The sequence below is a fragment of the Methylobacter luteus IMV-B-3098 genome, assembly GCF_000427625.1.
GTDB lineage: Bacteria > Pseudomonadota > Gammaproteobacteria > Methylococcales > Methylomonadaceae > Methylobacter > Methylobacter luteus.
Genome location: NZ_ATYJ01000014.1, coordinates 115344 through 172585, shown reverse-complemented (window position 1 = coordinate 172585; position 57242 = coordinate 115344). Strand labels below are relative to the sequence as shown.

The window sequence follows — 57242 nt, the reverse complement described above, 5'->3', positions numbered from 1 at the left end:
GATGTATTGCCGAGCATTTTTGATAGTAGAAATATTAAATATCAACGTAGCTTCACGTTGAATAAGGTTGATCCCGAAGCAAAAATTGCTTATTCGGAAGAAGGCAACTCGCAGGAATTTGATATTTTAATGGCCACTCCGCCTATTCGCGCGGTAGATGCCGTAATTAATTCAGGGAAGTCGCAAGCGCAAAATAATGAAGGCTGGTTACCTACCGACTTTGAAACTTTGAAAATGTACGGTACTGATAATGTCTATGTGATGGGAGATACCGTTGATTTGCCGGTTAGCAAAGCAGGCGGCACTTGTCATAACCAGTCGCCTGTCGTAGTGGAAAATATCGCTTCGGAAATTCGTCGCGGTTATACCTCCGCTATTTATGATGGGAAAGTTCAAGCAATCGCTCAAATGGGGTTGGAAGCCGGTATGCCGCTCTGGTACGACTATAAACATGATGTCCAGGTCGCACCGCCCACCAAGCTCGGAGGATTAATGCGCAAGACGTTTAATCGCGGCATTTATTGGGCAGTTGCGCGTGGAATCGTTTGATTAAAGAGGAATGACTTATGTCTGAAGAAATGCAGTTAAATACAAATCTGGAAAAACTGGCGGCGGATACCGCTCTTAGTGACCCGGCAACCCTCATTGGCATTAAAAATCTGATCGATAAAGCAGCTCCATTAGTACAAGCCGGGCGCTTCAATAACATTATCGATTTATTATCAATAATATCCGACAATATCGAGTTCCTTGATGAGGCGGCGCTGGAAAAACTACTAAAGTGGGTGAGGAAATTTTAGCCATGGGCTGGACAGCCGGTAATGCCGTTCGTATGGCAAATGCTCAAACAGAAGCATTAGAGAAACCGCCCGGTTTGTTTCAATTAATCAGTTCCTTAAACGACCCTGATGTCCGCCGTTCATTACATTTTTTTATCGGTACCATGCGTATTATTGGTCGGCAGATGAAAAACAACTAATTAACCTGAGTTCGGGATAAAAAAGGGAGCAGGTTCTTGTTATAAAAGAGAAAATAAGTTTTCGACGCTAACTTTCTCCGAACAAAAACCTGCCTTTATGAAATTAACACACTTATTCTGCGATGTGGACGATTTTTGCCAAACCTTTATAGCGGACTGGCAAAAAAATCAATTAACCCAAGGTAAGAAGAAACGCCATCGTCTCCATCGGATGAGTGATAGCGAGATGATCACGATTTTAGTGGCTTACCATCAAGCCGGTTTTCGAACCTTCAAATGGTTTTATCTGAGGCATGTGCAGCGCTATTGGCGAGCTGAGTTTCCTAATCTGCTAAGCTATAATCGCTTTATCGAGCTGATGCCAAAACTGTTGGCGCCGCTCACCGCCTTTATGGCCAGTCGCCGAGGCGCTTCGGCAGGTATTGCCTTTATTGATTCAACACCGCTGGGCGTGTGCGAGAATATCCGTATTCCCCGGCACAAAACCTTCACCCAGGAAGCCGGGCGCGGCAAATCGTCGACCGGCTGGTTTTATGGCTTCAAATTGCATCTGATCGTCAATGACCAGGGCGAGATTCTGTCATTTTGCATCACACCGGGCAATGTCGATGATCGCAAACCAGTCCCCGATCTGGTGAAATCATTGACGGGAAAGCTGTTTGGCGACCGGGGCTATATTTCCAGGAAGTTAACTGACTTATTGGCCCATCAGAATGTCACGCTGATTACTACGCTGAAGAAAAACATGAAGCCGCAAGTGATGGATGTGTTTGACAAATGTTTGCTGCGCAAGCGTAGCATCATTGAAACGATCAATGATCAACTCAAGAATATTGGCGATCTTGAACACTCGCGGCATCGTTCTTTGAGCAACTATTTGTCCAATATCATCGCTTGTCTGGTGGCCTATACCTATCAGGAGAAAAAGCCGGCTCTCAATTTGCGCGATGTCGATTGGTTGCCTTTTATTTCGAATGCTTAAACCGAACTGAGGTTAATTAGTGTCCGCCAGAAAACTCGATTTTCTAGAAATTGACCATCCTGGCATTTATAAATTTCACACTTTTTAAGGATAAGAAAACCAATGGGCCTTGGCGCCCATTGAGGAAAAAGGATGCGACCGTAGTGGGGACTCGTCAACGAGTCGGGTCGATCACGAGAACGCGCAAGTGGTTGTTTCGAGCTTCGAAAGGGAAAAGTGAGGCGGCTAGAGGCTGGGCACATGGCGTTGTTGCGAGGCCGGGCCGGCGCAAGGAAGTCTACGCAGGGCTCGGCAAGCAAGTCGGCGTCAGGTAACGGAAACGTGCAGACTACCCACTCACGGTTTGATCGAATTCGAACCCGGGAGCCGGTTCACCCCGTTCCGGATCGTGGTCGGCGGATTGATCCTAATCGAAGACTCCGCCACCGGCGGGGAGCGGACCGGTGAGGTCGGCGAGGGCGTGGTTGAGTTGCCCGATGTGCTCCAGGATGCGGCGTAACGGCTCGGCGTCGGTGATGAATGCGATCAGCCGCATCTCGCCATCGCATTCCAATCAGAGCAACGGCAGGACCTGATAAATGCGGGCAATCAATGCGGCCCACAGATAACGGATAGGGAGAGCATGCAAAACCGGGGAGGAGAGCGAACACTTACGAATTTTCCAGGTAAGACCTCAGTTCCCAAATGGGATCGTCAGTTCCGTCTCGTTCGTGTCCACCACGAATACCGCGAGGAGCTTGGCCGGCTTCGTCTCGCTGGCATTGGCGCTAACGCCGTGGCGGTCGCCGGGCAGCTCGGAGAAGCTCTGTCCGGCCTCGTAGGTCGTCACCGGTCCATCGTTGACCTGACTGCGGATCGCTCCCTCAAGCACGGTCGCGTAGATGAAGGCGGATTTGGCATGCGTATGACCAGGCGAGTAGCCGCCCGGGCCGTATTCGACGAGCACGCCCTTGATACTCTTGCCGGGAACGTTTGGCAACTCGTGCTGGTAGACTAGGGTCACCTTGGCATTTTTCGACTTCGGCGCCTCGGCGAGGACGCTGCCGAACGGCAGGGTGACGACAAGCAGCGAACAGAGGATGCGTTTCATGGAGTACTCTCCTTCGGTTGGTGGATGCAGGATCAGGCTCTTGCCTCTGAGCGGTGGAACCATTCGTCGAAACCGATGCGGCCGAGGCGCGCTTCGCCCAACGGCACGAGCGAGCGCTCCTCAACCCGGCCGCCGAAGTAGCGAGCCTCGGGGTCGCTCACAACCTCACGCGGGTCGCCGACCGCCTTCAGATAGCGGGCGACGATTTCGTTGAACGGTGCTCGTTCCGGGCCGGCGATCTCGACGATGCCGTTTCGCGGCGCCGCGAGTGCCACTTCGGCGACGATGGCAGCAACGTCGTCCGCCGCGATGGGCTGAAACAGGCCGGGCGAAAGCCTGACGACATTTCCATCCGTACTTGAAGCGGCGATGCCACCGAAGAATTCCATAAACTGGGTCGAGCGGATGATGGTGTAAGGGATGCCGGAGGTCTCAATCAGTTTCTCTTGGGCGACCTTGGCGCGGAAATAGCCATTGTCGGGCGTCCGGTCGGTTCCGACGATGGATAGCGCGACATGGTGCCGAACGCCGGCTGCGGCCTCCGCCGCGAGAAGGTTGCGGCCGGAGGTCTCGAAGAATTCCAGCACCGCCTTGTCTTCAAATGAGGGCGAATTGGCGAGGTCGATCACCACCTGCGTGTCGGCCATGGCCTCTTTGAGGCCCTCGCCGGTTATGGTGTTGACGCCGCTTTTGGGCGAGGCGGCGACGACCTCATGGCCGCCCTGGCGCAGAATGGCGACGGTCTTCGAACCGATCAGGCCGGTGCCGCCGATGATGACGATCTTCATGGTCTGCCTCCCTTGTCGATGAGTATAGGAATTTCAAACGGTATTGTGCCAATGACTGCTGTTGCTGGCGTACCTGCTTTCCACCCCAGTGGAACTCATGCCCAACGACCCAGACCCGCTCTGCTCGCCGGCGACGGTAGGCATCGGGGTCGGCACCGAGGGTTCGGTCAGGTCCGGAGCGCCTTGCGCAGGGCGCGGATCGCCTGCTCGATGGCTGCTGTCGCAGCCTGCGTGGCTCGGACGGGATTCAGCATCATGAAGTCGTGTATGACGGCGTTGTAGCGAACACTCGTCGTCGGCACGCTGGCCTGGATGAGCTGCCGTGCATACGCCTCGCCCTCGTCACGGAGCACGTCGTTCTCGTCGACGATGACCAGCGCCGGCGGCAGTCCGGCGAGCTGCGCGCGCGACGCGCGCAGCGGTGATACCGTGATGTCGCCCCGCTGGACGCGCTGCGGAAGGTATGCGTCCCAGAACCAGGCCATCGCCTTCGCGGTGAGGAAGGGACCGTCCGCGAATTCCCGGTAGCTGGCACTGTCTTGCGCCGCATCGGTCACGGGGTAGTAGAGTGACTGGTGCACGAAGTGCACGTCGCCACGCTGCTTCGCGAGGATCGCCAGCACCGCGGCCATGTTGCCGCCGACCGAATCGCCGGCGACGGCGAAGCGGTTCGCATCAAGGCCCCTTCGCGCGCCATGCGCCACGATCCAGCGCGCCGTCGCGTACGCCTGCTCGATCGCGACGGGATGGTGGGCCTCAGGCGAGAGGTCATACTCGACAAAGGCGACAGCGGTCTCGGCACCCACAGCGAGCTCGCGAACGAGCCGATCGTGAGTGCCGGCATTGCCCAAGATCCAGCCTCCTCCGTGCACGTAAAGGACCACGGGCACGACGGCCGGCGCGTGGACCGGCTTCACGATGCGCACCCGCACGTCACCGACCTCGGCCGGGACGGTGATCCACTCCTCTGCGACCTCAGGTTTCTCGATCGGCGCGGCCTGGATGTCGTCGAGCACCTTGCGCGCACCTTCCGGGCCGAGCTCGTAGAGGAACGGCGGCTTGGCGGTGAGGTCGGCAAACTTCTGAGCCTCGGGCTCGAGGATAGGATTCGTTGTAGTCATGGGCTCCTCCTCTTGCAGTTCGTGAACAGCGGATTGACGCTGATAATGTGAAGGTATACGGCGTTGACGGGCTCTACCTCGACGGCGCGTCACGATCTTCATGGCCGCCCTCGTTTCCTGCACCGCCGAACAAAATTATATGGTTTCCGCATATCTACGCTGCTTTTTTTCTGTAATCAACCAATTTGTGATGTTAGCTAACTAATTTATGATGTTAGTCAAGTTAGCTAACTGTATATCACCCTATATCACCCTAAAATTTCATGATCTCCAGTTCCAGAGATCATGACGATGTTGGCAATTCCTCCTGATTTAGCTCTAAAAAACCACGATGATCTATACTCATACGGTGCAAAGCGTCACAATTAAGCAGGCTATGAGTCCATTGGATTTTTAGCTTTGATGAATGCTAACTTTGTATGCCTGCTTTGATATATCATGCTGACATCCGGAAATATCGGTAGAATGGAGAATGGCTGACAAGGGTCGCTATGGATAGCTATACATAGCGACCCCTATGTATAACCTCAGTTCGGTTTAAGCATTCTGTAAAAGAGGTAGTAAATCAGCCTCACGTAATTGAAGAGCCGGCTTTTTATCCTGATAGGAATAAGCGACTAAACTCGCAATGATATTGGCCATGTAATTGGTCAACGAACGATGCCGCGAATGCTGGAGATCGCCAATATTCTTGAGCTGGTCATTGATGGTTTCGATAATGCTGCGCTTGCGCAGCAGTAGTTGATCAAAGGCATCCATGGCCTGAGCTTTCATGTTCTTTTTCAAGGTGGTCATCAGTTTAATATCCTGGCCGGCCAACAGCTGGGTTAATTTTTTGGAAATATAGCCTCGGTCGCCGAACAGCTTGCCGGTCAATGATTTCACCAGTTTGGGTACCGGTTTTCTATCATCGACATTGCCGGCGGTGATACAAAATGACAGAATCTCGCCCTGGTCATTAACGATCAGATGCCATTTGAAGCCATAAAACCAGCCGGTCGATGACTTGCCGCGCCCGGCTTCCTTGACGAAGGTTTTGTGCCGGGGAATACGGATATTCTTGCAGACTTTCAGGGGGGTAGAGTCAACAAAAGCGATACCTGCCGAGACGCCGCGACGACTGTTCATAAAGGCGGTAATCGGCGCCAACAGTTCTGGCATCAGTTCGATAAAGCGATTATAGCTCAACAGGTTAGGAAACTCAGATTGCCAATAACATTGTACGTGCTTCAGGTAAAACCATTTGAAGGTTCGAAAGCCTGATTGATGGTAAGCCACTAAAATCGTGATCATTTCGCTATAACTCATTCGATGCGGACGATGGCGTTTCTTCTCGCCTTGAATGAGTTGATTTTTTTGCCAGTCCGCTATAAAGGTTCGGCAAAAATCGTCCACATCGCAGAATAAGTGTGTTAATTTCATCAGTAGCAGGTTTTTTGTTTGAGAAAGTTAGCGTCGAAAACTTATTTTCTCTTTTTATAACAAAAACCTGCTTCTTTTTCTTATCCCGAACTCAGGTTACCTAAGGTAGGAGCCGTATGCGTTAATTGCGCACGTACGGATCTGTGCGGGGGGCGCTCGACAACGAGTGTCCCTACCGTGACCCGTCCTCCGATTTAATGCGATTTAGCGCAAACAGCTGGGCTGACAAAATCAAGGAAAGGAAACTTCATCTTGCCGGTAACAGATCGGGCTAGGTTACTTCCTACATTGGTTCGGCTCTTCGCTTTCAATATCCTCGACCAATCCACCCTCGTAGTCGACCTCAACGCACACCCCTGCCACGAGAGGACCATCGTCTTCTTCCAACTTGGTCTTTTCAGTCACCTGGCCCTCACGACCCCCTATTACCCAAGTGCCGACCTTACCTTCCGGACGCTTTTCAAGGATGCCGTAGAAATCATCATCGGCCTGGCTGTTCGAAGGAACCCAAAGAATTCCGCTGGATAGAAACAACAGGGTTATCAACCGTTTCATCGTTCTCTCCTTACAAATGACATCGCTTCATTAGAGAGGTCTGAGTAGCAAATAGAGGGAAGTCGCCTTAAGAAGCGGAGCCCAGAACTGGCGAGGCTTCTGAGGGCAAGATGTGTGCAAAAGTCGCGAAAAGCCTGAAATACTGATTTCGTCGCAAAAATTCTAAGTTTTGCGACTGCTGCAAGGGCTTATGCCGACTTTCCGTCTATTTGCTACCCAAACTTTTTGGACAAACATCACATTTTGAAGGTTCCTCTACGTGCGTCAACACAGGAATATCCAGGGGGACCGTAAGGATTCGTGCTCGGTGCGACGTGAAGTCGTATAAGTAATTGTTTAGCTGGAGCAATCCCGACTAAACCTGCCGTTCCTCCGGCAGTAATCTAAGAGTGCATGCATTAACAGCAATGTGATGTCTGAAGCCATTCTGACAATGTAGCCCAATCGAAAGATGAAGCCGAACCCGTGAGGGTAAAGCGGAACTGCGAGCATTATGCGGTAGGGCGCAAAGCTTAGAAGGTAAGGCGAACACATGTGAATCAACGATAAATCTCGTTAAATCCGAGGAGTCAAAAATGCTGACAGACTCTAGCCAAAAGGCAACATGGTTAGCTTGGTGTTTTCGCATAACCAAATGGGGATAACAAAACCATCGGAAAATAGTTGGCACCTAACCCTTCTTCGTTATTTATATGTTACACGGTAAACCCGTATTTCCGCCTATTTAGGCAGGTTGACCGCGAGGGAAACTATTGGGAATGCGGGCATAGGAGGTTGGAGAAAGCGAAAGCTATCCTGTAATGAGGTAGATAGGGATTGCGGCGTAAACCACTTGTTCTCACTTTCGAAAATTTTTTCAAAAAAAAGGTGACAACTGTGAGCGTTAACGAACTAGTAATCGATTTGTTTGGCCCCAAGCAGAAAATTTTCAGGAAAACGATAAGTCAAAGAATTCGCGTGACGAGAAGTTAACAATATGTTTATAGTTATTAATTTTATTGTTGGAAAAAAAAGTGAAGCCGTCAGTTGCTCTTGACCTCAAACGAGGCGCCGTCCGCGAAACGGTAAACCGCTTTCATACATCGAACCCGCGCATCTTCGGATCGGTACTTCACGGCACTGACGAAGACGGCAGCGATCTCGATCTGTTAGTTGACGCCCTTCCCGGAGCGACACTGTTTGACCTAGGCGGTTTGCAGGTCGAGCTTGAAGAGTTGCTGGGCGTTCAAGTCGATTTGCTGACTCCCGGCGATTTACCACCAAGATTCCGAGATCAGGTTCTTGCGGAGGCTCAGCCAGTATGACCGAAAACCGACTTCCTGATTATCTCAGACACATTCAGCAAGCTGCAGCGGATGCATGCAGTTTTATCGAAGGTTTGAGCAAGGACGACTTTCTTATCGACAAACGTTCACAGCAAACCGTCATCATGAGTCTGATCATTGTTGGTGAGGCGGCGACGAAAGTGATGGATAGATATACCGAGTTCGTGAATGCGCATTCGGAAGTACCTTGGCGCAACATGCGAGGAATGCGCAATCGCATCGCTCACGGCTACTTCGATATCAATTTAGATGTGGTATGGGATACCGTACAAACAGCATTGCCAAAGCTGTTGAAGCAATTGCCTCATGTCCTTAGCGACGCGGAGAATAATTGCTGAGAAAAAAGGGTATCCGTGAAACCCTGTATAGGCTCAGATATTGAAGCCCCATACGTCAGTGAACAGCAAAAATTAGCGTGTCGTTTGACCTGCAAAATCTTGACGTTTGACCTATAAGCTTCAATTGGGGCCGTTGCATATTGGAAGACTTGGGATATAAGTATTTGTGAATCGAGTACTTAATCAACAAATACCTACAGGTCATTCAATGGAAGCAAACGTCCCTTTCAAATTCTGTACACCATCAAGCTGGTTTACCGGATTGCGCGAAAAGCCCCGTCGTTCAGGGCGGGGATGAATAGCGCGGACGGCAGCGCCGTCCTTTGAATACTTAATGAGGTGTTTGCTGTTGCTCGATGTATTGCCGAATGATTTCAATCGGCGCACCGCCGCAGCTTCCAGCGAAATAGCTTGGCGACCACAAGGCCCCGCCCCACAGTTTCTTCTTAATGCTTGGGTAGTTCTTTTTTCGGATAAGAAGACTGGATACGCCTTTCAGGCTATTAACCAGTTTCGATATTGCCACCTTGGGCGGGTAGTTCACCAACAGGTGAACGTGATCGTCCTCTCCATCGAATTCCACCAACTCCGCTTCAAAGTCGGCGCATACATTGGAGAAGATTTCTTGAAGGTCGTTCAGAATGGCTTTTGTGAACACACCACGGCGGTATTTAGTCACAAAGACCAGATGATCGTGCATCTTAAAAACACAGTGTCTACCGTGCCTAATGTCATTGTCATTGCCCATAGACCATAGACCATAGACCATAGACCATAGACCATAGACCATAGTATGATTGAATCATGCAACGACTTCAAGCTTTCAAATACGAATTAATGCCGGACGGCGAACAACAGCGCAATATGCGCCGTTTCGCCGGGTCGTGCCGCTTTGTATTCAACAAGGCATTGGCGTTGCAACAAGCGCACTACGCAGAAGGCAAAAAGAAGTTGTCTTATGCCGATTTGTGCAAACATCTGACCGAGTGGCGGAAGAGTAGCGAAACGCAATGGCTATCTGAAACCCATTCCCAACCCTTGCAACAAACGCTTAAAGACCTGGAACGAGCCTACCAAAACTTCTTCGAGAAACGCGCAGACTTTCCGCGCTTCAAGAAGAAAGGCCAGTCGGATAACTTTCGCTATCCGCAAGGTTGCAAGCTCGACCAAGGCAACAGCCGGATTTTTCTGCCAAAACTAGGCTGGGTTCGCTACCGCAACTGCCGGGAAGTGTTGGGCGTTGTGAAAAACGTCACCGTGTCCGGCAAACAAGGCAAGTGGTTCGTCTCGATCCAGACCGAGCGTGAGATCGAGGCGCCGGTACATCCCTCGACCGCCATAGTCGGCATCGACATGGGTATCGCCCGTTTTGCTACGTTAAGCGACGGTTCCTATTTTGCCCCGCTCAATAGTTTTAAACGCCAAGAAAACGCCCTGGTGAAGGCTCAGCGAGCCAAGAGCCGCAAACAGAAGTTCAGCAACAACTGGAAAAAGGCGAAAGCCAAAGTCCAGAAAATCCACGCCCGTATCGGTAATGCCCGCCGCGACTATCTGCACAAAGCCACGACTACCATCAGCCAAAACCACGCGATGGTGTGTATAGAGGACTTGCAGGTTCGGAAACTATCCAAGTCAGCGGCAGGCACCACCGAAACACCGGGCAAAAATGTTAGAGCCAAATCCGGCCTAAACAAGGCCATCCTCGATCAAGGCTGGTTCGAGTTCCGCCGCCAGTTGGACTACAAGCTGGCCTGGAACGGCGGACAGCTCGTTGCCGTACCGCCCAGAAATACCAGTCGGACGTGTCCGTGCTGCGGCCATGTCGCCAATGAGAACCGGCTAAGCCAGGCGCGGTTTGAATGCGTGAACTGTGGTTTCGAGGAAAACGCCGATCTGGTCGGCGCAATCAATGTGTTAAGGGCGGGACACGCCCGGTTAGCTTGTGCAGATACTTCGCCTGCTGTTGGGGCGTCGGGCCAAGAACCCACCGAAGCGACTCAAGCAATAGCTGCTTGAGCGCCGTAGGAATCCCCTTCCTTTAGAGAGGGGAGGATGTCAAGACTGATTTGATCGGCGACTTGGAACGTCCAGGTCACCTTTCAATTATCCAATTCATTCGCTTTTTGCTGCTTTAACACCAGACATGTCACTGACGTTTTAAGTCAAATTTAAAATCCTACTTCTTATTTATGGACATAATCATTTTCAATGGACTCAATACAGTCCTTAAATATCTTTACTAACTCTACATTTTGACGACGAAAACGTTTCGCGAATATCAAGAACTCCTTAACAGCTGATTCGTCCGTTAACATCGAGGCATCCTCCTCTGCCAGAGCAATCAACCGCTCATCCAGCTTGTCACCAATATCAGAATTCTGTTCAGAGGTTTCATTATTATCCTGATCTTGATCTGAGATTGGAGGATCAACTGTAAGAACAGCCTTCAACTGCTTTATTCTGAACTTAGCGTCTTTGACCCTAATGGTATAACCTTTTTCTACTTCTCCAAGAAATTCTTGGTAGAGCTCATCACTGATATCATCATTATCGGGACGAGCCAGCTCAGAAATTACTGTGGGCGATAATTTTATTTCAGACAGATCATTGATCTTATGTTTTTCGCAAAACCGGCCGCAGTTAGCAAATCTGTTAATTTCTTGTTGCCCGACCACGGATAATCCGTGGACGCCTTTTTTCCTCAAATCATTAATGTAATCCCCGAACTCGATATTGCTCGGGAATCTCTGCCTTAATTCCCATATAATCCGCCACTTTGTCAGTGTAGATTCCACATGGACCATAATCAGCTGGTCAATAAGCTGATCATTGCTTAAAGCCTTCAAATAGCGGAATGACTTTACCCCTCTACTTTGGGGATGTTCGGCGACTTGAAGACCTCCTGTCAGTGCCTGTAGCTCATTACTTTTCTCACGAGTTAAACCTAATGAGCTAAGGTCTTTGAGTCTATCTTTAACAGAAGCCATGAATAATCTCCGACATAACTCCTGATAATTCTCGGCGACCTGACTCTTCGCTTGCAGACTTTCCGTCCAGTTCAGTAACGCCAAGGCCAAGCGCATAACTATCGCGGAAGCATACTCGGTTGTAGATTACCGTATCGAGCAGAGGGATATCAGGATATTCATTGATTACGGCCCGGGCCATCTCGATCTCTCTTACCAAGGCAGGATTTGTTTCTGCGGAATTCAAACAGCAGTAAGCTTTCAAATTTTTGTTGTTGCGCCTGGCATTGCGAACGATTCTGTCCATCGTATTAACAGTGTGCAAATCAGCAGCACTAGGTCTGAAAGGCATAAGCACCGTGTCACAGACTTGGAGTGCCGACAGCAATTCGTCAGAGTCGCCTTGACCTGCGATATCAACGACAATGTATTTATATCTGGTGGCCAGATCTTCAATGGTTTCATCCAACTCGCCACGCTTGTTCATGTTATGAACTTTTGCTAAGCCGGGGTAGTTGTCCTTGCGATTCTGCCACCAGGTTCCTGATGAAGTTTGTTTATCTGTATCGAGAAGAAAAACGTCCTCCCCTTTTTGAGCGAGAGCTGCTGAGATATTTACGCTCAGCATAGTCTTGCCTACGCCCCCTTTAATATTTCCTAGCACGATCACCATATAAATATTCCTACGTCTATTAAGGACATTATTTTTTGTTCTGGAACATTGATTATAAATCTCTCAAAAAATGAGCGTTAATTTTAAGTTCAACTTTAAAAGATTTTTGTCGTAAAGTTTGTCAGGCTGGGCGCTAATTACCAACTTTAGGAATTGACAGCCAGGATGATCTGTAATGGTCAACAAAAATCGGACATCCTCTCAGGCAGCATTGCTAAAAAAAATCCGCTCGAACTCGGTCGGAGATTGATAGCCTAACGTCGAGTGTGGTTGAAGGCCGTTGTAAAAAGCCAAATAATCAATCACGCACAGTTTGGCCGCTTCCCCGATTTTGAATCTCTTATAGTTAAGCTGCTCATGCTTCAAACTGCGGAAAAATCGTTCCATCGGCGAGTTGTCCCAACAATTGCCTTTGCGACTTATACTTTGCTGCATACCCATGATGACCAGATGCTCCCGGTATTCACGGCTGGCATACTGGCTGCCGCGACCTGAGTGATGCAGCTGGCCTAGCGACGGCTTCCGACTCCAGAAGGCCATTTGCAATGCCCGCATCCAGAGCGAGGTACGCATATGATCATCCATTGCCCAGCCCACGACTTGCCGGAAAATAAGTCGATCACGACCGAGACACAAAGCCAGCCCTGCAGAGTCCACACATAGGTAATATCGGTTGTCCACACCTGATTCGGTTTAGCGACCTTGAATGGCCGATCCAGCTGATTAGGTGAAATGGCCTCACTATGGTTGCTATCGGTGGTAACGTTAAAACGTTTGGGATAGCGCACCACTAATTTTAACTTCCGCATGATTCGTCGTGTTTTATAGCGTCCCACCGCCATGCCTTGTTTTTTCAAGCGATCCGATAGACGCCGGGAGCCAAAGCACTGTTTGTTGTCGGTAAAAATCTGGCGCACCTGATCGGCAAGCCGTTGTTCTTGTTGTTCTTTAGTATCTTTAGTGGGCGAGTTTAAAATCGGGCAGCAGGTTAATCCGGCCGAAACCCACCGCTTTCTCGTAATAACGGCAGTCGGCGGTTACCAGTGTGGCGCCCGGGGTGTTCAGGGCTACCGCGTGGTAGAGGGTATCGAACAAATGGTGCCTGCAACGGATCGCCAGATTCATCGCCGTGGCGTAAATCTCCGGCTCCTCGGCAAAACGGCTTTCGATGGCCAATAAATCGAACAAATCGTCCTGAGCTTCCTCCGGTTTTTCGCGGGCCAGCACCGCCGTGACCTCGGCAATAAAATGCGGAGGTTGTAGCATGTGTATCCGGTCTTCATCGATGCCAGACAGGATGGCTAACGCCAGGTCGCAATCGGCTTCATCCTCTCGGCTCTGGAAAAACCATTTCAGGGCGACGCTGGCATCGACCACGACAATCATGGACGGCCTTCTTCCCGTGCTGCCTGCAGCTCTTCATCGGTCATGGCCGGGGCATGCTTACGCCGTTCCAAGATTCTTGTAATCGCTTTATGACTGCGTTGTTTACGCTGTGCGCGTTCGACGGCCTCGCGCATCAAATCGGCGATAACAGCACTCTTATTCTGGCCTTTGTAGGCTTCATTGAAAGCATCTTTAACGTCATCCGGCACACTGAAATTTACGGTAGCCATCATAGCCTCCCCAATTGTTGAAAATTTCAACAATTATCTGCTCTTGCCGGAAGAATAGCAATGCGGCGGAAAGCATAAGGTGCTTTATTGAATCCTCACTTTTTTACCTTCCCGAATCGGGGCCGACAATTTATCCCGTAATTTAGCGAGATAGGCTTCGATATCGCTTTCGTTTTCCAAATAGGTTTTGAGGCTGCACTCGGAAGCGTGAATGACCGCTACCGCTTTGACTGCCGATGCGATCGGCTGAGAGCCCGCTCCGGGCATTGGAACACCCGCGCCTCCCGGCTCCGGTTTCTGTGCCGAGGCAATCAAATCCATGGCCTCGTCCAGCCGACTTCCGACCTGCTCTTTGAGATAGTGTATTCTGGGAATGCTGTTTAATGCAGCTACAGTGGCTTTCAATTGCTGCAAAGGATACAAAGCTCTGTTGCGCAGATCAGCTTCCGCTTGCGACTGGTTCGGCGCGGCCTCGATCTCGCCGAGTTTTTCTCCAATCGACAGCAGCGCTACTTCCCGTTTGCTGCCGGCAACTGTGCTCAGTAACAGGTCGATGCGGTTGATTTAGACATAAGGGGCAGGATTGTCGCGAATGCTTTCCAGCTCTTTTAAGGTGTTGGCAGCGGCCAAATCTTGCTGCAACGCCTCGCGGTTATTGGCAAACTCGCCCAAGGCATCGAGCATTTTCCGCCAGGTGGTCACTTGGGTTTTATAGAAACTGGTCACATCATGAATATCGTCGCTCAGATCCAGCCAGTTATCCTTTGCTTTCAGCAGTTTTTCGATGAATTCATAACTGTCGTGAATGGCCAGTTGCTTACCAATGTGCGCGGCGGCTTGATCGATCACTGTTTTGCCGGCGGCAATATGGCCGTAGCTTTTCAGTTCTTCCAGCCAAGTCTTAAGCGTATATCGGCGACCAAACCGTCTTCATCTTCACGAAACAGTTTGGCGAACAGCTCGCGCGCTCGTTTGAGTGCAACACTATTGGCTGGTTTACGTTTCAGGATAGAGACCTGTCTAAACCGGACGGATTTGGTCAATGGGACTATCGCCAACCGAGGATCGAGGTCAGTGCCAGATATTGCCTGAGTTCGTTGAGCGCCAGAGGGTTAAGTTCTTCGATATTGTTATCCAGCGACAGTTGTTTGACGTCATAGGCGGATATAGCGGCCTTGATTTCGGCAACGGGCTCGGCTCCGTTGCTTTTATGCTTTTGCTATCTTTTTATTTAGGCAATGGGTAATTCACTCAGTTACCTATATTGAGCTCTGATCACATGAACGAGACCGGCCTTATCAATTTCAAATTCCTTCAAAAAACCAACTTTAAACAATGCTTCTAGAGCCTCTTTGGTTTGCCGTTTGAAATCCTTTAAATCTTTTGTGGTAGATCCAGATCCTTTATACAACGTTTCTAATTTGACAGGAAATGGCGTTCTATGGCTTGCAAAATAACCATGCAGCCATGTAGCGAGACCTGGAGATAATGACAATCTCTGTTGCCATTCTATTTGCGTGAAATAAGTGTCGCCAAATAGTTCGATTAATTGTGGTGCTATGGTTACCTTGTATTTTGAAAGTGTTTTACCATTCTCATCTTTCCATGTAAATATTGGAATCATCGATAGTGATATACCTGCTTTTAAACGTTTGCTATAAACACTTAGTGATGTCGCCTGCATTCTAGTTAATGACTCCCGAAGGCGCTCATAGGAGTTGTTATTTAATGGCCATTGTACGGCTTTGCAAAAAGAATAAGGAGTAAATTCTATGACTTTACCTGCCGTTTGTCCTCGTGATAAATGGATCAGCTCAAGCCAGACAATTTCGTCGAATTGCCTGAGTTCTTCCCCAGTGTATTGAATTCGCCCATCTCCGATGACTTCAATATCGGCATCTCTTAAATAAATTCTTTTTCTGTTTCGATTGCGCGCATTAAATAATGCAGATCTGACTAACTCATTGGGTATTCGTCTTGTTGTTTCGTCCCAAAAAGGCAGCTGCATCTGCGAAGCATTTATTAGCTCTTGACCCTTAGCAGCTCTAGCTTGCATAGATACAGGAATAAATGACTGAAAAACATCATTAGTCACAATGTCAGCTTTCTTTCTTGTTGTTTTTTTATCCATACGCAATTGTAAAACTTTTCCTTATTTCTAAGTGTTTAATGAACTTTAGCACACTGGATTTTGTAGAAAACTATCAGTAGAAGATGTGTTTTGCAATCAAGGTGGGTCATAAGTCAATAAAATAAATAATGGTAGTCTTGATCTCTTTAATCTTGAATGTCGATTATGTGAGTCATAAGTCAATAACTGTGGTGGGTCATAAATCAATAAAAGTTGATATAAACAACTAAAAGGGGTGCACTTTTTGTAACAAAAGGACCTTGATCATGAAAAACAGAGAGTCTTTTGTTTCTAAAGCGAGTCAGAGATTAGTGGTTAGGCGAGTCATAAGTCATGTGTGAATCGTAATTGGTATTAAACATTGAGTTCCTGATTAACCGTCTTTACCAAGATTGTCTAGATGACTATTACCTATTTTTTCATGATAAATCTAGTACTTACGCTCAATATTAATGAGCTCTTGTTTAACTACTCAGTTGACTAAATATTGGTAAAGAAAATGGTTAGTAATTAAGGTGGGTCATAAGTCAATAACGTGAGGCTGTGAAATTTAGCCTGAATATTTCATTATGAAGGACACGAAGGTTTCGAAATTTAAATGCTTACAACTGTTTCCGGATAAATTTATGAGGTTACGGCTATGAAAAATGGTAATACCTTGATTTTATTTTAGTTCTTAGTGATATCCGTGGTTTTGTGAAATACCCGAGTTAGCTTTTATGACATTGAATGTTGTTTAAGCGAGTCAAACATCAATAGTATTTGTGAGCCGCAAGTCATTAATTTGACATACAAGAGGTGACGAAATATTGGAAATTTAGCCGAAGGGTGTCATAAGTCAATAATATTGCGCGTCAAAGATCAACATTGCTTGATCAATAGAATTTGGTGGGTCATAAGTCAATAATATATTTTTAAGTACCCTTTCAGGTTGGAAAAATAGCATTTGCTATGTTTTTATGGTTAAAGCTATGTTTTTATGGTTAAAGCTATGTCTTTATGGTTAAAGCTATGTCTTTATGGTTAAAAATAGGTTAAAGAAGGTTAGCTTTTTCTTAAATTTAGTACAGATCTGGTCTGGAGGGCGTTTTTAGAGGGTCAAAGATCAATGTTTTGGGGAGTCAAAAGTCAATGTTTTGGAGGGTCATAAGTCATACTCAAGGGGTCAAAAGTCAATATAATGTGGGTCATAGATCAATGTTGCGTGAGTCAAAAGTCAATGCAAAATGTTCATGTGATTTCTTTTAATCTCCCCAAAAACCAGCCCAAACAACACATCCACCACTGGATCCAGACGCTTGAACACGCGCATCTGGCCGTGGGCGGATCCGAGTATAGGATTCAGTTTGTGTTTGTCAACCAGCGTAACCGTCCAGTCTTCACCGGAATCGTGCGGCTTGATGACAGGCGTCTCAAGAGTGTCTGCCCAACACAGTAGCTCGGCTTCCTTCAGTCTTACGTCAATTCAGTCCACCGGTTGACTCGGGCAGGATCAGGTTCACGCTCGGAAAGTAGGTACTGAAACGGCCTTTATCGCGCGAAATCAGCCGGTAACCGGCCACGGCGGCATGGGCGCCGATGAAGAAATCCGGCAGCACGTTGCCTTTCTGGCCTTGGTGCCGGCGGTATTGCAGAAAGGCCTTGCCGGCCAGGAACAAGGCTTCTCTGGGAAGAGTCCGCATGGCGAATCCCATATGCTCGAACAAGGCTTCCACCTCCTCGATGCGATCAAAGCCGACTGAACACTCGGCATAGATGATCGGGTTGATGACCAATGTATTGTTCTGGTCCAGTCGTTCCTGTGTCGAGGCACTCCATTCGAACCAGGCGCTATCCGGGTCGGCCAGGTCAGTGACGATGCAACTGTCGATCAGGATGACGGCCATGTTTCGCCCCGTGTCAAGGCCATGATCTCATCGGTATTCATGGTCAGCTTGCCAGTCTTGTAAGCGGTTCGGAAGCGGCTGGCTCTTTTCCGGAGAGGTTGAGCCTTAGCGATGTACCAGCGCCCGTTTTCATCCTGAAGAAATTCTATTTCGGTTTCAGACGGTTAAATGCCCATGCTTTCACGGACGTTTTGGGGAATGGTGACTTGACCTTTGCTGGTGACGCGCATGATGATCTCCGATAGGGTTGTAATACTTAAATAGTAATACTTGTTTACTGATCAAGTAAATAAGATTCAATCAATGGGAAGTTATTGCGCCAGGTTGTGTTGATATTTCATTTCAGCCCAATCAAAGCCGTGACAAAATGCAGAAAGCCAGTATAATTCCGGGCGAGTTTCTCGAAGCGGAAAAGATTCGACGGTAATGTTTGATTTTATTGAAAAAGCTCTCAATCAAAAGCCAGTTTTCTGCTTGACCAATGTCGCTGTAAATGAAAGTACTCTGTAACTCAGACCAATCTGTGCAGGCCTGATGCAAATTCGCCGGCACCAGCTGGAAAAACGCTTAAAGATGCTGCTCCATTTGCTATTGTCTGCCGGCAATGGTTCGCCATTAACCGCCGTTGCGAAGCCCCATAATACCGAGGTTACAGAGATTAATTATTCCCGTGATAATTGAATCTGACTTTCTGCCGCCCACCTCAGCAACTTCTGATTCGGCTTAGGGGGAGCTTTAGTTGTGAGGGATTGGTTTGTCATTTTAACCCGAAAAGCAACCGCTTGTTCCCAAGCTTTCTTATAGCCATGACGCCTGATAGACCAGCTCTTTGTTTTAGGTTTTCCGGCAACAACCACTTTGGCCAACCAGTATGCATGCGTCACGCCGCTTTTTGCATCGATTCTGTAATCAATAGAGACGCCTGTCACGCCACTTGTGTTTCTGGCATTAAAACTATGAGCAGCAGGCGCTTCTACAAACCGATAATCAATAATGCCGTTAATCTTGATCTGTTCATTACGCCATTGAATGGCTTCCTGCAAGGCTTGCTCTTTTCCGCCCAGTTTTTCATCGGAAAAACTTTTGACGGTTAATGGTTTTCGATTACCTTATTTGATAAATACGGACCATCCAGCAGCGCGCTCTTTTGTAATCCATACGAGTAATGAAGCGATGTGTTGAATCTTTCATGAATTTTGCAATTGCTTGTTTGTCCTTTCTTTGAAGGATTATAGCCCGCAATATAGTAATCCTCTGCCTGTCCGCCAACAGCATTAAATGTAGAATCTCTGCTTTGGCCAAGTAATGGGCTGGGGCTGCTTAACTTCTTCTTGTTCTTTGCATTGAACGACCCTATCCAGGGTGAAGGTGCTCGCAGTCTTCAGTGCCGGACAAAACCTCGTAGGCAGGCAGGAAGCCAGGTTCAGCTTGCCGTCTTGCGTCAGGAGGCGTCTGTCGCCAAACCAGACGCAGCACACATCGTTCAACTGGCGGATGCCCCGTCCGATCGCCTGCCGCAGTTTTCTGCGCGTGCTGATGACGGAGCGCCCATAGATCGTGGCCGTTATTACCGAAGGCGAGAAGCCACGCTTCACCATCGAGTTTTTGATGCTCTCCGCCATCGACTGGTCCGGCGGCGCAAGGAATACGGGTGATGACCAGGTTCTTGACCAGGCCGGGTAGGTTGACGCCTTCCCAGCAGGAAGGGGAGAGAAGAATGGCCCCGTCCGTTTCGGAAAAGCGCGTCAGTAATTCCTGGATGGGATCGGTTTCCGCATGCTGGATCAGGGTCGTGATATGGGGATGTCTCAAACGGACACCGGCAGCGATCATTCGGGTGTCCCGGTAGGACAAGGTGAGGGCAAGCCCCCGTTCGCCGGAGGCCAAGGCTTTGGCAATCATGTCGGCAACATAGGCGATCCAGGCGGGATCGCTGGAAAACTCATCGTCCGCAACGGACAGGGTGGGCGTTGGAGCGTTCTCGGCAGGCAATACAATGGACAGCTCGCCAAGCCTAGCCGGCTCGAATATGCCGGTAGTCAGGCGGTAGTGGCTGGACTTGAAAAGTCCCAGGGAATACGCCACGGATTTCAGCGAGAATTCTTTGCCATCGCTTAATGTCGCCGAGGTCAGCAAAGCCGCTTCCAGATCAGGCTTCCTATCCTGCTCGGGGGCATTCTGCCACAACCGGCCGAACAAGGTGCCTGGATTTGGATCAACAGCGCGAAGGGAAGGGTAGCGGCCGACTTCGGAAAAGTGAATGATCGGTATCGTCGAAGCAGAATCCTGAGAGAGTCGTGTTCTGAATTCCGATAAGGATTTTCTGTGCAGAGCCATCTCGGCTATCTGCTCGTTGTCCGAACAGGATTTCAGTGCCTGGTCAAAATGGGGCAGAAATTCTTAACGAATTTTGAGAAGGGGCCGTCCCGAGCGAACGCTTGTTCGGTGATTTAGAAAATTGTTATTTTCTGCATAGGATTTTATATCATAGACATATTTATACATAAGTTACCGCTAGTAACCTATACTTCCTTTTATTAAAAGGGGGGAGCTTTAGCTTGATATCAAAACTAAAACACACCAGGTTTCGCACCCATCAGGCCCAAAACTTCTCAACGCAGAAAATTAGCTTGGATTGGCTGGCAGCCAGGGACCTCCAGCCTGCCATAGCAACGAAAATGCCTTATTAGCGCTGGCAGCATCAACTATCGGCCTCATAAAGACAGCTAATTGCGAGACAACATCTTCCAGCGCGAGCGCATCCAGTTTATTTTTTCATAGGTGAGTCCGAAAGGCAGTTGATCTGATAGCATTGTTTTGCGGCTACCGAATGTCGATCGGATAGCCTGACAGAGGATATCGCCCTCAAAGTCTGTATGACAGGCCAGTATCCAAAGATCGAAGTAATCCTTCATGCGGCTGTTAGCAATGCCCAGGGATGAAAGCGCTTCGAATTTTACCGCTACTACCGTGTAACGCGGATAAACGCTTAATTTTGGTGCTGCAAATTCTGACAGGATAACGGGATAGGCAGCCTCTTCAGGCCCTGGCGTAACTGCATCGCCAAACCCCATATCCACCTGAACCTGGCAGCGTGCGCCATCCAGGAGTCCGAGCAAGGTAACGCGTACACCGGCATAATGTGCTTCCTTTCTGATTTCGGCCGCTCTCACGGTAGCGGATTGAAACGCCATACCATCCAGGGCATCAAGTTCACAGACATCCTTGAAGATACTTTCAATAAAGGGCAGCTCGGCTGAACCGAAACTCAGGAAATCAGCATCTCTTGTCGGACGGTGTGGGATATCAAACCAAAGATCAAACAGCAAAGCGCCCTTGAGTAGAAATTGATCGGCATACTTCGAAATGCTGATCCGATAAAGTAGACGCTCAATGGCATAACGGGTCAGGACCAGATTGAAATCCTGCCTTTTCGTGCGCGCATGATTGAGCAGTCTGTTACGTACAGAAGCAGCGATGTTCCCGTTAGTCATGGCAAGCTTTCCAGATAAGGACGCATGACGTTGGCCACTCGACACAGGCAAGCATAATGCCAGAGCTCATCCATGCTAACCCGCTTTTCTCGCCAGGACTCATGCAGGGCCTCCAAAGCCACCTCAAGCCCGATTTTGTTGCGGTATTTGAAGCAATCGACCACCGTTCTGGCCATACTGGTGATACGGATCGGTACGCCATCGATCCGATAGACTTCCACGCCTTCAGTGAGTGCTGCGCCAGAGAACCGGATAATTCTCAGGGGCGGATAATCTATCCGTGGAGCACGTGCTTTATTGGGAATAGCTAGCCACACTTCAAACGGGGACTGGGTAGTGAGATCGTGGAAGCGTAATACGGAAAGCAGGCAGGCGATGACGTGTGGATATTTGCGCGCGGTTTCGGCCAGTGCGTCATGCTCGGACACAGGCCTATCAGGTAGGGCATAGAGTCCACGGCTGATCCGAATCAGCTGGCCTCTGCGTACCAGCCGCGTCAGTGCAACCCTGGGCAGGCCTTGAGCAGCCAGATCGTAAGGTCGGATCAGGGTATGCGTGTGTGCGAGGTCAAGGATTCGTTGGTAAGTGTTTTCCATGCGACAATAATGTTCCAATTTGTTGGTAATTATCACTAATTACCAACATAAAGAAACTAGAACAACGATGTCTTATGACTTGCTAGGTATTTTTTACGGCGTGGGCTATTCTGGTATGAGTAATTGAATACTCAAAATCTGAAACAGATGCTGGATATCCGAAACCCTTGCGCCATCATACGTACCGGCCTCGATGGCTTCAATAGTTATCGTCTCATAGCCTGATAAATTGGCAAGCTGCTGGATGGTCAGATTTCTGGTTTCACGCGCGGCCCGAATCGCCTGTGAGATGTTCGTGGACGACAACGGATTAACAGAGGTTGGTGCCGGTTCTTCTATGCACTCGTTCATCTTATGCGGTTTGGGCGGCTGGCCGGGCTTGCCGGTCCATTCCCACAACTTGCACAGGCCCAGCCAATAATCGTAGGCCTTTTTTTCGGACAGATTCCGGTGCGCTTTCCAGAAGTTGATGACCTGGCAGGCGCCGATCCGGTGCAGGGAGGTGACGCGCTCCTGGGCATCCGTGTATTCCAGAAAATCCACGATCAGCGAGACCTGCTTCCTGCGATTCTGCTTGCCGCCGCGGCGTACATAGTCGTGGGTATGCGACTTCAGTTCCTCAGCCCAGGTACGCATGGGAGATCTCCACCCGGGAATGACCCAGTTCCATTGAGATTTGCAGCCGGGCCGAGCGATCGAGTTCCTTGGCCTCGGCTGCCGGCATGGCCAGGTACTCGGCGAGTTTGGCGATCCGGCCCTTGTGCTCCCACCCGGCTTCCAACGGGCACGGCGCCTTGACCAGTTCCCGGTAGCGGTTCTGGGCGTAGGCGTGACGTTCGGCATGGAAACAGAGGTTGGCGACGACGGCCTGCGCGTAACAGGCCTGACGGAATTGGTAGTAACTGATGTAGTCATCGCCGACCGGCACCATGGATTTGCCGTGCTGGATCTGGCTGGCCTGTGCCAGCACGGCTTTACCGGCTTCTGTGCAGGGGACGCGTCGGGGCCGGCCGCCCTTGGTGCCGGCCTTGACCGTGATAGTGCCGGACTTCTCGGCCTGCTTTAGCGCCGTTTTGGGATTGAGCAGGCAGCTCTCCTTGAATCGCAGCCCGAAGGTCCGTTGCAGAGCCAGCAGGTGGGCGATGCGTTCGGAGACATCTTGCTGGGCCTGGACATGCTTCCGGTCCGACAGGGCCTTGGTGGCCTTGGGAATATAAGAGCGCTTTTGGATGCCGCAGTCCGCGCCGGGCTTGACTGTCTGCCATTGCCCGCCGGTGGCCAGCCTCATCACACAGTTCACCGCCGATAGATAATTCTTCGGCGCCGAGGCGCTGCGGTACACGCCGGCTTCCAGCTGCCGCTGCAGGTGCTGGCCGTAGCCGATCACAAACTCGCGGCTGACCTTTTCCATCTTGGTGACGCCGTTGTCCTTGGCGTACTCGCAGAACAGCCGCCAGCGGTCGATGTAATCGTCCTGGGTTTTAAAGCCGTTGCGCGAGCGTTTCCGCAGCACCATGCGCCCGGCATCGAACATGTTCCTGGAACCGATCCCGAAATTGGCCATCAGTGCACCTCGGTAGCAAATGTGGGCCGCCAGGTCCTGATGAAATTGATCAGCTCCGGATCGTTCACCGAGCAGGTGTCAGAGAACCTGGACAGGGTGGCCTGAACAAATTCCAACTGGATCACGTGTTGAATATCCAGCGTGACCTGGAACAGCGCTTCGCGATCGATGGCCGGATGCAGCAATCGGTCCCGTTTTTCCAGCGTCCAGAACAGGATCCGCGCGTCGGCGTGGAGTCTGAAGGCGCTTGTGTTTTTGAGGTGGAAATGGGGCGGCAGGATGGTGTTGAGGTCCTGGATAGTATTAATCCTGGAAGGGGCAGATTGCGCCTGAGCCGCGCGTTGTTCGCATTCGATAAAATAGCGGCGAATGGTGCGGCCCATGTCGTTCTGTTCGACCATCGCCAGTTCTTTGGCTGTGCCGAGCGACAGATGGTAGTCGATTGATCGGCGATCACCGCCGCGGCCAGTTTTGATTTCCCCATTTTGGAAAATCAAAACGTAATCCACATCCTCAGCAAATCCATATTCTCTAATCCGGTCTTTTATCCAGTCCGTAAATTTCTTCCCAACGCCTAAAAATCGATGCAGCTCACGCGCATCTACGGCCTGCGTTGGCACACCGCCGATTTCCGTGGTGAAAACAGGAATCAAGTTTTGTGTCATATTTGGTAAATCGGCACTCATCAATTTTCTCCATGATTATCAATAGGATGGGTAACAGCCCCATCCCCAAACAGCCAAGATAGCCGCTTGGGGGTGGGGCCGGGTTGTCCGAAAAAATCTTTTACGTCGCAAGCAGGCATAAACCGGCCCCGTGGAGACCGTGATTCACGGCTCCAATGCCTCTTTTTTCTGCGGACACATTCTCGCGACGGTGAGCGATGGATGCACGGGACTAACCTCCCAGCCGGGTGCAGAAAAAATAAGGACATCAATGCGCGTTTTCTCTACCCGCTGCGCGACGCGGGATCTAATGGTTGGCCTTCCTCTCGCCGCGGGTGTCAAGCGGGCTGGCGTCCAAAATCGACGCCAGGCACTACGGGTCCGTGAGGAAATTCAACGTGAAAAATAAAAATCCCCCACTTTTCCTCTACGGAAACGGCGGGATGTCTTGATATAAGCCATTGTTTAGAAATTACTAAACAGGCTGACCTGAAATAATTTTTTAGTGTCTATGTTTTAAAAGACTTAAAAAAAGATCAATTTTTTGAGGCCGCCAGGAGACTGGGGGCTCGGGATAACGTCGGTGGATAACTCATCAATTCCGGCCGCGCCGGTTATCCGGGGTCAGGCAATAGGCACGAGGCATATTGGAAGTTAATTTCAGCATTCGATTGGCTATGAGCCGCTGGACGCCAGTCTATCGGGTGCTGAGTGGGGCCGGAAACCGGCCAAAGGGAAGAGCGCATTGGGCGCTGAATTTTGGACAAAACTGTCCCGTGGCCGCCGTTGGCGGTTTTTTCGAAAGGAACCGATGTTAAGTCGGTAAACTAAAATCAGCCAAAAATGGCCTTAACAACAAACAGTTAAATAATGGCCCCGGGGCATCCTACCCTCTCGTCAGAGATAATCCGGGGTTCGCGACCGTGTATGCCCGTTGTCGTTCGCGGGTTTATCGGGTGAGGCGATCCTGGTGCCGTTCAAACCCATCTATTGCCGGCGATTGTGCCAAAACCGAATCTCTGAGTCAATCACAAGCTCGGCCAAGCCAATTATTTTAAAAGACCACCTAAAAACCGCGTTTTTCGACCCGACACGCCGTGCCGGGATCTGGCATAGTGGCTCAGTGGCACTGGCGTCGGGCGTTTGAATGCGCCTGCCATCGGCTTAGACCGGCTCAGACTGGCTGAGGCGGGTTCGGGCGCTGAGCCCGCCGGACAAGCCCGTCGCCGAGACGGCTTTAGGCTGTCTCAGACAGACTCAGACCGGCTCAGACCAGGTGAGGCAAGTTCAGGCGGTGAGCTCGCCGGACAAGCCCAGCCGCCGAGACGGCTTTAGACCGACTCAGGCCGGCTCAGGCTGGCTATCGCCGGCGCTGGCCCGCAGCGACCTTTTTTAACGACAATCGAACACAAACAACGGAGTTTTATAAGCTATGCAGATATCAGCGATGGACATTGGTTATGGCAACGTCAAATTCACTCTGGGGCGGGAGGGGCAACGCATCGATTGCGGCCATTTTCCCTCGGTCGCCCCGATCAACCGCGGCGTCGACATCGGCGGCGAGGCCATGTCCAGAAAAGACCTGACCCGAGTCAGTGTCAATGACGTCGAGTATTTGATCGGCCGGGATGCCCTGCTGTCGATCAAGACCGGCACCGGCCGCGTGCTGAGCGCGGACTATCCGGAACGGGACGTGTATCTGGCGCTGGCCCGAGGCGCCCTGGCCCATATGAAGCGGCCTGCGATCGACTTGCTAGTGACGGGGCTGCCGGTCAATTTCCACGCCCAATACTGGCAGCGGCTGGAGGAGCGGCTGACCGGCGTGCACGCCTATCCGGACGGCAGCGAGGTGCGGGTCAAAAAGACCTGGGTGATCCCCCAGCCCGTCGGCGGCTTCCTGAACTACTGCCTGGAAAACCAGGCGTACACTGCTCTGCGCGCGTCCAACTGCTTGGTCATCGATGTCGGCTTTTATACGGTCGACTGGCTGGTCTGCCGGGGCCTCAAGGTGATCGACGAGCGCAGCGGCAGCGTACCGGCCGGCATGTCCAAGCTGCTGGAGACACTGGCGCTGGTTCTGACCCAGGAGCTGGGCGAGCCGTTTGAGGACATCAACCGGCTGGACATCGCCCTGAACCAGCAGAACCAGCTGGACTGGTACGGCCAGAAATTTGACTTCAGCCATCTGCTGCCGAAGGCCGAACCGGTGATCAATAGCGCCTGCGAGAGCCTGGCCGGCAGCGTCGGCAGCTTCAGCGACATCGCCCGCGTGGTCGTGGTCGGCGGCGGCGCCCGGCATTACCTGGGCGGCATCCAGAGGCTGTGCCGCCGGAATATGGTCGCCGAAGTCAGCGATTCGCTCTATGCCAACGTGCGCGGTTTCAAGATCGCCGGGGAGCAGAAAACCCGTGGCTAGCTTGGAAGTTTGCGTGTTGATTGACGCGGACGCCGATCCGGAACTGTACCAGTACTTGGCTTCGGTGCACAAAAGGCGGCGGGCCGAACACATCCGGATGCTGGCCGCCAGCGGGCTGGGCATCGGGCTCAGGATTGCGCCGCCGGCGCAGCGGCAGCAACCGCTCCCGGAACCCCAGCCTGAGCCCAAGGCGATGATGCGCGAGGAACATCCGGCTGTGGCCGTCGCCGACGATAAAGCCGCTACCACGGCGGAAGAGGACGCCATCTTCGGCGACCTCGGCGATCTGACCGGAAAAAATCAATAACCCAACATCAGCCATCGAGGCGACTATGAAACAGCATAACCGTAGCGAAACAGCAACCAGCGAAAACGACAACCACGAAGAGCGCGATGAAAGCCGGGCTAGCGACGTGGCCGGGCCGGTACCCGATCGCCAGCAAAATGAGCAGGCCTTGCACCAGGCGTTGCAGACGGCCAATTTCTAAGGGTCGGGAGCCGCGATGGCCAAACCATACAGGCTTAAGCTGAAAACAGACCGGCTGCGGTCAGTGTGCGATGGTGGGGATACCTACTGTCGCACACTGACCGCAGCGAACCGCTGATCGGTGCGGGAGCGAAAGAGCAGGCAGATTAGTTTCCGCCTGCTCAATGCCAGGAATGAGCTTACGTATTGACAGCATTCTGGGCTCATGAAAAGGAGCAGGGCGAAGCTAATCTGCAAGCCTGCCATTTCACAAGTTCTTCTACCATCATGAATGGCCACTTTCGAAAATGGCGAATGAGTGCTATCGACCCCTATGTATAGTGCGCAACTATGAATAGAAGAGATTTATTTCGATGCACACCCAACGTGTTACCAGCGATTACCGGTAGAGCGCTATACATAGTTTTAATGCTTGAAGGAACTGCGTCAATTCCTTACCAGCTGTATGATAACTATAAACTGGATATGTATGGCGACATTCAAGCAAGTGAACCATGAAATTATCAACGGAAGAGTGTCAATTGCTACTCAAGTAGCCAGCTTCATATGTGGTGCAGGGCGAATGTTCATTGAATTGTCTGAAGCGAATAAATTTTCACCTCAGAATCCCGGCAAAACTATGTAAAGTTTCTTGACTGAGGGTTGGTTGAAAGGTCAGTAAAATCAGGGTTTGCCACCAACAGCTAATCACGGCTATACATAGTTGGGCCCTATACATAGGGGTCGCTATGTTAAGCTTAACATAGCGACCCGTTCCGGTCTGTTAACGGCCAACTAAACTGAGCCAGAATTGGCCAACCATTTTGAGCCACTTTTTCCTTTATCTTTATCCCAGTATTTGCCACAGTCCCTGGCTTTTGTTCAGGGAGCGGCATGAAGGAGTGGCTAGTGATCCATCAGATCAAAGCATTACATAATCACGGCAATGGCTTATCGGAGCGTCAGATTGCCCAACAATTGGGGATTTCCCGCAACACCGTCAGCAAGTACTTGAATCTGCCGGAGCCCGCGATTGCGGCGCTGCTGACCGATACGGAGCGCAGCAAGAAACGGGATGATTACCGCGGCTACATCATACAGTTGCTGCAGACCTATCCCGGCCTGTCGGCCGTGAAAGTGCTGCGCAAGTTGAAGGCTAAGGTGGATGATCTGGCCGTGTCCGACCGATCGGTACGGCGTTACATCCAGGCGCTCAAGCAGGAGATCCCTTGTAAACAGGCCCGCTATTATGAGCCGGTGCTGGACATGGTGCCGGGCGAGCAGTGCCAGGTCGACGGCGGCGAGCTGCGCGGCGTCCTGATCGGCGACGTACCGGCCACAGTCTATTTCATGGTGTTCGTCTTGTCCTACTCCCGGTTGATGCATGTGTCGGTGTCGCCGCGTCCGATCGATACCGAGACGCTGATCCGTCAGCATGATGCCGCCTTCCGCTATTTCGGCGGCAGGCCGAGCGAATGTGTGTACGATCAGACCAAGTTGGTCGTGATCCATGAGCGGTTCCGAGAGTTAACCTTGAACCAGCGCTTCCATCAGTATGCGACCGCGGCCGGCTTTGCGATCCGGGCCTGTGAAGGCTACGATCCGGAAAGCAAAGGCAAGGTCGAAGCCGGGGTCAAATATGTCAAGCATAACGGCTTGTACGGCGAAGCCTTCGCCAGCTGGCAAGACCTGGAGCAGACCTTGGCCGACTGGCTGGACCAGACCGCCAACCAAAGGCGGCACGGCAGTACCGGACAACCGCCTCGATCCCTCTACGACCGCGAGGAAAAGGCCCGGATGCAGCCTTACCTGACCCCGTCCTGTGTCCATGATGCGCAGGCCGCCACGGTCACGCGCAAGGCCGACAAGACCGGCCTGATCGCCTGGCAGTCCAATAAATACTCGGTACCCATGACCTATCAAAGCGCCCGGGTCGGCGTCTACCAACAGGATGGCCAGCTGTTGATCAGCGACCTCAACACGGGCGAGGCGATCGCCGAGCATCGGCTGTGCCCGGAAAAAGGCCAGGTCATCAAGAACACCCACCATTACCGCGACCAGAGCTTGCGCATTGAAGCGCTGGAAGCCGACCTGCAGCAGTTGGTCGGCCAGGCGACGCTGGCGATGGCGCTGTGTGCCTTGCTGAAAGCCACTTCGCCGAAGATCTACAAGGACCAGCTGGCGGGCGCCAAGCAGGTATTAACCGAGCATCGCCAACGCTACGGCGTGATCCCCGAGCCCCTGTTGATGCGACTTATCGAGTTGCCGCGGCTGACCGCCAGCGGCCTGAAGCAACGCCTGGACGCCTGGCAGCCGCATGCTGAGCGGCGAACTCCGCCCGAGCCGACGCCGGCAGGCCATCCGTCCTCGGCGGCCCTGGCCCGTTATGGCACCCTGAATGGCCGCTCCAGTGGCCAGGGAGAGCGCCATGCCGTCCATTGACCAGGTCGCCCGGCAATACCGCAGCCTGTGCCTGTCCGGCATTGCTGATCACCTGGAGCAGCTGCTGAGTCAGGCGGAAGCCAGCGACAGCTCCTACCTGCAGTTCGCCGACCGCCTGATCCAGCATGAACAGCAGCAGCGCAACAGCAAGCGCATCGAGCAAAACCGGCGACGGGCTGGCTTTCCGCTGCATAAGTCTCTGGAGGAGTTCGACTACCGCTTCCAGACCACCCTCAGCAAACGCGAAGTCAGTAACCTATTGGACTTCGGCTTTATCGACAACCGCGACAACGTGGTCTTTATTGGCCCGCCCGGCGTCGGCAAGACCCATCTGGCCATCGGGATCGGCCTGAAAGCCATTGAGGCTGGTTACAAAGTCAGCTTCCACACGGCACTGGGTTTGATGGAGACCCTGGAACTGGCCGAGCTCAAAGGCGAGTTGAAAAAGAAAATCAACCAGTTGCTCAAGTTCGATTGCCTGATCATAGACGAGCTGGGCTATCTGCCGATGAACAAGCAGGGCATGCACAACCTGTTTCAGCTCATCAATGCGCTGTATGAATACCGATCGATCATTCTGACCACCAACAAAGCGTTCACCGATTGGGGCGAGTTCTTCTTTGACGACAATGTGGCCGTGCCCATCGTCGACCGCCTCATCCACCATTCACATATCTTTATGCTCGGAGGGGACAGTTATCGGCTGAAATCGAAACTAAACAATTCATATTAACCGGGAAAAGTGGCTCGATTTTAATGGCCGAAACTGGCTTAATTCTGTTGGCCATTGATACCGGTCTTTCACTAGAATTTTTTGAATGGCAGTAATTAGCAGCATAGCAGCCAGTCGCTGAGCTGGTTGGGCAAATCAGTTGTAAACATAGGTATTGAAGTTATCTGGGTCTGTTTATCGTGAAAATTATGCATGTTATCCCGTTTGAAATCACAAAGTTTTTAGAAAAAGCATTTTGATGTTGTAGTCCAGTATGTAAGATATGTAGATCTAGAGAATCACTTTTCAGCCTAGCAAGAGAAAAAGATGAAGCAATACTTAGAAGTTTCAAAATATATTGATTGGGACAATCCATTAATATTAGAAAAAGCCAAGGAATTGTCAGTTGGGTTGGACGATAAGAACAGTATTGCGCGCATTTGCTTTGAATTCGTTCGTGATGAAATTAAACACAGCTGGGATCATCAACTTAATCCGGTCACTTGCAAAGCATCTGATGTACTAATTCATAAGACTGGCTACTGCTATGCAAAAAGTCATTTGCTCGCAGCATTGCTAAGAGCTAACAGCATTCCGGCTGGGCTATGCTATCAAAGGCTCACCGTTGCTAACGACATACCACCTTTTTGCATACATGGGCTTAACGCCGTTTATCTTGAACCTTATGGTTGGTATAGAATTGACGCTCGAGGCAACAAGCAAGGAGTGAACGCTGTATTCAATCCGCCTCATGAGCAATTGGCATTTCCTATCATCACAGAAGGCGAGGCCGATTTTATTGAAGTATGGGCTAAACCTTTAGAAATAATCGTTGATCTACTTGAATCCTCAAGTTCTTACAAAGAAGTTGCAGATAATTTACCGGACATTCAGATTGTAACGGCTAACAAGCCGTTCAAGGCGACTGCGCTATGGGCTGCATCTTAACTCCAGTGTTGAACGTCTGTGTTTTAGCATAAGTGCCATTGAATTAAATTTGCCGAAAGGCAGGTTATGGCACAACTGCGCCATTCGCGAAAAGATTGGGTTCGATTCAAAGGGAATGCTGAGATGGTGCTATTATTGCAAATATTGCCAATGTGACGAATTGAAGGCATTGGGAAGCACTGCAAAAAAATTTAATATTCAACCAGAGGAAAAGGACATGCCGTTGTTAAATTTACCGGAGACCCTGCCACAAGACTTCCCGATTGTGATGTTGGTTGCAGAAGCCTCACAACAAAATGCTCAGGTAGCGGAAGATAAACCGTTTGGCAGCATGGGTGTATGCCTGGCTATACCGCAAGGGCCTGTCATTGAGAAAGATGCAATGGGACTGGTTCCTTATGATTTATCCCTCAGATTTACAGCCTCTCTTTACTGGAATCTCAAATATCCGGAATTTGCAGCAGAAGGCGGCGTATCATTAAGCCCCTCAGATGTAGAAAAGGCCATGCATGGAGAGAAACTGACAACTTATGATAGGTATGATAGTGAAGATGCAACAGTTACGGTGCTGGAGCAGCCTGAACATGGCAAGTTAAGTAAAGACTTATCCCCTCATAAAACCATTTCTTATTATCCAGTTCCAGATTATCAGGGTAACGACAAAGCGGTGTTCCTGGTTAATCTGCAAGGCTACAATATTAAAGTAACTTATGATTTTAAAGTAGTGGATTTCAGACCGTTTGAGAACCTTAGCAGTCTGGCCAGGGAGAAACATTGTCCTGATCCATACATATGGAGGATTTCTACTACCTCCGATACGCATTTTAGCGCTATAAATTTTGATGTTATGTCGCCAACATCACTTTGGATGCTGCAGAGTGCAGGGCTTATCAGTCAGCTCGAATGATGCATTTTATACCTCAGCATACTCTACAACTACTACGAGTGACCCACGAAACGTATTTCAAGCGTTATAAATAAAATTTGCTATTTAACTAGGATAAATTGATATGCCCACCATGGATATGCCCCATATACCACAGCATCAAATGCCTGTGGTTCTGGCAGCTCAAACTACACAGCCCAGCATCGAGAAATTATACGGTTCAATCGGGGTATGCACCGTAGCAGATAAAACAGATCAAGCAGAAAGAGAAAAAAAATTGGGTGTAAGACTTTATGCGTCAACCATATTTGATCATAAAAATCCACATTACAGAGCCTATATGAAAGCATATATGCCCATGCTGAAGATAAATCTTTGTTGGAAGATGCAGTTCGCAATAAAGAAATAGATTATCGTTTTATACGTGATAAAAATGCTACTGTCACAGTTTTAGAACAGCCAGAACATGGTAACTTAAGCAAAGACTTCTCGCAGGGAAAGGACGTTTCTTACTATCCTGACCAGGGATATGAGGGCATGGATAAAGCCGAATTTTTAGTCAACATATCGGGCTACAACATCAAGCTGGTCTATTGCATTAATGTGCAGGATGTTGATTTTGATAATGACAGCCCAGAAAGCATTTATAATGAATATTGCCCAGATCCTAACTCGTAGCAAATCTCCATCTCCCCTACGCAGAATCAATATTCATAGTATGGCTCTACGAATATGCCCCATATGCCACAGCACCAAATGCCTGTAGTTCTGATAGCTCAAGCAGCACAGCCAAATGTCAGTAAACTTTACGGTACTGTAAGTGCCTGCTATTTAAGCCCAAAAGCCGATAGAAGAATTGATTCAGAAGAAGAATACGTGAGTAATTCTAGTGTTTCGCCTCTATCTCCGGCAGAAATGGCATGGAATATCTTTCCTTTGAAATATCCGGAATACGGCCAAGGAGATATAAGTACGTTAGAACTATTGCGCAGTGGGAAAGGGCCAGATTTTCAAGCAATAGATACTACAAAAGCCAAAATCGAAGTATTACAGCAACCTGAACATGGCACTTTGACTAAAGATCTAACTCAAGATATTTATTACTATCCAAATGCTGCTTATGTGGGTGATGATAAGGCTGTTTTTCTAGTTAACTTGTAAGGCTACAACATTAAGGTGGTGTATGGCTTTAAGGTGGCTAATGTTGATTTAGAAAAAGGCAATATGCAAAAAATCTGGACTCAATATTGCCCGAAAGCTAATTGGCTAATTGCTAATTCTGCCGATCCAACCACAAGCTTAGACGATACCACAGCTAGTTTTTTTACATGGAATTTACTCCTTCAACTTGCCCGCCGATTTTATTAGTGCCTATTACGCCAGCCTTGCCGTTAGTTTCATCAATCCTGACGGTATCGTACCTAGTATGACCAAAGGTGAAACTGCTAATCCAGCTTACTTAATCTCAACAAAGGAAATCCTATGACTTGGTTAGCCGAACCTCCAATAATAGTTGGGCGCTACCCTACCGGACTTTAAAGCACAGCTAGCGGCACGCCTTACCATCATAATATTAGAACTCACAGAGAGCATCGATGAATTTCAGCCATACAATTTATGCCATTGTTGTATGTTTCTTCTGGCTCAGCCAATCCGTTTTGGCTCAATCTGGGATAGACGATGAGCAACATTGTAAACCGTCAGTCGTTGAACTAGTCGGAAAACATTTCAAAATCACTGATTTTGCATACCCTAGAGATGGTATGTATCCCAATACAGAGAACGGCGGCATAATTGTCTCCGTGGTGTGCAAGCATTGGCCTAATGACAATGCAAAAAGCATCGCCGCTTTTGCATTTGATGCCGGGGTTGAATATGAAAAGCAGTTGCTTGTTGCCTTGGTTGATACCACTAAAAGTCAGATTATTGCTTCATACAAAAGTACCATAGAAGAAGATGCTGCGACCGAGGTCAATAGCTATTCATTAAAGCTTGATACCGCGCGCTACATTCTTTCCAAAAATACGAGAGCATTCGGATTGCGGACGAATATATTTAAGGATCGATGTACGTATGAAGGGGGAGGCGATGATGAGCTAACCTTGTTTGTTGTCGATGGCGAACGCATACGCCCCGTTCTCGATTTGACGATGTCCCAATGGGAATACGGCAGAGGAAATCGCTGCAGCGGCGACAGAGAAGTTTCTCGAAAGGAAGCAAATTTATTCATATCCGTAGAACCCACAGTCTCCAATGGTTTTGCTGATTTATTGATCACCGCTAAGGGAAATGATGGTAAGGCACCTCTTCGTGCCAAGATTTATTACGATGGCACACATTATGGACTTGAGTCCTGGCAAAAGGTATTCAGTCAATGGTGGGATGCCATCGCCATAAATGTTGACCCCGCCATACTACTGTCTGATGCCATAGAGATTGGCGACATTGAACAAGCGCGGTCCCTGATTGAAAAAGGGGCAGACATCAACGCAAGTGGAGATGGCGTGCAAACACCATTGCATGAGGCGGTATACCATGCAAAAAAAGATATGGTCGAATTCCTGATAGACAAAGGTGCCGATGTCAACGCAAAAGCGCGGCTGGGGGATTCCCCGCTGCATGTGGCTGCAGAAAAAGGATATGGGGAGATAATTGAACTGTTACTTGCAAAAGAGGCGGATATCAATGCACTCGGATATCTGGAATTAACGCCGTTGCATATAGCTGCATCCAATAAACATAAAGACATAGTGGCATTGTTGATTTCAAAAGGGGCGGATGTTAACGCGAACAAGGGAGCAGGAAGTACTCCGTTACACTATGCTGCTATAGGAAGCGATAAAGAGATCATAGAGATGATGATCACAAAAGGAGCGGATATCCATGCAAGGGATCCAAGAGGACTGACGCCGTTGCATAGGGCAGTATATTGTGGACAGAAAGAAGCGGTCGAGCTGTTGCTTGCGAAGGGGGCCGATATCGACCCACAGGATATTGATTTGTTGACGCCGTTGCATTGGGCCGCAAGTGGGGGTTGCAAAGAGATTGTTGAATTCTTAGTAGCAAAAGGTGCTGACATCAATGCGAAGAATTCTAACGGGGAGACGCCATTGCAGTTAGCAGCCAAGAATAAGAGAGAGGAAGTGGTCAAGTTTTTGAGCGCTAAAGTGACTGCCGCCCCCACCGAGCGCAGCGCTGGCCAAGCCGAAAATACCAAGCTCTTGTTCGAAGCAGTACGCAAAGGGGATACGGCAGCGTTGGAGGATTTGTTTGCAAAAGGGGCGAGCATTAACGCGAAGGAATACGGTCGAACGTTATTATATCAAGCTGCAATAGGCTGGAGTAAGGATACGGTCGCGTTGCTGTTGGCAAAGGGGGCTAATCCGAGTGAAACCAATAGCGTTGGAGATACTCCATTGCATGGTGCGGCGTATCTGGGCTATAGAGATATTGTTGATCTGCTTCTTACCAGGAAGGTGGATATTAATGCGCAAAATTATAAGGGTTTGACTCCGTTGCACGAGGCAATTGCCCATGGACATACTGAGGTCGTTGAACTGTTGGTTGCAAAGGGTGCAGATATTAATGTTAGGGAAATGAAACGGCAGACCCCGCTTCATTGGGCTGCGAGCAGGGGAAATAAGCAATTGGTAGAGCTGCTGCTTTCAAAGAATGCCGATGTCCATGCAAGAGACATTGAAGGAAGTGCTCCGTTGCATCTTGCAGTAAATGCCAAGAGTAAAGAAATTATTGAGTTATTGCTGGCAAAAGGGGCCGATATTAACGCGGTAAATCAGATGGGCACCCCTTTGCACATTGCGGAATACCGTGTAGCGGCATTTCAGGACAAGTTGGATATGGTCGAATTCCTGATCGCTAAGGGAGTCGATGTCAATGTGAAGAATAGAGAAGGAGCTACAGTGTTGCAGCAAGCGACAAATGACGGGCAAGAGAAGTTTGTCAAGGTGCTAAAGGCACATGGAGCGAAGTAAAAAGAGACGCTCATGGACAGTATAACTGAACTTTTTTGCCTACTAACTAGACGATTCCTGTTACCTGTTTGAGTAGGCTTGGGAATAGAATTTACTGACATCAGGCGCTAAAAAGCACAAACGGCGAAGCATGTGTGGCTACACAATTCTGGAAGGAGAACATGCATAACAAATCATTCACAAGCCGACGCAGGGTATAAAAACTGCGCAAAACCCAATGTCCGCGGCGGTGCGGCTTAGTTTGGCGTTGAATGGCGGTTTTCTGACTTTCAACTGCCATTGAGCTGAAACGAGTGATCGGCCGGTAATTGTAGTTTCTTGATTTCATCATCGCGATTTCTTGCACTTATCCGGTATTTTCATCTCAGATTAGCTGATTTTATAAAATCAGTTTTTCTCGCATTAATTGCCCCTGTTTTTTAGTCTTCTCACATTAAGTGATTTTATCGATTGGGATTTCTCACTTTAGTTGATTTTATCCGGTGCTTTAAAAATGGGTTTTTTGAGCAAAACCACCAGTAAAAACGAACGTTTTTACTGCTGTGTTTATTTAAAGAAAAGCGCTGTGTTTCCGATTCTTTTTTGGTTATTATAAAACCTGTTTTTAGGGTTTTCATTACCCTTAGTGATTTTCAAGGTATTTTTGGCAAAAATGATGGCACAAACTATTGGTTATCTAAGGGTGTCTACCGCAGACCAGGATTTAGAGAAAAACAAGGCGGATATTTTGACGCTCGCCAACCACCATAACCTGGGACAAGTTAAATTCATTGAAGAAAAGGTCTCCGGTAAAATCTCCTGGCATAAACGCAAGATTGCCCAGGTCATTGAAGACCTCAAAAAAGGAGACAACCTGGTCGTTAGCGAAATGTCCCGGTTAGGGCGGAGTATGCTGGAATGCATGGAAATATTATCGATCGCCATGGAACGAGGTATCCATGTCTATTCGGTGAAAGGCAATTGGCGGCTTGACCAAAGCATCCAGAGCAAGATCGTCGCGATGGCCTTTTCCATGGCCGCTGAAATCGAACGGGATTTGATCTCGCAAAGGACGAAAGAAGCATTACGCGCAAAGAAAGCTGCTGGCATGACGCTAGGCCGTCCCAAAGGGCCGGGTAAGAGCAAACTCGATCCGTTTCGCCCCGAAATCGAAGCCTTGTTGGCCAATGGTGCGACCCAGTTTTTTATTGCCGGGCGCTATGGCACGACACCGGCCAATTTGCGCAACTGGATGAGCAAGCACGGCATCAGCCGGCCTAAACAGGACAAGGTTCGTGCCGCGTAAACGCATCCCCTTTGAAGTGCTGGTGGCGCTTCAAAACCAATTGGATGTGTTATCGCCCAGAAACGCCCAACGCAAAGCGCTTATTGAGGAAACCTGCGAATCGTTTGGCATTTCACCTGCCACACTCCGGCGGTTATTAAGGAAACCTCAACTGCCTTATCTGGCATTTCGCAGCGATTACAATAAACCCCGGATACTGACGGAAGCCGATATGCGCCGTTATTGCGAATTGGTTGCGGCGCTAAAACTGAGGACGACCAGCAAAAAGGGCCGGCGTTTATCCACCAGAGCCTGTATTGAACTCCTCGAAAGGCACGGCATTGAAACCAGCGAAGGCCTGGTTAAAGTTGAACCCGGCCGGCTCAAACTCAGCACGGTCAGCCGCTATTTAACACAATGGGGTTATGACACCGCAGCCTAACCATCGAGCCGCCTTGGACGCCCTTTCAAGCCACCCATAGCAATGAATGCTGGCAATTTGATTTCTCGCCGTCAGACTTGAAAAAACCGGCATTTGCCGGCAAAGCGATCAAAGAAAGTTCGGCATATCTGGCTTTGGCAGGTGTCATCGATGACCGGAGCGGCGTTTGTTACCAGGAATACCATGTCGTCAAAGGCGAAGACGCGATGACCGCGCTGCTGTTTCTGTTTAATGCGATGTCCCCCAAGCAAGACAAGAACTGTCCGTTCCAGGGCATCCCTTCGGTTATTTACATGGACGCCGGCCCGGTCTCAAAAAGCCGCGTCTTCTTGCGGGTCATGAAGCAACTGGGAGTTGAAGTACGGGTTCATATGCCCAAGGGCAGTGATGGCCGCCGCACCACCGCACGCTCAAAGGGCAAGGTTGAACGCTCGTTCCTGACCATAAAATCCTCCTTGGAAACCCTGTACCATCTCCAGCAGCCGGAATCACTGGAAGAAGCCAACGCCTGGTTGCGGAAGTATTTACAGGAATATAACGCGATGGATCACCGGCATGAAGATCATTCCCGGTTGGATGATTGGCTGCTTAACCTGCCGCCGCAAGGTTTCCGGGAAATGTGCAGCTGGGAGCGTTTTCGCACCTTTGCCCGCGAGCCAGAACAGCGTAAAGCGGACAGCAACGCCTGTGTCAGTATTGATGGCATCCGTTATCAATTAAGCCACGAGATGGCGGGGCAAGACATCACCTTGTTATGGGGCATTTTCGATAGCGAACTCTATGTCGAGTTCAATAGCGAAAGACAAGGGCCATTTTATCCCGAAGAAGGGCCCATCCCATTCGGCAAGTTCCGTAAGCACAAAAAGAGCAACGTTGAAATTAAGGCGGATCGGATTGGGCAATTGGCCAAAACGATCAGCCTGCCACGCTCCGCGTTATCCGGCAGCAAAAGCAGTGATCAAGCCCTGTTGACCCAAGCCAATATACTGCACCTGGAAAAACCGAATTCCACACCGTTTGATGATAACCCTTTCCTGCAAACGGCCACCTTTAAAAACAAGCTGGAGGCCAAAACAGCCATTGCCGATTATCTCGGCAAACCGTTGTCCCGGTTAACCGACCAGCAAATGGGGGCCATCAATAGGATCCTGGATGATTCGCTGGATAAGAATACAGTGCTGGAAAAAGTTCGCGCGTATTTTACTTTAAGCTCGGTGGAGCGTTCGGGAGATAACTAATGTATGGTGAAATGATGCACTACTATGGTTTAGTGAAGGACTTCGACAAAACCGATTACTTCGAGACGGAAGCCTTTAAAAGCATATTGAACAGCCTTGAAATAGCGGTCTTGTCTGGCGGGATAATCACCCTGACCGGCCTTGTTGGCGTCGGTAAGACGACGATGATCCGGCATTTCCAGGATGGCCTTAAAAAGAAGAACCAAGTGATCGTCGCCAAATCGTTGGCAACCGATAAACGCCGCGTCAACATCAACACGTTATATACCGCCCTGTTCGCCGATTTGCCGACCGCAAAAGAGTTTAAGGTGCCAACCCAAGCCGAAATCAGGGAAAGGAAGCTTCAGGAATTGGTCCGTAAAATTAACAAACCGATTGCCTTCTTTATAGATGGCGCCCATGATCTCCATTGGCGCACGTTAATTGGCTTAAAACAATTGATAGAAACGATTGAGGACGCTAAGGGCACATTGACCATTATCATGGTGGGCCACCCGAAACTGGGTAATGACCTCAACAGGCCGGCCATGGAAGAAATCGGAGCCCGGGCCAAATTGTTCAGCCTGGACAGTTGGGGACAACAGAAACAGCGGTATATCGAATGGCTATTGGAGCAGTGCAGCAAGCCTAAAACGCCTATTCATGACATCGTTGCACCGGATGCCATCAATCTCTTGGCGGAACGGTTAATCACGCCATTACAAATCTGCCATTACCTGACACTCGCTTTGATAAAGGGCGCCATCACGGGGACAAAACCGGTCAATGTCGAGCTTATAGAAGCCGTGCTGTCGCCAGACTTGAACACCCTGGAACCGAAATTAGCCCGGCACGGCTATAACACCACGGCATTATGTGAACACTTGAATGCCAGGAGAAGCGAAATCAAGGCGTATTTCAATGGGCAATTGCCAGCGGCCAGGGCCGATGAGTTCAATAAGGAAATTCATAAGCTTGGGATTCTATAAATCTGATACGACTGGGGTTGTCATCAAGTAATGCTATTGCATAAATAGCTAAGCCTTTGAAAAATTTGAAAAGAGAACAATCAATGCGCGATCCACTTTGCTTTCGTGAAGCATCTAAGTCCGATTTGCCTAATGTATTACGCCTTTATTCACAGCCAGGCATGGATGATGGGAAAATACTTTCTGTATTTGAAGCGGAGCGTATCTTTGAACGTATGTCGAGCTATCCTAATTGGGGCAAATACAGAATTATGAAAAAATTGTACGTTAATCTTTATTCGCCTGATAGCATTGTCCTGGCGGTTTAGGGAAAGCGTTGAAAATTTTATGTGTTTTGATTCGGGCTGGACCCATTTCCGATCTTGGCAGCTGTCTTTTACCATGCTGGGGTCATACGGACCTGTCTTCGTTACTTTGAGAGATCGTTGATGAAATGCGGTTTATCTTTATTCGCCATTGCGGCTGCGGTAATGTTTGCCTTTTGCCCAGTGGTAGCCCAATCAGAGCAAAACGCCGCTGTTTCAGAAAAAACCGGCGATGCGGCTTCATTATCTGCAATAGTCAGGGGCACGGTGGGACCTTTTGAGCATTATTGCGATGGCTATGGCAATCCTGGCGCCAATGGAACTGGATATGTTTCAGTCATAACGCTGCATGTTGGTAAAGTACCCAAGACCTTGAAGGTAGCCGGTCAAAACGGCGAGGGACTGGACGGTACGGCCGCCTTCGATACGGCGGAAGCTTCAGAGGCCTATATCGGGCAGATCAATCTGATCGTTGCCTCATCCTTTTCCGGGCTCAACGGTGTGATATGGGGCTATGACATCGCCAAGGCCGATGAACTGGCCCGTTCGCCCAGAGTCCCTCTGTTTACCCTGATGCAGGGCCTGGATGAAATACCGGTCTATGCCATGGAGCCGCTTCTCGATGCGGGAAAAAGACTGTTTGGGACCCGTGAAGAAAAGCGCTTCCCCATGCTGCCCGGCGCCCATATTACGGCTGCCCATAAGGAAATCATCGTTGCCGGCCCTACAACGGCCTGGTGCGGGCTTGCCCTCGGCATCACCCAGGATCGCAGCCGCGATGCCAATCTGTTCATGGAGTTATGCGGCGAGCTAAAGCCGAAAAGCGATGGAAAAAAGAAATATTTCAGGCAGGTTCTGCGCAAGCTTGCCGATAGCGTGTTATTGGTCGGCAAGAATCAGGGCGTGAGCTACAAGGAAATATTCGTAGGGGTCAAGCATGAGTTCGTCCCTTCAGGCTATGTGGGCGCCGCCCTGGCGACCGCTCCTTATGTTGTCTTGGCCAAGAACGCGATTCCGATGGCCGGGCCGCAAGCCTTGCTGGATATGACCATCAGCGATTGGGAGAACGATCGGAAAACGCTGTTTTTGAAATGACAGGGGCGCATTGATCGTTTACGGCCGAGATTGCGTAAAAACACACTATGCGCCTAAGCACAGATTCTGGCTGAAAAATGAAGGCTCACTGTCTCATCGGTACCCGGAAGGCTCCTGCTTCCGGGCCTTGGCTCCCGTTCTGTCATCCCATCGACGGCGGCCAATGATGCGCTTCAGCCTGGCAATATTGGCACCAGGCATACAGCGCATCATAAATGACCAATCCGTGCTTTAACATCGCCTGATCATCGGCAAAGTTATAGGACAATCCCAATGAGATGGCATAAAGCCCGGCTGATTGCGGCGTCAGATCCAAACGCGAAGTGTCTGCGCCGCGCACAATCACGGCGAGTTGCCGTAAAGCCTTGTCCTCCAGCGCATACCGCTTCAGGAACGCATCGAAACTGCACAGATCGCCTTCATGGGAGAGTGCGACGCCCGGAACATCATAGGGAATGGCCCCTGTTTCAGCGGCTATCCTGAGCACATCGTTTGGCGGCACATAAAGAAACTCCGCGTCTCGATCAATAAAGCGGGCAATTAACCAGGGGCAGGCAATGCGGTCGATTTTCGGACGTTCACGGGTAATCCACTTCATGTTTTCTTCCGGGCTTTGGGCGTGGCCGCCTTCTGGGCGTCCAAAGCCGATTTTACGCCTTTGGCTAGGTCATTGGCAGGCCCTGTACCCCAATAATGGAGGAAAACGATACTAGGCGTTTCCCCGCTCATGTGGTTGTGAATCGCCGTGATATTAATGCCGGCCGTGCGTAAGGCTTTTAAGACGCCTTGCAGCTCGGATTCCCGCATGGCAAAGTCGCCATCCACGCTGGCTTGCTCATTGCTGCCGGCGAATACCGCCCAGGTATTGACGCCCATGGCCTTACCGGCCTCATGCCCCGCCATTTTAGTGGTTCGGCCTATCGTGACTTTATAAACATCACCGGTTTTCTCTACCGGAGCCCCGATGATCGATTCGATCGCTTTAGGGTCCAGCGAGGTCTTGACGGCATCGACCGAAGCAGAAGGCACAGCGGACTTACTGCCAGCGGTTGACTGAATGGCCTCAAACAGTCTCCCGACTGCTATCGCCAGCTTCTCCGAATCGCCCGTGCCGCCAATATGCATGAACATCACCTTGGGCGTATCCCAGAGAAAGTGATTGTGCAGGGCAGTCACTTCGATGCCATTGTCCAAGGCCGTGCTCAGGACTGGATTGATTTGATCCTCCTGAAGAACCAAGTCGCCCATCACCATGACCTGGCGACCCGCCGGCTTGAAGGCCGCCCAGGACGTCAGCCCCATGGCGGGAATCATCTTGACACCGGCGACAGTCACATTGAGATCGGAGCGAGGCTGGCTGACCTTGAACACGTTCTCGGCCTTGTCGAGCGTGCCTTTGAGGCCGGTCAGCTGCTCGATTTTGGCGATATCCAGATCAACTGAGTGACCTTGTTTCTGTTTGGCGGCTACGGGGCCCACCAAGAATGTGCACAGCGCCAATACGACAGCTTGAGAATAACGACGGGTATTCATAGGGAAACTCCTACCTGGAGCAACCAGGGGTTGAGAAAAGTAAATAACAGTCCAGCCACGCCGCAGGCGGCGATGACCGGGATGACACTCACCTTGTAGCGAAACAAGGCTAGCAACGCGCAGAGGCCTATCAAGGCGGAAAGTGCGTCAAAACGGCCCGTAAAACCCTGTGGCCAGAAGACGTGATAGGCAAAAAACGCTGCCAGGTTCAGGATCACGCCAACCACGGCCGCGGTGATGCCGGTTAACGGCGCTGTGAACTTCAGATTCCCGTGTGTGGATTCGACCAATGGGCCTCCCGCCAGAATGAACAGGAAACTGGGCAAGAAGGTGAAATAAGTGACGACAAGAGCCGCTGTAGCGCCTGCAAGAAACAGCTGATCCGGTCCGAACAATGTTTTTGCCCATCCGGCCACGAAGCCGACAAAAGTGACGACCATAATCAGCGGTCCCGGTGTGGTTTCGCCCAATGCCAACCCGTCGATCATCTGTTGAGGCAGCAGCCAGTGATAATGCTCGACGGCCCCTTGGTACACATAAGGCAGCACGGCATAAGCGCCGCCAAAAGTCAGCAAGGCTGCTTTGCTGAAAAACCAGCCCATTTGCGTCAGCGCTCCATTCCAGCCGTAGCGCGCGCACAGGAAGCCAATGGCTCCGCCCCACAAAATTAAACCTACGAAAACCAGTTTGCTCAGTCCCTTCCAGCTAAACCGGGCATGAGCGGGAATCGGCGTATCGTCGTCGATGAGTGCCGGCCCGTAACAGTTGTTAACCGCACCGTGTCCGCCACCTACGGCGAATTTCTGCGGTGCAAGTTTGCCGCCGACCGCACCGAGCAGGGCCGCTGCCAGCACGATTAGCGGGAACGGCGCCTGTAGTGCGAAGATAGCGAGAAACGCCAAGGCCGCCATGGTCCAAAGCAGCCAGTTTTTCAACGCCCGCGAACCGATACGGTAGGCGGCGAAAAGGACAATGGCCGTTACCGCCGGTTTAATGCCGTAGAGTACGCTGGCGACGGCGGGCAGATGCCCGAAGGCCAGATAAATCCAGCTTAGGCCAATCAGAATAAGCAGCGAGGGCAGGACAAACAACCCGCCGGCTATGACCCCGCCCCATGTGCGATGCATCAGCCAGCCAACGTAGGTCGCTAACTGTTGGGCTTCGGGCCCTGGCAGCAGCATGCAGTAGTTGAGCGCGTGCAAATAACGCCGTTCGGAAATCCAGCGTTTCTTCTCAACTAAATCCTGATGCATGATGGCGATTTGACCGGCCGGACCACCAAAACTAATGAAGCCGAGTTTAAGCCAGTACCAGAAAGCTTGCCCCAAAGTGACTGGCGACGGAGATGGTTGCGATGGATTGGGTTGATTCATCAGTCGTTTCCTGAAAAGGCTTGATAAAAGGCGTCAAAAATCTTCTCTGCTTCAGCCAGCAGTTCATCGTCATCGGTCCAGCGTTGCCGCATGCCGCTCATGAGCGTTTCCAGTCCGACCGCTTCCAGGACGGGAATCCCGCCGGCATCGAGGTAATGCACCAGGGCGCCGATGCGGTTCAAAGCAGGATCCTTTGTCAGTCCAAAACTGGCCAGCAAAACCTCGAAAGTGACTTTTGCCCCCACATGCGTGAATACGGCCCCGTCGAAATCGAAGCCCAGCGCCTCGGCAGGACAATCATCCGGTACCTTAAGCCATATAAAACGCGCTTCAGGATCAATGAAACGCCGGATAAGCCAGGCGCTGGCGAGCCGGTCTACCCACGGTCGCTGGCGTGTCGCCCAAATTCGCTGCCGGTAATCCTGAGGCTGAAGACGCTTGATCCGATGCTGAACGGCATGGGGCTCGTCGGGCGCAAGGCGCTCATTGACGGTCTGTTCCAGATCTTCCAAGGCTGCCGCCGCTTGCTCCTGCGCGGCGCCTGGGAAATAGTCCTGGAGGGCAATGGCTTCAAATGCCTTGCGCCACTGGTGAGCCTGTTTTTGCAGTTTGGCTGGGTCTTCCGACCGGAGATTCAAGTCAGCGCTCTGTCGGATGTCCTCAACCAGTTTTGCGTAATCGGCCGAGCGGTCGAAAAAGTGTTCAAAGAGCGCCTGCTGTTCATCGCTTTCACTGTCCAACGCCAGGATATGGGCATTGCCTCCGCCCGCAATGACGTCTTCGGCCTGAAGCTGAAGCGTCTGCCGGAATTCTGGGCGATACGGTAGCAAATAGACACCATCGCGCAGAACGCCGCAGCCCAGCGCTTTGAGTGCCCGCCATACGCGCATGCGGCCGGCGGAGTTGCGGGTCGGCAGACTGACAATAAAGATTAGCCAGGAATCGCTCATATTTAAGTTCTTATATAACAAAGTTGTAGATTATTCTACTTCATAAGCGGATAAGAACGTCAACAGAAATTTTGATCGTGAAGAGCATTTGCTACACGGTTCTCTACGGGAACGCGGCTAATGTGTTTGTGTTAAAGCATTCGTCCACAACCTAAGGAGTATTTATGAAAACCCGATATGCAATCACCGCTGTTTTAATAAGCTTGCCAATGATTCTTAGTCCTGCGAATGCCGGCGAGAAAAATTGAGCAAAGATCAGGCACCCAAAGAGGTTATCGCTGCTTTTGAAAAAGCCTATCCCTGTGCCAAGGGCTTGAAGTTCGAAGAGGAAATGTTCGAAGGCAAAGCCGCCTATGAGGTGGGATACAAGTAAAATGGCAAGGAGTACGAAGCGACCTATAGCGCCGATGGCACTGTGCTACAGAAAGAAGAGGAAATCGACCGTAAATCGCTGCCTGAACCCGTTGCTCAGGCCATTAAGAAAGCCTAGCTCGACGCCAGGATCGAAGAAGCAGAGAAATTAATGAAACCAGACAATACCCTGACCGGCTATGAAGTGGAAATCAAAGCGGCTGGCAAGGAAACCGAGATCGAACTGGATGTTAATGGCAATATTTTGAAAACCGAAAACGAATAGTCGCATCCTGTTTGTCCCATAAGGGGGCCGTAAGCGGCCGCCTTATGGGTGATACGCAATATCCCTGCTTTATCAGCTCAAAAATGGTTTATTAACCAGTAAACTTCATTTTAAATATAAAAAGATAAATTAATTACGCAGTGCGTATGAGATATCTTGTTACATCAGACCTAAAATCCGGTAAGAACCTTTGGTATTTAGAATGATCGTCACCGGCGATGAGGATTTGTTTTCCCAATACCAACCATGGGGACCTTCGAAAGGGGCCGTTAAAGTACCGCTGGATCGGTTATCGGTGCTCTCTTTAAAGCTTTTGAAGTACCCGGTCTTATCGCCCTGGGGTTCGCCATGAAAATCAAAATAGAGCTTGGCCCCGTCGGTCGCCCACGAATACTCCAGGGAGGCGCCTTTCACCAGATGGAATTTATATTCCAGACCCTCGCCAGCGGGCACCCGTATTTTGACCGAATCCTGCCACTGGGGCTGGGCCTGCTTTTGAGTATTTTCAGTCGAACCGGCAGCGGGCTTGGCGGCCTGTTTCTGGTCCTGAATACTTGTTTCAGCGACTTGCTGCGGCAGCGTCGGACAGGTGATGGCGAGCGGCTGGCTGGTGGCTTTAGTCTGCACCGATGATAAAGCAGTCAACCCCATCATTTTTCCTAAGCCAGTCGGGTCAATGCCGTATTCGGCAGGCAACACAGCCGTTATTAAAATAGTGCTGGCCAGTACCGTGGCAGAAGCCGTGGCGATGAGCAGCGATTTTAGAGAGGGAACGGAAGGATTAATGTCATTCATGAGTTTATACGTTAATTAAATAACCGGTTAACTGGTAGCCGAACAGAATCAGGCCGCCTGTCATCAACAGCGTATTGGTCGCGGTCGAAAAGGCATAAAAACTTCTGTGCCTGCGCCAAAAATCGAGTGCAATCAGGATAAACAGCAACGCCACAAACTGGCCTATCTCCACCCCGACATTGAAGGCCAACAGATTTTTCCATAACCCCTCTTGAGGCAAGGAAAAGTCCTGCAATTTGGTGGCCAGGCCAAAGCCATGAAACAAGCCGAATACCATCACGGCGATTTTGGTATTGGGCTGAAAGCCGAACAAGCGGCGAAAACCGCCCAGGTTATCGAAGCCTTTGTAGACCACGGAAAGCCCAATGATGGCATCGATCAGAAACGGATTGACTGTCACCTTGCTCAGCACGCCGAACAACAGCGTCAAGCTATGCCCCAAAGTGAACAGACTGACATACAGCAGCACATCCCGGGTGCGGAACAGAAAGAAAATCACGCCAAGCAGAAACAGCAGGTGATCGTAGCCGGTCACCATGTGCTTGGCGCCGATATACAGAAAAGGCCCGATAGCGACGCCTTGGTTGGCCAGCAGAAAATGCTGAGTATTGGCATCGACGCCATGCGCCAGAACGCTGGGACTCAGCAGAAATAACAGGCACGGCAAGCTTATCAACCAAGCGGGCCGCCATATAGTGGATATCATCGTTTAAAAAGCCTCTTGCAAGTGAGTGGAATAAGGTTATAGCTACAGTTTGACGCCACAGTACTTCAGGATAAGGACCATGATGGAATAACAGCCGGCCGTCGCCGCTAGGGAAACCCCCATGCTCAGATAGAAGTTAAGGCCTGTCTTTAGCAATAAAGGCAAGCTGACGAAGAAAACCAGGGACGGGAGAACCAACCAAAAAATCCCGGATGCCAGATCCGCCACTTTCCCGGCATCGTGGGTATCAATATAGAGCCAGAACATCGCCAGCACGGAGGTGAGCGGCAGCGAAGCCAGCAGGGCGCCGATCAATGAACTGCGTTTCGATAGCTCGGCTATCGAAACGACCAGCAGACTGGTAATGACCACTTTGATGACCGTATAGATCATTTTGTGTCACCGTTATTGATGAATACCTTGCGCATTGAACCGAAGCGTAAGTACAAAGCCGGGATCACCAGCATGTTCAGGGCGGTCGAGGTCAATAGACCGAACAGAATCACAATGGCCATCGGCGCCTGAATTTCACTGCCAGGCTCTCCGCCTGCCAGCGCTAGAGGGATCAGCGCAATGCCTGTCGCCAAGGCCGTCATCAGGATAGGCGACAAGCGTTCAAGAGCGCCTTGCTTAACGGCTCGGTATAAATCACGGATGCCCTCTTCTTGAACTAGATGGTGAATATGGCTGATCATCATGACGCCGTTGCGGGTCGCGATGCCAAACAGGGTAATAAAGCCGATAATGGAGGCGATAGACAATACGCCGCCGGACACATAAATGCCGATCACACCGCCGATCAGCGCCAGCGGCAAATTCAACATCACCAATAGCGCATCGCCCGCCGAATGAAAGGCGACAAACAGCAGCAGGAAAATGCCCACGATGACGATAAAACCGACAATAGATAAGGTTCGGGTGGCTTGCTCGGCGCTTTCAAACTGCCCCCCGTATTCAACATGATAGCCGCTGGGCAGGCTGACGTTTTGTTCGACGCCGGCACGGATGTCCTTGACCACGCCGGCCAGGTCGCGTTCGGCGACATTAGCCATGACCACAATCTTGCGCTGCGTATTTTCACGGCTGATGGTGTTCGGGCCTCGCGTTTTACGGATGTCGGCCAAGGCATGCAAAGGCAGTTGGGCGCCAGAAGCGGTCATGATGAGCGTGGAACGAATGACGTCTAGATCTTCCGGGGCACCGGCGCCGTAACGGACGACCAGATCAAAACTGCCGACGTTTTCCATGATTCTGGAGACGGCCTGACCGGCAAAAGCCGTTTCGATCGCCGTCGATACGGTATCGATGGTCAGCCCATAGCGGGCCATCGCTTTTCTGTCGAATTTGACATCCAGGAATGGCACATCGGCGGGATTGTCGATCGATACATCCACCGCTCCACGCACTTTGGCCGTAAGACCCTTGATCTGGTTAGCCAATCGCCGCAGTTCGACCAGATCCTGACCGAAGAGCTTGATGGCGATATTAGCGCGCGTGCCGGACAGCATATGGTCGATACGATGGGAGATCGGCTGGCCAATAACAATCGCCATGCCAGGCACGGCGGTCAAAGACGTCCTTAATGCGGACAGGAACTCGTCTTTGCTGCGGTCCTGCATCTTCAAGCTGACATCGATTTCCGAAGCAAAAACCTGCTGCGCATGCGGGTCCAGTTCCGCTCGCCCGGTGCGCCGGGCCGTCGAGACGACTTCCGGCTGCTGCAAAATGATTTCCTCCACACGCTGCGCCAGCTGGTCCGATTGCTGCAAAGAAGTCCCCGGCAGCGTAATCGCGCTAATGGTCAAGCTGCCTTCGTTGAACTCCGGCAAAAAAGCCCGTCCTGAAAGCGCCAATGCCAGCAAAGCCACGGTCAGGCCAGCCGCTGAAAGCACACTGATCAGTTTCCACTGTTTCAGGGTGCGCTCCAGTAAGAACAGATACCGTTGTTTCAGCCAAATCACCAGACGGCCCTCTTTATCTTCGCGAATGGCACGGGAAGCCGGTAACAGGAGGCTGCAAAGCGCCGGGGTGACGGTTACCGCGACCAGCAACGAGGCGGCGATGGCCACGATATAGGCAAACCCTAACGGCTGTAATAAACGGCCTTCTATGCCGCTGAGAAAAAACAGCGGTAAGAAAACCAGGATGATAATCAAGGTAGCGAAGACGATCGAGCCCAGAATTTCATGGCTCGCGTTGAACACCAGGGCAGTCACAGGGCGGCGCTCGGCTTCCGGCAAGCGGCTGTTTTCCCGCATGCGCCTGACCGTATTTTCGACGACAATGATGGCGTCATCGACCAAGGCGCCCAGCGCGATAGCCAAACCGCCCAGGGTCATCGTATTAATGGTCGCCCCCATGGCTTTCATGGCCAGAATCGCGGCGATCATGGACAGCGGAATGGCCAGCAAGGTGATCAACGTCGCCTGTCCGCTCATCAGAAACACAAAGATAATCAGAACCACCAGGATTGCGCCGTCCCGCAGCGCATCGAGTAAATTATCGACTGAAACGGCGATAAAATCGGCTTGCCTGAAGATATTGGCATCCAGCACCATGCCTTTTGGCAAGGAACTTTGAATATTCGCCAGTACCTCGTCCAGGCGTTGGGTGAGTTCCAGGGTGTTCACGCCCGGTTGTTTGAGCACGCCCAGAATAACCGCCGGTTTGCCGTTGTGCGAGCCGGTGCCGCGTTTAAGCGCGGCGCCTATCTTAATGTCGGCAACATGCCGGACAAGCACAGGCTGGCCGTTGCGCTCGGCAACGGCAATTTCATTGATGTCGTCCAGGTGGCGGATCCGCCCGATACCCTGAATTAAATACTCCTGGCCTGAAACCGTGTAAAAGCCGGCAGACGCATTGCGGTTACTGTCCCGGACGGCGTTGACCACGTCAGTTAAAGTGAGCTTATAGGCGGCTAGACGCTCGGGTTTAACCTGAACCTGGTATTGTTTGGTATCCCCGCCTATCGGGATCACTTCCGCGACGCCCGGTACCGACAGCAGCCGTCGCCTGACGGTCCAGTCCGCTGTGGTTTTCAGCGTTAGGCTGTCATGCTGGTCCGACTGTAGCGCTATAAACAAGATCTCGCCCATCACGGAGGCAATCGGCGCCAGCACCGGGCTGGCGATATTGGGCGGCAGACTGCCGCGTGCCAGCTGCAATTTCTCGGCGACAATCTGGCGGGCTTGGTAAATATCGGTGTTCCAGTCAAATTCGACGATAACCACGGCCAGGCCCACATCGGAGTTGGAACGCACGCGGCGCACCCCGGTAGCGCCGTTTAGAGCGGTTTCGATAGGGAAGGTAATCAGCCGTTCGACTTCGCTGGGCGCCATGCCGTGCGCCTCGCTGATGACGGTGACGGTAGGGGCCGTCAGATCCGGCAAGACATCCACAGCCATGCGCTGAGTTTCGTAAACACCCCACAGCAACAGCAGCGCAGAACCGACCAGCACAAACAGGCGATTTTTTAATGACCAGGCAATGGCTTGGGCAATCATGATCGGCAACCTCTAGTGCGCATGGCCGTGAGCGCCTAATTGCGCAGGCGATGAGGCGGCCAGAAAGACCAGATAGGCACCTTTTGTCACGACACGCTCGCCTTCGTTCACGCCGCTGAGCACCTGCACGAAACCACGGTCCCTGAGGCCTAACCGCAACACCCGGCGCTGGAACGACTCGCCCCCCGATTGCACGAAAACCACGTCCTGACCGTTATCATCGATGAGCGCCGCTTCGGGTACGGCAATCGAGGTTATTTTCTCGCCGGTATAGATGCGTGTCTGCACCAATGAGCCGACCGATAATTGCCGCTGTAGATTTTGGAACTCGACAACCATCGGCACGGTGCGTGTGACTGGATCGATCACTTGACCGTAAGAAATGAGTTTGCCGTTTTCGCCCAGCTGAATCTGGAAGTCGCTGGTGAAGCCGTCCACTTTCGCCGCGCCCGTTCCCGACGGGCTTGCGGCATACACACCATCCCTGGCGATAAAACTGACGCGTTCCGGCGTATTTAGCTGTGCCATATCGGCTTCGGCAATCCTCGCTTCCAGCCATAAGGTATCCGGATTGATGATGTGGAACAGTTTCTCGCCTTCCTCGACATAGCTGCCCGAAGCCACCGTCACCTGCGCCAGGATGCCGCTGACCGGTGCGTAAACAGGTACGCCGGAAGCGCGTCCAACCGCTTGCCTGCGCGTCTGCTCCAGGCGTTTTTCAGCCGCATTCAATTCGGCGCCCGTGACTTTAGCTCTGCTTTGCGCTTCGATAACCCGGCGCTTGGCGACCGCTTCGGCTTCAAACAGCTGTTGCAGACGGTTCAGTTCACTGCGTGCCAGCTGATCTGCCGCGCGTGCTTTTTGAACGTCGAGTTCCAGTTGCGCCATATCACTGGTGCCGCTGAGGCGTGCCGCCAAGGAGGCCAGTATTTGTCCCTGCTGCACGGGCATGCCCACTTTCGGCAACACGTCAGCCGGCGTCAGTACATGGCCGCTGGTCGGGGCGCTGACATAGGCTTCGTTTCCGGCGGAAGCTCTTAGGGTGCCCAGCGCCCGTACCGATTGTTGCAGTTCATGCCGGCCAATGGCTTCGGTGGCAAAATCGATTTTCCATTGCTGTTCCTTGAGGAAGGGAATGTCGCCGCTGTCTGCTTCTTGTTCAGCGCCTGCTGCGGCAAGAGCCGCCGCGAGATCCGGATAAACCGGCACTTCGCCTAATGCGTGGCGGACCGTAAAGGCCTTCGATGCCAATTCGACAGTGAGCTGGCGCTGGCCCGCATAGCGAGGCTCCGCTTTCACGACAAAGATGCCCGGCACCGAAGGCGAATCGGTTGAGAATCGTTCTGTAGGCTGATCTTTACTGCTCAAAATGACCGTGATCGTGCCTTCTGCGACAGGCTGGAAGTCGCTAAGCCTGGAAAAATGCGCCGCAAACAGGGATGCCTGCCCGACCGTTAATGCCCGGAACTCGACAAACAGCTCGGTTTTATCGGTGTAATGGGTGAAATCATACGCTTTAGGCTTTGGGGCTTGATTGCCGACGCCCGTATTCTGGTCGTTACAAGCCGTCAGCAGTATCAGGGCAAGAAAAATAAGACTTTTTATTACATCATTCATGGGGTGATTCCGGCGGCGGTCAATCGATCCAATTCAATACTTGCATTGCGGGCCTTGTGCATAAGATCTAATCTGTCCAGATCATAGGTTTGCCGTTCGCGGTAGGCGTCCAGTAATTCAAAAATCCCGATTTCACCGGCCTGATAAGAAATGTTAGCGATATTGATGAGTTCGTCCGAGACGGCTTGCCCTTGTTGTTCGAAGGTCTGCACCGCTTGTAACAGACCCGTCAACTCCTGCCACGAGCCGCGAATTTCGCCATACGTTTTTTGATGCGCCAAACGGTACTCGCTGTCGGCCTTTTGCGCCTGCGCGTGATAGCGCATTCGCTCGGCGTTATTCTGGCTCCACAGCGGCAACGGCACATCAACGTTGACCAGCAAAGCGGTATCGGAATAATTGGTGGCGTCAAACGTTTTGGCGCCGACGCCGAGATTGAATTTAGGAATTTTCCAACGCTCGGCCGCTTCGGCATTTAAATCGAGGGCGGCTTTTTGTTGCGCAAGACTTTGCAAAGCGGGGTTCTGTTCCAGCTCCGCCAGAAACCGGTCTAAGGCGGCCGGTGCCGCTGGCAAGAGCTCGCCTGAGACGCTGGCTTCGTGGTCGGCCGCGTCGTGGTTCTCCCACAACGCGTTCAGTTGCTCCCAGCTGCGACGCAGCGCCGCTTGTTCGGCTTGCTGCTGGGTAGTCGCGGAAGCATATTCGCGCTGCAAGCGTTTTAAATCGTAACCGGAGACATCGCCGGCGGAAGTCCGTTCGCGGATGATCCGTTCCAGTTCGGCGAGGCGTTGCGTCCAGGCGTTAATAGCCTGCAAGCGCTGTTGCTGATGCAACACATCAAAAAACCGCTGGCGGGTTTCGGCTTTGAACAAAGCGAGACGCGATTGCGTCGTGGCTGTGGCGGACTGCAGACGCAATTTGGCCGCCGACTGTCGCAATTCACGTCGCCCGCTCAAATCGACGCTCTGCGAGATCATGTAGGATTGCTCGGTTGCATTCTGATCGCGCAGGTGAGGGGCGTCCAAAGCATAAGAGAAGGTCGGATTATCCCAGTGTGAGAATTCCTCAACATCGCTTTGCGCTTCATTGATAGTGCCTTCGATCCAGCTTCGAACATTCGTCTGCTGGAGCACCTTTTCTACCGTCTGTGCTTCGGTTAAAGGCGGGGCCGCTTGCGCATGCGCCGGTAGAGGAAGCATTAGCGCCACTAGGAATAAATGGTTCAGCACACAAAACCGACCGTTAGTCGGTATTCTAGGCAGCCGTCTTTTCAATCGAGCCATCTTATAGGTCGCTCATGAGGATTAGAGTAAATGATGCAGCGGCATGGCTAATGCCAGCATGCCGCTGAACAAGGTGATAAAAAACAGCGCCGTAAAAAACACCTGGCAGCGGTTTACCGGCTTAGGCGGCGCCAGCAGTTGTTGAATCCTGACATCGATATGGCTGCCGTTAAAAGCGATGACGCCTATATTCTGTTCCGGAATCCGCGTGTTTAATTTACGTGCTAGATTAATAATCGTTTCCGCCACGAAAAGCCGATCCCCGACCTTTAGGGCCGCAGCCTCATCGCAGATCTGTTCCTGCGCCAACGCCAGATCAGCCAGCAAATGCCGACGCAGCGCGGGAAAATGGAACAAAGCCGCCAAACTCAGGAATAAGCGCCGTAACACATCACGTCGCCGGCAATGCGCCTGTTCATGCGCCAGCACCACGTCCAACTGTTCTGCCGATAATTGCTCCATCAGCCGTGAGGAAATGAAAGCGCAGGGCGTAAACAGGCCGCAAGAGAAAACAAAAACATGCTCGCTGGCAATGCGAAAAACACCGGCTTTATGATCCGGTTGACCGACCAACCGGAGTGTTGCTTGGAAATGCCGATGCCTAGCCAGTAACTTGATGCCTTTATAGATATTAGACAGTGTGACCATCGCTAACAGACTGCTCCCACCCAGCCATAGCGCATCGGACAGATGGACGATAGGGTCAAACCAGCAAAGATGCGCTATGCCATTGGTGTGACTGGCGCAATGTTCAGTCGCTATTTCGTGACTGTCTGTCCAGGAAGGCAGTAATCCGGCAAAAGCTAATAACAATCCGATCAAAGCGGGACTGAGCAACCATAGCGTCAATAGGTTCGACCGGGTATGACAAGGCAGCTGGATCAGCCTGTTCCTGAACCAGGAATATAAAGGCGCCGACAACACGGCCACTAAGCCTGCAAAAAAGAGCAGGGCCAGGAGTCCTGACTGGATTAAATGCAGGGTCATGATGCGCTTTCAGTATCGCGCTTTAAGCGATATTCGTTAATCAGTTGCTCAAGCCTGTCTAGATGAGACTCGTCAGTATGGGCGGCAATATCGACGAAAGCGGCCAACATGCCGTCCGTGTTTTCTTTGGAGATGGTTTTGACGACATCCTTGATCATGCGGCCCATGAGTTCGTCACGGCTAACGACGGCATGATAAATGTAAGCATGGCTGATTTTTTGGCGTGTTAACAGTCTCTTCTTGAATAAGCGTTCGAGTGTCGATTGAATGGTATTGTGAGAAATGCCGCGCGTTTTTCCCAAGACGTTATAAACGCCTTTCGCATCAGAGTCACCATTGGACCATAGATGCTCAAGAACTGCCATTTCCAGCTCGCCTAAGTAAGGACGTTTTAAACCGTGCATGAAGCCATCAACTCGCAAGTAGCTTAGCTATTAAAAAAGTGAGTTTAAGCGCCAATAAACCGACTGTCAATCGGTGTTTAATGGGCATTCTCTGTTAAGTACAGAGCAATCAGTAGTGTGTGTGGAATAATTCTGTCAGGTTAAAGCGTACCTCAACCAGACGTCAGGCATAAGCTGAAAATCGCGTCAGAATAGAGTCCGATCCAGTATTTCCTGACAAAACCCACATAAATTCTTAGCGTTCAATCTGACAAATCCGGTCTTTACGATTTTTTCCGAATTCTGCGGCTTCCCCCTCAATAAAGTGCCCAAAGCAAAGTTGACAACTTTAGTTGTTGACTTGAGATAAAATCAAATAATGTGAGAAATCCCGATTGATAAAATCAATTAATGTGAGAAGACTGAAAAACAGGAGCAATTAATGCGAGAAAATCTGAATTTATAAAATCAGTTAATCTGAGATGAAAATACCGGATAAGTGCAAGAAAGCGCGATTATGAAATCAAGAAACTACATCTAGTGTGCAGTGCGAGGGATACGCTGCCATCAACAATCGAACAAGAGTTGATGGCGATCATTGAAGCCCTATAACCAGCCCTCGATCTGCCGGATAAACTACAAACTCAATGTCAAACAAACGGTAAATCATAGCCGAGGGAGAGGCGGAGTGAGTCAACCAGTAAAGCCGGAAGAGTTAAAGTCAGGAATGAATGTTCTGGTCAGAACAGATGGAGATTTTCAGGTCAACGCATTCATCAGCATTCGGGGAAAAACCAAAGAAGATATGGCTCTGTGGTGCGGTTTGAATACCGGTGACACAACGGAAGTTAAATTCAACTAAGTAATCGAAATCGAACGGATGAACCGTGATAGAAAGAAACCGAGAGGTAGCAATCATGACGATCAACAGATTAGCGAATTACTACACAACCAAGTTCGGATACGGTAGGAAAGATACGTTCATTATGGCTAAGCAGGCTGTCCGGTCGACAAAATCCCATAAAAGAAGACAGGAGCATCATCATGCCGAATAAAGCGAAGTGGACGCGGAAGTATAGAGAGCGATACAAGGATATATGTGCTCAAGATCAGTATAGGCCGGATGACCAGTATATCGAAGCTGTGGCTAATATCAGCTATCTGCATAACTGTAATAATGGGAAAGACGAAGTAGACCCGATAGAGCAGGCGGGAAAGGATTATGGTGATCTTGTTCTCATGAGAAAGGATAAGGGGAAAGGCAGTGCGTAAGTAATCATCTGGGTAGATGAAAAAAACCGGTTAAACACGATGGAGGATAGACCATGTTAAGCGATACCGAGTGGAAGCAGCGGTATATACAGAGATACCAAGAGCTAGTGATTAGCGATCAATATAGGCCGGCAGAAGAGTATATCGAAACCTTCGCCGGTCTCAGCTATGCGGCTAACTGTAGAGATGGAGAAGCGCAGGCTGATCCGATAGCAACGGCTGAAGGAGACTACGCCGAATTTCTCCGTATCAGAAGAACAAAGGGCCGAGTGTGAAGCTTCATATAAGGCCAGAATTGCGATTGAATATGTCGTGGTCTGGATAGGGCTAGCTTTACATCACCTGATACGGATACTTAGAAGGTCAATGGGGATAATCCGAATCTATGGGGGTAGACCCTATGAAAGAGAAAAGAATCATAGCCTTTCTAGCAGAGTCTAGAGATAGTGCGGGCAGAGAGTTTCTTCCGGTGAAGGCCAGAATCAATCGTCGGATAAATAGAATCACTGACAAATACGGAACAAGGAAGGCTAAAACCTAAGATGCCGTATGTAGTGGCAAAGGATAGGATTCTGGCTGAAGTAGGTAGGATGATGCAGTATAGTGGGTAGGGGAATACAGGGTGTGGGTCATAAATTAGCTAAACAAATTTGTCACTGGTAATTTTTTTCCTCACAAAATGCTTGCGAAATTCCTGATATAAACCTACTCGCTGGTGTCAATATACACTTCTACGACGGCAATCGGTTCTTTAACCGGTCCACGAAAACTTGGCCGGCGGGTGCACGCAACATACAAGAGCGATAGGAAAGAATAGTATGACATATAATCCAGAACT

General features: G+C 50.7%; 63 protein-coding genes and 1 pseudogene (2 of these 64 cut by a window edge). 28 read left to right on the top strand and 36 right to left on the bottom strand.

Annotated elements, in window-relative coordinates:
• From METLU_RS0100845 to METLU_RS0100835, 4 genes are all read left to right on the top strand, one after another.
• Positions 1-549: the end of an NAD(P)/FAD-dependent oxidoreductase gene (locus METLU_RS0100845; protein WP_027156586.1), read on the top strand. The gene continues 651 nt to the left of window position 1, outside the view; only the last 549 of its 1200 coding nucleotides appear in the window; its start codon lies off the left edge, out of view; its stop codon occupies positions 547-549.
• Between the two features lie 17 nt (positions 550-566).
• On the top strand, positions 567-800 hold the full coding sequence (locus tag METLU_RS28575) for a hypothetical protein (RefSeq protein ID WP_231383515.1): 234 nt from the start codon (positions 567-569) through the stop codon (positions 798-800).
• Positions 801-802: 2 nt separating this feature from the next.
• Positions 803-979, top strand: coding sequence for a DUF1641 domain-containing protein (locus tag METLU_RS28570; protein ID WP_231383514.1), 177 nt, complete (start codon positions 803-805; stop codon positions 977-979).
• Positions 980-1076: 97 nt separating this feature from the next.
• Complete coding sequence (locus tag METLU_RS0100835) at positions 1077-1961, top strand: IS982 family transposase (RefSeq protein ID WP_027156585.1); 885 nt, start codon at positions 1077-1079, stop codon at positions 1959-1961.
• 406 nt (positions 1962-2367) lie between these two features.
• Here METLU_RS0100835 and METLU_RS28905 read toward each other — a convergent pair whose 3' ends face one another.
• From METLU_RS28905 to METLU_RS0100800, 6 genes are all read right to left on the bottom strand, one after another.
• The gene (locus tag METLU_RS28905) at positions 2368-2496 is read right to left on the bottom strand and encodes a hypothetical protein (RefSeq protein WP_269209144.1); all 129 of its coding nucleotides are present in this window, start codon (positions 2494-2496) and stop codon (positions 2368-2370) included.
• 138 nt (positions 2497-2634) lie between these two features.
• The gene (locus METLU_RS0100820; protein ID WP_027156583.1) at positions 2635-3051 is read right to left on the bottom strand and encodes a cupin domain-containing protein; all 417 of its coding nucleotides are present in this window, start codon (positions 3049-3051) and stop codon (positions 2635-2637) included.
• Between the two features lie 32 nt (positions 3052-3083).
• Positions 3084-3839 carry an SDR family oxidoreductase gene (locus METLU_RS0100815; protein WP_027156582.1) on the bottom strand — a complete coding sequence of 252 codons (756 nt, stop codon included), beginning with the start codon at positions 3837-3839 and terminating at the stop codon, positions 3084-3086.
• Positions 3840-4006: 167 nt separating this feature from the next.
• Positions 4007-4960: an alpha/beta hydrolase gene (locus METLU_RS0100810; RefSeq protein ID WP_027156581.1), complete on the bottom strand. Its 954-nt coding sequence runs from the start codon at positions 4958-4960 to the stop codon at positions 4007-4009.
• A gap of 537 nt (positions 4961-5497) precedes the next feature.
• A complete protein-coding gene (locus METLU_RS0100805; protein WP_036242609.1) occupies positions 5498-6382 on the bottom strand; it encodes an IS982 family transposase in 885 nt (294 codons plus the stop codon).
• A gap of 276 nt (positions 6383-6658) precedes the next feature.
• Positions 6659-6937 (bottom strand): hypothetical protein, encoded by a 279-nt coding sequence (locus tag METLU_RS0100800; RefSeq protein WP_027156579.1) that lies wholly within the window; start codon positions 6935-6937, stop codon positions 6659-6661.
• 1013 nt (positions 6938-7950) lie between these two features.
• On the opposite strand from METLU_RS0100800, the gene METLU_RS0100795 reads away from it, so the two are divergent.
• On the top strand, positions 7951-8241 hold the full coding sequence (locus tag METLU_RS0100795; protein WP_027156578.1) for a nucleotidyltransferase family protein: 291 nt from the start codon (positions 7951-7953) through the stop codon (positions 8239-8241).
• Positions 8238-8600 carry a HepT-like ribonuclease domain-containing protein gene (locus tag METLU_RS0100790; RefSeq protein ID WP_027156577.1) on the top strand — a complete coding sequence of 121 codons (363 nt, stop codon included), beginning with the start codon at positions 8238-8240 and terminating at the stop codon, positions 8598-8600. The genes METLU_RS0100795 and METLU_RS0100790 overlap by 4 nt, the downstream gene beginning before the upstream one ends.
• Positions 8601-8931: 331 nt before the next feature.
• Here METLU_RS0100790 and tnpA read toward each other — a convergent pair whose 3' ends face one another.
• The gene (gene tnpA / locus METLU_RS0100785; protein WP_027156576.1) at positions 8932-9348 is read right to left on the bottom strand and encodes an IS200/IS605 family transposase; all 417 of its coding nucleotides are present in this window, start codon (positions 9346-9348) and stop codon (positions 8932-8934) included.
• Between the two features lie 56 nt (positions 9349-9404).
• On the opposite strand from tnpA, the gene METLU_RS0100780 reads away from it, so the two are divergent.
• Entirely contained in the window at positions 9405-10616 is a 1212-nt protein-coding gene (locus tag METLU_RS0100780) for an RNA-guided endonuclease InsQ/TnpB family protein (protein ID WP_027156575.1), read from the top strand.
• 167 nt (positions 10617-10783) lie between these two features.
• Here METLU_RS0100780 and METLU_RS0100775 read toward each other — a convergent pair whose 3' ends face one another.
• The 12 genes from METLU_RS0100775 to METLU_RS29080 all read right to left on the bottom strand — a co-directional run bounded on the left by METLU_RS0100775 (position 10784) and on the right by METLU_RS29080 (position 19470).
• A complete protein-coding gene (locus tag METLU_RS0100775; protein ID WP_027156574.1) occupies positions 10784-11587 on the bottom strand; it encodes a hypothetical protein in 804 nt (267 codons plus the stop codon).
• Entirely contained in the window at positions 11574-12239 is a 666-nt protein-coding gene (locus METLU_RS24065) for an AAA family ATPase (protein ID WP_051299702.1), read from the bottom strand. Before METLU_RS24065 ends, METLU_RS0100775 begins: the two co-directional genes overlap by 14 nt.
• 201 nt (positions 12240-12440) lie before the next feature.
• Positions 12441-12836: a DDE-type integrase/transposase/recombinase gene (locus METLU_RS27045; protein ID WP_269209140.1), complete on the bottom strand. Its 396-nt coding sequence runs from the start codon at positions 12834-12836 to the stop codon at positions 12441-12443.
• Complete coding sequence (locus METLU_RS29085) at positions 12749-13216, bottom strand: IS3 family transposase (RefSeq protein ID WP_407939043.1); 468 nt, start codon at positions 13214-13216, stop codon at positions 12749-12751. The genes METLU_RS27045 and METLU_RS29085 overlap by 88 nt, the downstream gene beginning before the upstream one ends.
• The gene (locus METLU_RS0100760; protein ID WP_027156573.1) at positions 13197-13625 is read right to left on the bottom strand and encodes a type II toxin-antitoxin system VapC family toxin; all 429 of its coding nucleotides are present in this window, start codon (positions 13623-13625) and stop codon (positions 13197-13199) included. The genes METLU_RS29085 and METLU_RS0100760 overlap by 20 nt, the downstream gene beginning before the upstream one ends.
• Positions 13622-13858 (bottom strand): hypothetical protein, encoded by a 237-nt coding sequence (locus METLU_RS0100755; protein ID WP_231383513.1) that lies wholly within the window; start codon positions 13856-13858, stop codon positions 13622-13624. The genes METLU_RS0100760 and METLU_RS0100755 overlap by 4 nt, the downstream gene beginning before the upstream one ends.
• Positions 13859-13939: 81 nt before the next feature.
• Positions 13940-14269, bottom strand: a complete 330-nt coding sequence (locus METLU_RS0100750) for a hypothetical protein (RefSeq protein WP_155920352.1) — start codon at positions 14267-14269, stop codon at positions 13940-13942.
• 150 nt (positions 14270-14419) lie between these two features.
• Positions 14420-14749 (bottom strand): hypothetical protein, encoded by a 330-nt coding sequence (locus tag METLU_RS0100745; RefSeq protein ID WP_456237698.1) that lies wholly within the window; start codon positions 14747-14749, stop codon positions 14420-14422.
• Positions 14750-15110: 361 nt separating this feature from the next.
• Positions 15111-15986 carry a plasmid replication initiator TrfA gene (trfA, locus tag METLU_RS0100735; RefSeq protein ID WP_051299701.1) on the bottom strand — a complete coding sequence of 292 codons (876 nt, stop codon included), beginning with the start codon at positions 15984-15986 and terminating at the stop codon, positions 15111-15113.
• Positions 15987-17446: 1460 nt separating this feature from the next.
• The gene (locus METLU_RS0100730; RefSeq protein ID WP_027156567.1) at positions 17447-17872 is read right to left on the bottom strand and encodes a type II toxin-antitoxin system VapC family toxin; all 426 of its coding nucleotides are present in this window, start codon (positions 17870-17872) and stop codon (positions 17447-17449) included.
• Positions 17873-18534: 662 nt separating this feature from the next.
• A complete protein-coding gene (locus METLU_RS0100725) occupies positions 18535-18915 on the bottom strand; it encodes a hypothetical protein (protein ID WP_027156566.1) in 381 nt (126 codons plus the stop codon).
• A 231-nt stretch (positions 18916-19146) separates the two neighbouring features.
• Positions 19147-19470 carry a helicase C-terminal domain-containing protein gene (locus tag METLU_RS29080; RefSeq protein ID WP_407939042.1) on the bottom strand — a complete coding sequence of 108 codons (324 nt, stop codon included), beginning with the start codon at positions 19468-19470 and terminating at the stop codon, positions 19147-19149.
• Between the two features lie 205 nt (positions 19471-19675).
• Here METLU_RS29080 and METLU_RS29075 point away from each other — a divergent pair, with 205 nt between their 5' ends.
• Positions 19676-19990, top strand: coding sequence for a hypothetical protein (locus tag METLU_RS29075; RefSeq protein WP_155920348.1), 315 nt, complete (start codon positions 19676-19678; stop codon positions 19988-19990).
• A gap of 608 nt (positions 19991-20598) precedes the next feature.
• Here the strand turns inward: METLU_RS29075 and METLU_RS24055 are convergent.
• The 5 genes from METLU_RS24055 to METLU_RS26510 form a co-directional block, all read right to left on the bottom strand.
• Complete coding sequence (locus tag METLU_RS24055; RefSeq protein ID WP_196806459.1) at positions 20599-21366, bottom strand: nucleotidyl transferase AbiEii/AbiGii toxin family protein; 768 nt, start codon at positions 21364-21366, stop codon at positions 20599-20601.
• On the bottom strand, positions 21363-21962 hold the full coding sequence (locus METLU_RS0100705) for a type IV toxin-antitoxin system AbiEi family antitoxin domain-containing protein (RefSeq protein WP_027156564.1): 600 nt from the start codon (positions 21960-21962) through the stop codon (positions 21363-21365). Before METLU_RS0100705 ends, METLU_RS24055 begins: the two co-directional genes overlap by 4 nt.
• 105 nt (positions 21963-22067) lie before the next feature.
• Complete coding sequence (locus METLU_RS0100700) at positions 22068-22598, bottom strand: helix-turn-helix domain-containing protein (protein ID WP_027156563.1); 531 nt, start codon at positions 22596-22598, stop codon at positions 22068-22070.
• Positions 22582-23526 (bottom strand): integrase domain-containing protein, encoded by a 945-nt coding sequence (locus METLU_RS0100695; protein WP_051299700.1) that lies wholly within the window; start codon positions 23524-23526, stop codon positions 22582-22584. The genes METLU_RS0100700 and METLU_RS0100695 overlap by 17 nt, the downstream gene beginning before the upstream one ends.
• Complete coding sequence (locus METLU_RS26510; protein WP_051299699.1) at positions 23526-24212, bottom strand: antA/AntB antirepressor family protein; 687 nt, start codon at positions 24210-24212, stop codon at positions 23526-23528. Before METLU_RS26510 ends, METLU_RS0100695 begins: the two co-directional genes overlap by 1 nt.
• Before the next feature lie 1426 nt (positions 24213-25638).
• Here METLU_RS26510 and METLU_RS0100680 point away from each other — a divergent pair.
• The 16 genes and pseudogenes from METLU_RS0100680 to METLU_RS0100600 all read left to right on the top strand — a co-directional run bounded on the left by METLU_RS0100680 (position 25639) and on the right by METLU_RS0100600 (position 41365).
• The gene (locus tag METLU_RS0100680) at positions 25639-26607 is read left to right on the top strand and encodes a PRTRC system protein D (RefSeq protein WP_196806458.1); all 969 of its coding nucleotides are present in this window, start codon (positions 25639-25641) and stop codon (positions 26605-26607) included.
• The gene (locus METLU_RS0100675; protein ID WP_036242607.1) at positions 26600-26914 is read left to right on the top strand and encodes a hypothetical protein; all 315 of its coding nucleotides are present in this window, start codon (positions 26600-26602) and stop codon (positions 26912-26914) included. Before METLU_RS0100680 ends, METLU_RS0100675 begins: the two co-directional genes overlap by 8 nt.
• A gap of 25 nt (positions 26915-26939) precedes the next feature.
• Complete coding sequence (locus METLU_RS27665) at positions 26940-27095, top strand: hypothetical protein (RefSeq protein WP_155920346.1); 156 nt, start codon at positions 26940-26942, stop codon at positions 27093-27095.
• 887 nt (positions 27096-27982) lie between these two features.
• Positions 27983-29515 (top strand): IS21 family transposase, encoded by a 1533-nt coding sequence (istA, locus tag METLU_RS0100660; protein WP_081678972.1) that lies wholly within the window; start codon positions 27983-27985, stop codon positions 29513-29515.
• Complete coding sequence (gene istB / locus METLU_RS0100655; RefSeq protein ID WP_027156557.1) at positions 29502-30248, top strand: IS21-like element helper ATPase IstB; 747 nt, start codon at positions 29502-29504, stop codon at positions 30246-30248. The genes istA and istB overlap by 14 nt, the downstream gene beginning before the upstream one ends.
• A gap of 306 nt (positions 30249-30554) precedes the next feature.
• Positions 30555-31175 carry a transglutaminase-like domain-containing protein gene (locus METLU_RS0100650; protein ID WP_027156556.1) on the top strand — a complete coding sequence of 207 codons (621 nt, stop codon included), beginning with the start codon at positions 30555-30557 and terminating at the stop codon, positions 31173-31175.
• Between the two features lie 160 nt (positions 31176-31335).
• Positions 31336-32082: a hypothetical protein gene (locus METLU_RS0100645; RefSeq protein WP_155920344.1), complete on the top strand. Its 747-nt coding sequence runs from the start codon at positions 31336-31338 to the stop codon at positions 32080-32082.
• A gap of 103 nt (positions 32083-32185) precedes the next feature.
• Entirely contained in the window at positions 32186-32470 is a 285-nt protein-coding gene (locus tag METLU_RS0100640) for a hypothetical protein (protein ID WP_027156554.1), read from the top strand.
• Entirely contained in the window at positions 32437-32739 is a 303-nt protein-coding gene (locus METLU_RS27660; protein ID WP_155920343.1) for a hypothetical protein, read from the top strand. The genes METLU_RS0100640 and METLU_RS27660 overlap by 34 nt, the downstream gene beginning before the upstream one ends.
• 63 nt (positions 32740-32802) lie before the next feature.
• The gene (locus METLU_RS0100630) at positions 32803-33222 is read left to right on the top strand and encodes a hypothetical protein (RefSeq protein WP_027156553.1); all 420 of its coding nucleotides are present in this window, start codon (positions 32803-32805) and stop codon (positions 33220-33222) included.
• A 434-nt stretch (positions 33223-33656) separates the two neighbouring features.
• Positions 33657-36053: an ankyrin repeat domain-containing protein gene (locus METLU_RS0100625; RefSeq protein ID WP_027156552.1), complete on the top strand. Its 2397-nt coding sequence runs from the start codon at positions 33657-33659 to the stop codon at positions 36051-36053.
• A gap of 652 nt (positions 36054-36705) precedes the next feature.
• Positions 36706-37338: a recombinase family protein gene (locus tag METLU_RS0100615; protein ID WP_196806456.1), complete on the top strand. Its 633-nt coding sequence runs from the start codon at positions 36706-36708 to the stop codon at positions 37336-37338.
• Between the two features lie 4 nt (positions 37339-37342).
• Positions 37343-38997, top strand: a pseudogene (locus METLU_RS24045) (IS481 family transposase).
• The gene (locus METLU_RS0100605) at positions 38997-39965 is read left to right on the top strand and encodes an ExeA family protein (protein WP_027156549.1); all 969 of its coding nucleotides are present in this window, start codon (positions 38997-38999) and stop codon (positions 39963-39965) included. Before METLU_RS24045 ends, METLU_RS0100605 begins: the two are co-directional and overlap by 1 nt.
• Positions 39966-40048: 83 nt before the next feature.
• Positions 40049-40273 carry a hypothetical protein gene (locus METLU_RS27655; protein WP_155920341.1) on the top strand — a complete coding sequence of 75 codons (225 nt, stop codon included), beginning with the start codon at positions 40049-40051 and terminating at the stop codon, positions 40271-40273.
• Between the two features lie 162 nt (positions 40274-40435).
• Positions 40436-41365 (top strand): histidine decarboxylase, pyruvoyl type, encoded by a 930-nt coding sequence (locus tag METLU_RS0100600; protein WP_051299732.1) that lies wholly within the window; start codon positions 40436-40438, stop codon positions 41363-41365.
• A gap of 142 nt (positions 41366-41507) precedes the next feature.
• Here METLU_RS0100600 and METLU_RS0100595 read toward each other — a convergent pair whose 3' ends face one another.
• Genes METLU_RS0100595 through METLU_RS0100580 form a run of 4 tightly spaced genes read right to left on the bottom strand, consistent with a single transcriptional unit; the run spans position 41508 to position 45221 of the window.
• Positions 41508-41963, bottom strand: coding sequence for a chromate resistance protein ChrB domain-containing protein (locus METLU_RS0100595; protein ID WP_027156547.1), 456 nt, complete (start codon positions 41961-41963; stop codon positions 41508-41510).
• Positions 41960-42898: a DUF1259 domain-containing protein gene (locus tag METLU_RS0100590; RefSeq protein WP_036242604.1), complete on the bottom strand. Its 939-nt coding sequence runs from the start codon at positions 42896-42898 to the stop codon at positions 41960-41962. The genes METLU_RS0100595 and METLU_RS0100590 overlap by 4 nt, the downstream gene beginning before the upstream one ends.
• A complete protein-coding gene (gene chrA / locus METLU_RS0100585) occupies positions 42895-44271 on the bottom strand; it encodes a chromate efflux transporter (RefSeq protein WP_036242602.1) in 1377 nt (458 codons plus the stop codon). Before chrA ends, METLU_RS0100590 begins: the two co-directional genes overlap by 4 nt.
• The gene (locus METLU_RS0100580; RefSeq protein WP_036242600.1) at positions 44271-45221 is read right to left on the bottom strand and encodes a chromate resistance protein ChrB domain-containing protein; all 951 of its coding nucleotides are present in this window, start codon (positions 45219-45221) and stop codon (positions 44271-44273) included. The genes chrA and METLU_RS0100580 overlap by 1 nt, the downstream gene beginning before the upstream one ends.
• 244 nt (positions 45222-45465) lie before the next feature.
• Between METLU_RS0100580 and METLU_RS28900 the strand changes: the two genes are divergently transcribed.
• Positions 45466-45594 (top strand): hypothetical protein, encoded by a 129-nt coding sequence (locus METLU_RS28900; RefSeq protein ID WP_269209126.1) that lies wholly within the window; start codon positions 45466-45468, stop codon positions 45592-45594.
• Positions 45595-46017: 423 nt separating this feature from the next.
• Here METLU_RS28900 and METLU_RS0100565 read toward each other — a convergent pair whose 3' ends face one another.
• The 8 genes from METLU_RS0100565 to METLU_RS0100530 all read right to left on the bottom strand — a co-directional run bounded on the left by METLU_RS0100565 (position 46018) and on the right by METLU_RS0100530 (position 55153).
• On the bottom strand, positions 46018-46653 hold the full coding sequence (locus METLU_RS0100565; RefSeq protein WP_027156543.1) for a hypothetical protein: 636 nt from the start codon (positions 46651-46653) through the stop codon (positions 46018-46020).
• Between the two features lie 4 nt (positions 46654-46657).
• On the bottom strand, positions 46658-47320 hold the full coding sequence (locus METLU_RS0100560; RefSeq protein WP_456237697.1) for a HupE/UreJ family protein: 663 nt from the start codon (positions 47318-47320) through the stop codon (positions 46658-46660).
• Between the two features lie 81 nt (positions 47321-47401).
• A complete protein-coding gene (locus METLU_RS0100555; protein WP_027156541.1) occupies positions 47402-47752 on the bottom strand; it encodes a DUF3147 family protein in 351 nt (116 codons plus the stop codon).
• Positions 47749-50862 carry an efflux RND transporter permease subunit gene (locus METLU_RS0100550; RefSeq protein ID WP_036242598.1) on the bottom strand — a complete coding sequence of 1038 codons (3114 nt, stop codon included), beginning with the start codon at positions 50860-50862 and terminating at the stop codon, positions 47749-47751. Before METLU_RS0100550 ends, METLU_RS0100555 begins: the two co-directional genes overlap by 4 nt.
• Positions 50863-50874: 12 nt before the next feature.
• On the bottom strand, positions 50875-52479 hold the full coding sequence (locus tag METLU_RS0100545; RefSeq protein ID WP_027156539.1) for an efflux RND transporter periplasmic adaptor subunit: 1605 nt from the start codon (positions 52477-52479) through the stop codon (positions 50875-50877).
• Positions 52476-53678, bottom strand: a complete 1203-nt coding sequence (locus METLU_RS0100540) for a TolC family protein (RefSeq protein ID WP_027156538.1) — start codon at positions 53676-53678, stop codon at positions 52476-52478. The genes METLU_RS0100545 and METLU_RS0100540 overlap by 4 nt, the downstream gene beginning before the upstream one ends.
• Positions 53679-53783: 105 nt before the next feature.
• A complete protein-coding gene (locus tag METLU_RS26505) occupies positions 53784-54749 on the bottom strand; it encodes a M56 family metallopeptidase (protein WP_051299698.1) in 966 nt (321 codons plus the stop codon).
• Positions 54746-55153 (bottom strand): BlaI/MecI/CopY family transcriptional regulator, encoded by a 408-nt coding sequence (locus tag METLU_RS0100530; protein ID WP_027156537.1) that lies wholly within the window; start codon positions 55151-55153, stop codon positions 54746-54748. Before METLU_RS0100530 ends, METLU_RS26505 begins: the two co-directional genes overlap by 4 nt.
• A gap of 667 nt (positions 55154-55820) precedes the next feature.
• On the opposite strand from METLU_RS0100530, the gene METLU_RS27650 reads away from it, so the two are divergent.
• The 3 genes from METLU_RS27650 to METLU_RS0100505 all read left to right on the top strand — a co-directional run.
• Positions 55821-55994 carry a hypothetical protein gene (locus METLU_RS27650; protein ID WP_155920338.1) on the top strand — a complete coding sequence of 58 codons (174 nt, stop codon included), beginning with the start codon at positions 55821-55823 and terminating at the stop codon, positions 55992-55994.
• 182 nt (positions 55995-56176) lie between these two features.
• Positions 56177-56404, top strand: a complete 228-nt coding sequence (locus METLU_RS0100520; RefSeq protein ID WP_027156536.1) for a hypothetical protein — start codon at positions 56177-56179, stop codon at positions 56402-56404.
• A gap of 818 nt (positions 56405-57222) precedes the next feature.
• Positions 57223-57242 carry the beginning of a hypothetical protein gene (locus tag METLU_RS0100505; RefSeq protein ID WP_027156534.1) on the top strand. The gene runs 292 nt beyond the window's last position, so 20 of the gene's 312 nt are visible here — the first part of the coding sequence; it begins with the start codon at positions 57223-57225; the stop codon falls past the right edge of the window.

Coding starts and splice junctions, on each gene's coding strand:
- METLU_RS0100580 (WP_036242600.1), bottom strand. CDS start 45,221: ATGAGCGATTCCTGGCTAATCTTTATTGTCAGTCTGCCGACCCGCAAC.
- METLU_RS28570 (WP_231383514.1), top strand. CDS start 803: ATGGGCTGGACAGCCGGTAATGCCGTTCGTATGGCAAATGCTCAAACA.
- chrA (WP_036242602.1), bottom strand. CDS start 44,271: ATGAATCAACCCAATCCATCGCAACCATCTCCGTCGCCAGTCACTTTG.
- METLU_RS0100695 (WP_051299700.1), bottom strand. CDS start 23,526: ATGGCCAATTTCGGGATCGGTTCCAGGAACATGTTCGATGCCGGGCGC.
- METLU_RS27655 (WP_155920341.1), top strand. CDS start 40,049: ATGCGCGATCCACTTTGCTTTCGTGAAGCATCTAAGTCCGATTTGCCT.
- METLU_RS24055 (WP_196806459.1), bottom strand. CDS start 21,366: ATGACTAACGGGAACATCGCTGCTTCTGTACGTAACAGACTGCTCAAT.
- METLU_RS0100630 (WP_027156553.1), top strand. CDS start 32,803: ATGCCACAGCACCAAATGCCTGTAGTTCTGATAGCTCAAGCAGCACAG.
- istB (WP_027156557.1), top strand. CDS start 29,502: ATGCCGTCCATTGACCAGGTCGCCCGGCAATACCGCAGCCTGTGCCTG.
- METLU_RS0100680 (WP_196806458.1), top strand. CDS start 25,639: ATGGACATTGGTTATGGCAACGTCAAATTCACTCTGGGGCGGGAGGGG.
- METLU_RS0100530 (WP_027156537.1), bottom strand. CDS start 55,153: ATGCACGGTTTAAAACGTCCTTACTTAGGCGAGCTGGAAATGGCAGTT.
- METLU_RS0100730 (WP_027156567.1), bottom strand. CDS start 17,872: ATGGCCGTCATCCTGATCGACAGTTGCATCGTCACTGACCTGGCCGAC.
- METLU_RS0100835 (WP_027156585.1), top strand. CDS start 1,077: ATGAAATTAACACACTTATTCTGCGATGTGGACGATTTTTGCCAAACC.
- METLU_RS0100790 (WP_027156577.1), top strand. CDS start 8,238: ATGACCGAAAACCGACTTCCTGATTATCTCAGACACATTCAGCAAGCT.
- METLU_RS0100565 (WP_027156543.1), bottom strand. CDS start 46,653: ATGAATGACATTAATCCTTCCGTTCCCTCTCTAAAATCGCTGCTCATC.
- METLU_RS0100540 (WP_027156538.1), bottom strand. CDS start 53,678: ATGCTTCCTCTACCGGCGCATGCGCAAGCGGCCCCGCCTTTAACCGAA.
- METLU_RS27665 (WP_155920346.1), top strand. CDS start 26,940: ATGAAACAGCATAACCGTAGCGAAACAGCAACCAGCGAAAACGACAAC.
- METLU_RS0100775 (WP_027156574.1), bottom strand. CDS start 11,587: ATGGCTTCTGTTAAAGATAGACTCAAAGACCTTAGCTCATTAGGTTTA.
- METLU_RS0100700 (WP_027156563.1), bottom strand. CDS start 22,598: ATGCGTACCTGGGCTGAGGAACTGAAGTCGCATACCCACGACTATGTA.
- METLU_RS0100600 (WP_051299732.1), top strand. CDS start 40,436: ATGTTTGCCTTTTGCCCAGTGGTAGCCCAATCAGAGCAAAACGCCGCT.
- METLU_RS0100805 (WP_036242609.1), bottom strand. CDS start 6,382: ATGAAATTAACACACTTATTCTGCGATGTGGACGATTTTTGCCGAACC.
- METLU_RS26505 (WP_051299698.1), bottom strand. CDS start 54,749: ATGACCCTGCATTTAATCCAGTCAGGACTCCTGGCCCTGCTCTTTTTT.
- METLU_RS28905 (WP_269209144.1), bottom strand. CDS start 2,496: ATGCGGCTGATCGCATTCATCACCGACGCCGAGCCGTTACGCCGCATC.
- METLU_RS28575 (WP_231383515.1), top strand. CDS start 567: ATGTCTGAAGAAATGCAGTTAAATACAAATCTGGAAAAACTGGCGGCG.
- METLU_RS0100650 (WP_027156556.1), top strand. CDS start 30,555: ATGAAGCAATACTTAGAAGTTTCAAAATATATTGATTGGGACAATCCA.
- tnpA (WP_027156576.1), bottom strand. CDS start 9,348: ATGGGCAATGACAATGACATTAGGCACGGTAGACACTGTGTTTTTAAG.
- METLU_RS0100615 (WP_196806456.1), top strand. CDS start 36,706: ATGATGGCACAAACTATTGGTTATCTAAGGGTGTCTACCGCAGACCAG.
- METLU_RS0100605 (WP_027156549.1), top strand. CDS start 38,997: ATGTATGGTGAAATGATGCACTACTATGGTTTAGTGAAGGACTTCGAC.
- METLU_RS26510 (WP_051299699.1), bottom strand. CDS start 24,212: ATGAGTGCCGATTTACCAAATATGACACAAAACTTGATTCCTGTTTTC.
- METLU_RS29075 (WP_155920348.1), top strand. CDS start 19,676: ATGTCTCAAACGGACACCGGCAGCGATCATTCGGGTGTCCCGGTAGGA.
- METLU_RS24065 (WP_051299702.1), bottom strand. CDS start 12,239: ATGGTGATCGTGCTAGGAAATATTAAAGGGGGCGTAGGCAAGACTATG.
- trfA (WP_051299701.1), bottom strand. CDS start 15,986: ATGGATAAAAAAACAACAAGAAAGAAAGCTGACATTGTGACTAATGAT.
- METLU_RS0100590 (WP_036242604.1), bottom strand. CDS start 42,898: ATGAATACCCGTCGTTATTCTCAAGCTGTCGTATTGGCGCTGTGCACA.
- METLU_RS0100520 (WP_027156536.1), top strand. CDS start 56,177: ATGCCGAATAAAGCGAAGTGGACGCGGAAGTATAGAGAGCGATACAAG.
- METLU_RS0100705 (WP_027156564.1), bottom strand. CDS start 21,962: ATGGAAAACACTTACCAACGAATCCTTGACCTCGCACACACGCATACC.
- METLU_RS0100625 (WP_027156552.1), top strand. CDS start 33,657: ATGAATTTCAGCCATACAATTTATGCCATTGTTGTATGTTTCTTCTGG.
- METLU_RS0100595 (WP_027156547.1), bottom strand. CDS start 41,963: ATGAAGTGGATTACCCGTGAACGTCCGAAAATCGACCGCATTGCCTGC.
- METLU_RS0100820 (WP_027156583.1), bottom strand. CDS start 3,051: ATGAAACGCATCCTCTGTTCGCTGCTTGTCGTCACCCTGCCGTTCGGC.
- METLU_RS0100815 (WP_027156582.1), bottom strand. CDS start 3,839: ATGAAGATCGTCATCATCGGCGGCACCGGCCTGATCGGTTCGAAGACC.
- METLU_RS29080 (WP_407939042.1), bottom strand. CDS start 19,470: ATGGTGAAGCGTGGCTTCTCGCCTTCGGTAATAACGGCCACGATCTAT.
- METLU_RS0100550 (WP_036242598.1), bottom strand. CDS start 50,862: ATGATTGCCCAAGCCATTGCCTGGTCATTAAAAAATCGCCTGTTTGTG.
- METLU_RS0100780 (WP_027156575.1), top strand. CDS start 9,405: ATGCAACGACTTCAAGCTTTCAAATACGAATTAATGCCGGACGGCGAA.
- METLU_RS0100640 (WP_027156554.1), top strand. CDS start 32,186: ATGCCCACCATGGATATGCCCCATATACCACAGCATCAAATGCCTGTG.
- METLU_RS0100545 (WP_027156539.1), bottom strand. CDS start 52,479: ATGAATGATGTAATAAAAAGTCTTATTTTTCTTGCCCTGATACTGCTG.
- METLU_RS0100555 (WP_027156541.1), bottom strand. CDS start 47,752: ATGATCTATACGGTCATCAAAGTGGTCATTACCAGTCTGCTGGTCGTT.
- METLU_RS0100755 (WP_231383513.1), bottom strand. CDS start 13,858: ATGATGGCTACCGTAAATTTCAGTGTGCCGGATGACGTTAAAGATGCT.
- METLU_RS0100800 (WP_027156579.1), bottom strand. CDS start 6,937: ATGAAACGGTTGATAACCCTGTTGTTTCTATCCAGCGGAATTCTTTGG.
- METLU_RS0100810 (WP_027156581.1), bottom strand. CDS start 4,960: ATGACTACAACGAATCCTATCCTCGAGCCCGAGGCTCAGAAGTTTGCC.
- METLU_RS0100760 (WP_027156573.1), bottom strand. CDS start 13,625: ATGATTGTCGTGGTCGATGCCAGCGTCGCCCTGAAATGGTTTTTCCAG.